This is a genomic window from Chryseobacterium sp. FG46 (assembly GCF_057809135.1).
In genome coordinates this window covers 1-57,671 of sequence record NZ_JBMDJJ010000014.1, presented here as the reverse complement: position 1 = coordinate 57,671, position 57,671 = coordinate 1, and the positions used below count along the sequence as shown (strand labels likewise).

Annotated in this window: 53 protein-coding genes; 37 read left to right on the top strand and 16 right to left on the bottom strand. The window is 36.6% G+C overall.

What is annotated here, in order from left to right; genetic code table 11:
* Window positions 1-9: 9 nt before the first annotated feature.
* From ACODR7_RS12220 to ACODR7_RS12175, 10 genes are all read left to right on the top strand, one after another.
* Window positions 10-3,543 carry a hypothetical protein gene (locus ACODR7_RS12220; protein WP_488839334.1) on the top strand — a complete coding sequence of 1,178 codons (3,534 nt, stop codon included), beginning with the start codon at window positions 10-12 and terminating at the stop codon, window positions 3,541-3,543.
* 30 nt (window positions 3,544-3,573) lie between these two features.
* Entirely contained in the window at window positions 3,574-5,136 is a 1,563-nt protein-coding gene (locus ACODR7_RS12215; protein WP_488839332.1) for a hypothetical protein, read from the top strand.
* 11 nt (window positions 5,137-5,147) lie between these two features.
* Window positions 5,148-5,627: a hypothetical protein gene (locus tag ACODR7_RS12210; RefSeq protein ID WP_488839331.1), complete on the top strand. Its 480-nt coding sequence runs from the start codon at window positions 5,148-5,150 to the stop codon at window positions 5,625-5,627.
* 57 nt (window positions 5,628-5,684) lie between these two features.
* Complete coding sequence (locus ACODR7_RS12205; RefSeq protein ID WP_488839329.1) at window positions 5,685-6,014, top strand: hypothetical protein; 330 nt, start codon at window positions 5,685-5,687, stop codon at window positions 6,012-6,014.
* Window positions 5,962-8,340 (top strand): hypothetical protein, encoded by a 2,379-nt coding sequence (locus ACODR7_RS12200; RefSeq protein WP_488839327.1) that lies wholly within the window; start codon window positions 5,962-5,964, stop codon window positions 8,338-8,340. The genes ACODR7_RS12205 and ACODR7_RS12200 overlap by 53 nt, the downstream gene beginning before the upstream one ends.
* A gap of 10 nt (window positions 8,341-8,350) precedes the next feature.
* Entirely contained in the window at window positions 8,351-8,683 is a 333-nt protein-coding gene (locus tag ACODR7_RS12195; RefSeq protein WP_488839325.1) for a hypothetical protein, read from the top strand.
* 218 nt (window positions 8,684-8,901) lie between these two features.
* On the top strand, window positions 8,902-9,585 hold the full coding sequence (locus tag ACODR7_RS12190) for a CdiA C-terminal domain-containing protein (RefSeq protein WP_488839323.1): 684 nt from the start codon (window positions 8,902-8,904) through the stop codon (window positions 9,583-9,585).
* Between the two features lies 1 nt (window position 9,586).
* Window positions 9,587-9,976: a hypothetical protein gene (locus ACODR7_RS12185; protein WP_488839321.1), complete on the top strand. Its 390-nt coding sequence runs from the start codon at window positions 9,587-9,589 to the stop codon at window positions 9,974-9,976.
* A gap of 140 nt (window positions 9,977-10,116) precedes the next feature.
* Window positions 10,117-10,683, top strand: coding sequence for a transposase (locus tag ACODR7_RS12180; RefSeq protein WP_488839319.1), 567 nt, complete (start codon window positions 10,117-10,119; stop codon window positions 10,681-10,683).
* Between the two features lie 136 nt (window positions 10,684-10,819).
* Window positions 10,820-11,350: a hypothetical protein gene (locus ACODR7_RS12175; protein WP_488839318.1), complete on the top strand. Its 531-nt coding sequence runs from the start codon at window positions 10,820-10,822 to the stop codon at window positions 11,348-11,350.
* A gap of 90 nt (window positions 11,351-11,440) precedes the next feature.
* Here ACODR7_RS12175 and ACODR7_RS12170 read toward each other — a convergent pair whose 3' ends face one another.
* The 7 genes from ACODR7_RS12170 to ACODR7_RS12140 form a co-directional block, all read right to left on the bottom strand.
* The gene (locus ACODR7_RS12170) at window positions 11,441-12,451 is read right to left on the bottom strand and encodes a trypsin-like serine peptidase (protein WP_488839316.1); all 1,011 of its coding nucleotides are present in this window, start codon (window positions 12,449-12,451) and stop codon (window positions 11,441-11,443) included.
* Window positions 12,452-12,524: 73 nt separating this feature from the next.
* Window positions 12,525-13,370 (bottom strand): caspase family protein, encoded by an 846-nt coding sequence (locus ACODR7_RS12165; RefSeq protein ID WP_488839315.1) that lies wholly within the window; start codon window positions 13,368-13,370, stop codon window positions 12,525-12,527.
* A gap of 264 nt (window positions 13,371-13,634) precedes the next feature.
* Window positions 13,635-14,279 carry a response regulator gene (locus ACODR7_RS12160; RefSeq protein ID WP_488839313.1) on the bottom strand — a complete coding sequence of 215 codons (645 nt, stop codon included), beginning with the start codon at window positions 14,277-14,279 and terminating at the stop codon, window positions 13,635-13,637.
* On the bottom strand, window positions 14,276-15,046 hold the full coding sequence (locus ACODR7_RS12155) for a sensor histidine kinase (RefSeq protein ID WP_488839311.1): 771 nt from the start codon (window positions 15,044-15,046) through the stop codon (window positions 14,276-14,278). The genes ACODR7_RS12160 and ACODR7_RS12155 overlap by 4 nt, the downstream gene beginning before the upstream one ends.
* An 11-nt stretch (window positions 15,047-15,057) precedes the next feature.
* Entirely contained in the window at window positions 15,058-15,702 is a 645-nt protein-coding gene (locus tag ACODR7_RS12150) for a hypothetical protein (RefSeq protein WP_488839309.1), read from the bottom strand.
* A 12-nt stretch (window positions 15,703-15,714) separates the two neighbouring features.
* Window positions 15,715-16,269 (bottom strand): hypothetical protein, encoded by a 555-nt coding sequence (locus tag ACODR7_RS12145; RefSeq protein WP_488839307.1) that lies wholly within the window; start codon window positions 16,267-16,269, stop codon window positions 15,715-15,717.
* A 337-nt stretch (window positions 16,270-16,606) separates the two neighbouring features.
* Complete coding sequence (locus ACODR7_RS12140) at window positions 16,607-17,431, bottom strand: universal stress protein (protein ID WP_488839305.1); 825 nt, start codon at window positions 17,429-17,431, stop codon at window positions 16,607-16,609.
* A 229-nt stretch (window positions 17,432-17,660) separates the two neighbouring features.
* Here ACODR7_RS12140 and ACODR7_RS12135 point away from each other — a divergent pair, with 229 nt between their 5' ends.
* From ACODR7_RS12135 to ACODR7_RS12090, 10 genes are all read left to right on the top strand, one after another.
* On the top strand, window positions 17,661-18,779 hold the full coding sequence (locus tag ACODR7_RS12135; protein ID WP_488839303.1) for a sensor histidine kinase: 1,119 nt from the start codon (window positions 17,661-17,663) through the stop codon (window positions 18,777-18,779).
* A complete protein-coding gene (locus tag ACODR7_RS12130) occupies window positions 18,776-19,540 on the top strand; it encodes a LytR/AlgR family response regulator transcription factor (protein WP_488839301.1) in 765 nt (254 codons plus the stop codon). The genes ACODR7_RS12135 and ACODR7_RS12130 overlap by 4 nt, the downstream gene beginning before the upstream one ends.
* Window positions 19,541-19,812: 272 nt before the next feature.
* On the top strand, window positions 19,813-20,934 hold the full coding sequence (locus ACODR7_RS12125; RefSeq protein ID WP_488839300.1) for an efflux RND transporter periplasmic adaptor subunit: 1,122 nt from the start codon (window positions 19,813-19,815) through the stop codon (window positions 20,932-20,934).
* Window positions 20,935-20,963: 29 nt separating this feature from the next.
* On the top strand, window positions 20,964-24,122 hold the full coding sequence (locus ACODR7_RS12120; RefSeq protein WP_488839298.1) for an efflux RND transporter permease subunit: 3,159 nt from the start codon (window positions 20,964-20,966) through the stop codon (window positions 24,120-24,122).
* A complete protein-coding gene (locus ACODR7_RS12115) occupies window positions 24,109-25,524 on the top strand; it encodes an efflux transporter outer membrane subunit (protein ID WP_488839296.1) in 1,416 nt (471 codons plus the stop codon). Before ACODR7_RS12120 ends, ACODR7_RS12115 begins: the two co-directional genes overlap by 14 nt.
* A gap of 253 nt (window positions 25,525-25,777) precedes the next feature.
* Window positions 25,778-26,356: a DUF4840 domain-containing protein gene (locus ACODR7_RS12110; protein ID WP_488839294.1), complete on the top strand. Its 579-nt coding sequence runs from the start codon at window positions 25,778-25,780 to the stop codon at window positions 26,354-26,356.
* A gap of 106 nt (window positions 26,357-26,462) precedes the next feature.
* The gene (locus tag ACODR7_RS12105) at window positions 26,463-27,029 is read left to right on the top strand and encodes an RNA polymerase sigma factor (protein ID WP_488839292.1); all 567 of its coding nucleotides are present in this window, start codon (window positions 26,463-26,465) and stop codon (window positions 27,027-27,029) included.
* Entirely contained in the window at window positions 27,022-28,419 is a 1,398-nt protein-coding gene (locus tag ACODR7_RS12100; protein WP_488839290.1) for a porin family protein, read from the top strand. Before ACODR7_RS12105 ends, ACODR7_RS12100 begins: the two co-directional genes overlap by 8 nt.
* Before the next feature lie 40 nt (window positions 28,420-28,459).
* Complete coding sequence (locus tag ACODR7_RS12095) at window positions 28,460-29,422, top strand: T9SS type A sorting domain-containing protein (protein ID WP_488839288.1); 963 nt, start codon at window positions 28,460-28,462, stop codon at window positions 29,420-29,422.
* A gap of 419 nt (window positions 29,423-29,841) precedes the next feature.
* Window positions 29,842-31,377, top strand: a complete 1,536-nt coding sequence (locus ACODR7_RS12090; protein WP_488839286.1) for a YifB family Mg chelatase-like AAA ATPase — start codon at window positions 29,842-29,844, stop codon at window positions 31,375-31,377.
* A 299-nt stretch (window positions 31,378-31,676) separates the two neighbouring features.
* On the opposite strand, the gene ACODR7_RS12085 is transcribed toward ACODR7_RS12090, so the two are convergent.
* Window positions 31,677-32,903, bottom strand: coding sequence for a spondin domain-containing protein (locus ACODR7_RS12085; protein WP_488839284.1), 1,227 nt, complete (start codon window positions 32,901-32,903; stop codon window positions 31,677-31,679).
* Window positions 32,904-33,361: 458 nt separating this feature from the next.
* Here ACODR7_RS12085 and ACODR7_RS12080 point away from each other — a divergent pair, with 458 nt between their 5' ends.
* Complete coding sequence (locus ACODR7_RS12080) at window positions 33,362-33,808, top strand: GNAT family N-acetyltransferase (RefSeq protein WP_488839282.1); 447 nt, start codon at window positions 33,362-33,364, stop codon at window positions 33,806-33,808.
* Window positions 33,809-33,815: 7 nt separating this feature from the next.
* On the opposite strand, the gene ACODR7_RS12075 is transcribed toward ACODR7_RS12080, so the two are convergent.
* Complete coding sequence (locus ACODR7_RS12075) at window positions 33,816-34,673, bottom strand: LysR family transcriptional regulator (RefSeq protein WP_488839280.1); 858 nt, start codon at window positions 34,671-34,673, stop codon at window positions 33,816-33,818.
* 68 nt (window positions 34,674-34,741) lie between these two features.
* Here ACODR7_RS12075 and ACODR7_RS12070 point away from each other — a divergent pair, with 68 nt between their 5' ends.
* Both ACODR7_RS12070 and ACODR7_RS12065 read left to right on the top strand, forming a co-directional pair.
* Window positions 34,742-35,623: a DMT family transporter gene (locus ACODR7_RS12070; protein WP_488839278.1), complete on the top strand. Its 882-nt coding sequence runs from the start codon at window positions 34,742-34,744 to the stop codon at window positions 35,621-35,623.
* A gap of 54 nt (window positions 35,624-35,677) precedes the next feature.
* The gene (locus ACODR7_RS12065) at window positions 35,678-36,298 is read left to right on the top strand and encodes a GNAT family N-acetyltransferase (RefSeq protein WP_488839276.1); all 621 of its coding nucleotides are present in this window, start codon (window positions 35,678-35,680) and stop codon (window positions 36,296-36,298) included.
* Between the two features lie 224 nt (window positions 36,299-36,522).
* Here ACODR7_RS12065 and ACODR7_RS12060 read toward each other — a convergent pair whose 3' ends face one another.
* Window positions 36,523-38,727: a S46 family peptidase gene (locus ACODR7_RS12060; protein ID WP_488839274.1), complete on the bottom strand. Its 2,205-nt coding sequence runs from the start codon at window positions 38,725-38,727 to the stop codon at window positions 36,523-36,525.
* An 86-nt stretch (window positions 38,728-38,813) separates the two neighbouring features.
* Between ACODR7_RS12060 and ACODR7_RS12055 the strand changes: the two genes are divergently transcribed.
* Window positions 38,814-39,248 (top strand): META domain-containing protein, encoded by a 435-nt coding sequence (locus ACODR7_RS12055; protein ID WP_488839272.1) that lies wholly within the window; start codon window positions 38,814-38,816, stop codon window positions 39,246-39,248.
* A 188-nt stretch (window positions 39,249-39,436) separates the two neighbouring features.
* On the opposite strand, the gene ACODR7_RS12050 is transcribed toward ACODR7_RS12055, so the two are convergent.
* Together ACODR7_RS12050 and ACODR7_RS12045 are read right to left on the bottom strand one after the other, a co-directional pair.
* Window positions 39,437-39,739, bottom strand: a complete 303-nt coding sequence (locus tag ACODR7_RS12050) for a hypothetical protein (protein ID WP_488839270.1) — start codon at window positions 39,737-39,739, stop codon at window positions 39,437-39,439.
* Between the two features lie 147 nt (window positions 39,740-39,886).
* Window positions 39,887-40,594: a LytR/AlgR family response regulator transcription factor gene (locus tag ACODR7_RS12045; RefSeq protein WP_488839268.1), complete on the bottom strand. Its 708-nt coding sequence runs from the start codon at window positions 40,592-40,594 to the stop codon at window positions 39,887-39,889.
* Window positions 40,595-40,790: 196 nt separating this feature from the next.
* On the opposite strand from ACODR7_RS12045, the gene hflX reads away from it, so the two are divergent.
* The 9 genes from hflX to ACODR7_RS12000 all read left to right on the top strand — a co-directional run bounded on the left by hflX (window position 40,791) and on the right by ACODR7_RS12000 (window position 50,262).
* Entirely contained in the window at window positions 40,791-42,014 is a 1,224-nt protein-coding gene (gene hflX, locus ACODR7_RS12040) for a GTPase HflX (RefSeq protein WP_110366592.1), read from the top strand.
* Window positions 42,014-42,649 carry a DUF4919 domain-containing protein gene (locus ACODR7_RS12035; protein ID WP_488839266.1) on the top strand — a complete coding sequence of 212 codons (636 nt, stop codon included), beginning with the start codon at window positions 42,014-42,016 and terminating at the stop codon, window positions 42,647-42,649. Before hflX ends, ACODR7_RS12035 begins: the two co-directional genes overlap by 1 nt.
* Before the next feature lie 20 nt (window positions 42,650-42,669).
* Window positions 42,670-43,956, top strand: a complete 1,287-nt coding sequence (locus tag ACODR7_RS12030; RefSeq protein ID WP_488839264.1) for a cation:proton antiporter — start codon at window positions 42,670-42,672, stop codon at window positions 43,954-43,956.
* 6 nt (window positions 43,957-43,962) lie between these two features.
* Window positions 43,963-44,679 carry a DNA alkylation repair protein gene (locus tag ACODR7_RS12025; protein WP_488839262.1) on the top strand — a complete coding sequence of 239 codons (717 nt, stop codon included), beginning with the start codon at window positions 43,963-43,965 and terminating at the stop codon, window positions 44,677-44,679.
* A 132-nt stretch (window positions 44,680-44,811) separates the two neighbouring features.
* Window positions 44,812-45,483 carry a hypothetical protein gene (locus ACODR7_RS12020; RefSeq protein ID WP_276967084.1) on the top strand — a complete coding sequence of 224 codons (672 nt, stop codon included), beginning with the start codon at window positions 44,812-44,814 and terminating at the stop codon, window positions 45,481-45,483.
* A 17-nt stretch (window positions 45,484-45,500) separates the two neighbouring features.
* Window positions 45,501-47,519, top strand: coding sequence for a hypothetical protein (locus ACODR7_RS12015; RefSeq protein ID WP_488839260.1), 2,019 nt, complete (start codon window positions 45,501-45,503; stop codon window positions 47,517-47,519).
* Window positions 47,520-48,758 carry a hypothetical protein gene (locus ACODR7_RS12010; protein ID WP_488839258.1) on the top strand — a complete coding sequence of 413 codons (1,239 nt, stop codon included), beginning with the start codon at window positions 47,520-47,522 and terminating at the stop codon, window positions 48,756-48,758. It begins immediately after the preceding gene.
* Window positions 48,759-48,786: 28 nt separating this feature from the next.
* Window positions 48,787-49,125 carry a DUF6122 family protein gene (locus ACODR7_RS12005; RefSeq protein ID WP_488839256.1) on the top strand — a complete coding sequence of 113 codons (339 nt, stop codon included), beginning with the start codon at window positions 48,787-48,789 and terminating at the stop codon, window positions 49,123-49,125.
* Window positions 49,126-49,191: 66 nt separating this feature from the next.
* A complete protein-coding gene (locus ACODR7_RS12000; protein WP_488839254.1) occupies window positions 49,192-50,262 on the top strand; it encodes a calcium:cation antiporter in 1,071 nt (356 codons plus the stop codon).
* A 65-nt stretch (window positions 50,263-50,327) separates the two neighbouring features.
* Here ACODR7_RS12000 and ACODR7_RS11995 read toward each other — a convergent pair whose 3' ends face one another.
* Window positions 50,328-50,708: a group III truncated hemoglobin gene (locus ACODR7_RS11995; RefSeq protein WP_488839252.1), complete on the bottom strand. Its 381-nt coding sequence runs from the start codon at window positions 50,706-50,708 to the stop codon at window positions 50,328-50,330.
* A gap of 211 nt (window positions 50,709-50,919) precedes the next feature.
* Here ACODR7_RS11995 and ACODR7_RS11990 point away from each other — a divergent pair, with 211 nt between their 5' ends.
* The 4 genes from ACODR7_RS11990 to ACODR7_RS11975 all read left to right on the top strand — a co-directional run bounded on the left by ACODR7_RS11990 (window position 50,920) and on the right by ACODR7_RS11975 (window position 54,198).
* Window positions 50,920-51,912 carry a hypothetical protein gene (locus tag ACODR7_RS11990; protein WP_488839250.1) on the top strand — a complete coding sequence of 331 codons (993 nt, stop codon included), beginning with the start codon at window positions 50,920-50,922 and terminating at the stop codon, window positions 51,910-51,912.
* A gap of 282 nt (window positions 51,913-52,194) precedes the next feature.
* Window positions 52,195-53,166 (top strand): ion channel, encoded by a 972-nt coding sequence (locus ACODR7_RS11985; protein WP_488839248.1) that lies wholly within the window; start codon window positions 52,195-52,197, stop codon window positions 53,164-53,166.
* On the top strand, window positions 53,167-53,655 hold the full coding sequence (locus ACODR7_RS11980) for a YkgJ family cysteine cluster protein (protein WP_488839246.1): 489 nt from the start codon (window positions 53,167-53,169) through the stop codon (window positions 53,653-53,655).
* A 240-nt stretch (window positions 53,656-53,895) separates the two neighbouring features.
* On the top strand, window positions 53,896-54,198 hold the full coding sequence (locus tag ACODR7_RS11975; protein ID WP_488839244.1) for a hypothetical protein: 303 nt from the start codon (window positions 53,896-53,898) through the stop codon (window positions 54,196-54,198).
* 43 nt (window positions 54,199-54,241) lie between these two features.
* Here ACODR7_RS11975 and ACODR7_RS11970 read toward each other — a convergent pair whose 3' ends face one another.
* From ACODR7_RS11970 to dprA, 3 genes are all read right to left on the bottom strand, one after another.
* Entirely contained in the window at window positions 54,242-54,610 is a 369-nt protein-coding gene (locus ACODR7_RS11970; protein ID WP_488839242.1) for an iron chaperone, read from the bottom strand.
* A gap of 130 nt (window positions 54,611-54,740) precedes the next feature.
* Window positions 54,741-56,099: an NADP-specific glutamate dehydrogenase gene (gdhA, locus tag ACODR7_RS11965; protein WP_488839240.1), complete on the bottom strand. Its 1,359-nt coding sequence runs from the start codon at window positions 56,097-56,099 to the stop codon at window positions 54,741-54,743.
* A 190-nt stretch (window positions 56,100-56,289) separates the two neighbouring features.
* A complete protein-coding gene (gene dprA / locus ACODR7_RS11960) occupies window positions 56,290-57,399 on the bottom strand; it encodes a DNA-processing protein DprA (protein ID WP_488839238.1) in 1,110 nt (369 codons plus the stop codon).
* Window positions 57,400-57,671: the final 272 nt, after the last annotated feature.

Genomic DNA, 57,671 nt, shown 5'->3' with positions numbered 1-57,671 from the left:
AATTAAAAAATGGAAGCAATTAATCAAAATAATAGCTCACAAACTTTATTCAGATTTGCGACGATGCGCAGCGCAGAATTGTCTGATCCAGAGAACAGAGAAAAAAGATTTATTTTCAGAAACTATCTAAGACAAAAGGGAGTAATTGACCCACGAGTAGAAGCTGGGGAATCTTTGAAAAACGTCTGTGAAAAGATCACAGGTTTAACTATAGAAACAGAAGCATCATTAAAAGCTAAAAGTGTACAATTTTATGAATTGTCAGTTTGGGTTGCAAAGAATAAAGCAAAAGCAACCAAAGAGGAGTTCGATGCTAAAATCAAAACTTATAAAGAGACTCCAAAACCTATCGTTGTAATAGATTCTAATATTTGGGATAATCTTATTTATCAGGTGGTCACCCAAAAAGATTTTTACGCAAAAGAAACATTAATTCAGTTTCTGCATCTTGACCATATCCTGTCAAATTATGACGGAAATACTCAGGAGCAGTATGAAGACATTATAAAAGCCAAAGTAGTTCTCCCTAAAGAACTTTTTAAAGCGAAAACAAATTCAATGTCTAATGCAGCTGTTTCAAGAGAAGAAAGCAGCCCGCAGAATATTCCTCTTAATAATAGCGCTCTTAAGTTTGCAGAAGCAACAATAAACCTTAAGGGAAATGTAGATCTTAAAAAAGCGCTAGAGAAAATTGAAAAAAATTATAGAAAAGAATATGGAATAGCCTATAATAAGGCGTATGAAGAATATAGTGAAAGTGTAAGACCTGAACAGGCGAGATATGATGCTCTTGTTAAAGAACAGGAATATCAAAAGGAAATTTTCCTCGCGGCAGAGAATCATGAAGCGTTATCAGGTCTGAAATACGTTTCGATTCCGGAAGTTCCTAATTTCAAATTTAATTTTCGTCCAGAAATTGAAACAGAAGAGTTATTAAGAAATGTAAACCAGGAAAATATTGAAGCTCTACATCGTATATTCAATACTTCTGATCTTACTAATGCCCTCAATGATATTTCTACATTTACAGAGCTTTTCCAAACCATTGAACAAAATAATCAGCTATTACAGCAAACTATTTTAAATAATGTAAACCTTAATCCGCAGATTTCCACAACAGTAGGAGGGGTTGTTGTTCCTGTAACCCAATCCTTAAATACGCAGGAAATTTCTTTTACAGCAGGGACAATACGTTGGGGTATGGGGCTTGGAAGCCATACTATGTATCTGACAACTGATATTAATGATCCGAAACATATCGTAAGTGGGATTTATAATATAAAATCATACGATCAGCAGCTTTTAGCAAATGGGACTTTAGCGTATACTTATGATGCCCCTAATGTGACTACTTTATTTAGTAACGGAGAGGATATTCCAAATAATATTGTGGAAAAACAGGAAGTTTTGTTATTAGAAGGAGAAGTTGTTCTTAATGATGGACTTACATATGTTATGAATGGGAAATTATTGTGGACAGCAGATAGAATTAATAGATTTCAAGGTACTGGAACATTTACATTAAAAGAAAAAGTAATAACAGGCGGAGAAGGAGGAGGAAACGGAACTCCCACAAATACGGATGATATTTTTATTCCTTCGGGATTTGGAATGAAAAATATAGGGATTGCAGATTACCGAAAGGTAGAACAAAGTACCTACTGTTATGTAGAAGGAGATGTTTCACACATCGAAAATATTATGGCAAGGGAGTATAGAGAAAAATCTTCACGACGATTAAAAAGAAGTGAATCCCAAACTACCAAATCTACGGAATCTGAAAAAGAGAAATTGACGGATACTACTTCTACGGAAAGAAATGAGATGCAAAGCGAAATTTCTAAAGTACTTCAGGAATCTAAGGATTTTGCAGCGCAGGCAGGATTTAATGCATCATGGGGAGCGGGAGCAAAGTATATGCTAAATACTGCTGCCAACTATGCTACTCATAGTTCCAAAGAGGAAAGTAACAGACAGGCCGTTACCGAGGCTAAAGATGTTACCGCCAGAGCCCTGGAAAGGATTGTTACCAAAGTGAAAGAAGAACGAATTGATAAAATCCTTGAGGAATATGAGGAAAACAACAAACATGGTTTTGATAACACCAAAGGCAGCAACCATGTCGTAGGGGTATATCGCTGGGTGGATAAAGTAGTCAAAAACCAGATTTTTAACTATGGAAAGAGAATGATGTTTGAGTTTATGATTCCGGAACCTGCCAAATTACATTCATTAGGAATGAAGGTAAGTAATGTTGTTGAAAATCAATTGGTAAAGCCTATTGATCCGAGAGAATCTGCCGGGATGCAGATCAAAGACTGGAGTGCTCTGGCAGATTCCACAAAACTAAAATATTGGCTGGGTTATTACAATGTTGAAGTTGATGAAAGACTGGAACCAGTTGTGTATGTAGGAAAATCCATTGATTACTCTTCCACTGAATCAAAACAAGCGTCTTCAAAATCTGACCTTATTGCGATCCCGGAACATTATATCACTGAATCTTATGTTGTTAAAAGCAGTAATTCATTCCCAGGCTACAATGGTTGGGCAAGTGGAGCAAGTTTATTGGTAGGAGGAGATGGTTCATCCAATGCATTTTTAAAATTTGTGAGGGAGGTTCCTATTACTATTGCGACAACAAATGCCCACTATTTCCATGCGACGGTTAATATCAAATGTGTATTGCAGGAAGAATATAAAAATGGCTGGCTGCAGAAGGCATTCAATAAAATTATTGAAGCCTATAAAGTGGAGTTGAGCAAGTATGAAGCTGCCTTGGCAGATGCAAAAGCTGTAGGAGCTCAGATCAAAGGATCTAATCCGGGATTCTATAGAAAAATTGAAAATACCATTTTAAGAAGAAACTGTATTTCCTATATGCTGAACCAAAGTCCTGATGCACTTCTCACTTTTGGTAAAAAAAGATATTATACCAATGATAATGCTTCTACAGAAACTTTTCAGAATACAGACATTAAGGTGGATGAAAAACTGGATCAATATGCTGCATTTATCAAATTTATGGAGCAGGCGTTTGAATGGGAAATCATGAGTTATTATTTCTACCCCTATTATTGGGGTGAAAGAAAATCATGGGCAGATTTATATCAGTTTGATGATAATGATCCTACGTTCAGAGCATTTATGCAGTCAGGTATGGCAAGAGTTATTGTTACGGTAAGACCAGGATTTGAAGAAGCAGTGAGACATTTCCTTGCTACAGGACAAATCTGGAACGGAGGTGAAGTCCCTGTTATTGATGATCCTTTATTCTTATCCATTGTGGATGAATTACGCTCACCAAAAGTGACAAAAGAAGGAGAGCCATGGAGAGAGAAAATTCCTACTTCCCTTACCATTCTTCAGGCGGGATCTATTGGGCTAATGGTTAAAAAAGCCCTGCCTTGCAACTGTGAACCAGGAGTGAAGTTTGATGATGAACTGGGAGAAATCTGCGGAACCAATTTTGAACCCAATGACAACCTTCTTGGAGTAGAATCACTGGAAGGTCAGAAAGTCATTTCAGGAGACTGGAAATAACATAATTATTAACCTTAAAAATTAAAAAAAATGCCAATTATAGGAAAAATTATACGTGTCAATGAATTGCCTCCCATTGGAGAAAGAGAAGCGAATGCTATCTATCAGGTAGCTGCATTAGGTTCTCCCACTTACACAGATTATGCTGTTGATGAAAACGGAGATTTAAAAACGCATGCCGTTGTTGATGGAACCATTCCCCTGGAATTAGCTGATAGTCATGTCAGTATTTCAAATGCGGATCTTGTAGCAGAAGGAATGGCAAGTCAGGCTCAATATAATATCAAGACACAAGAGAAATTAGCTAAAAAATTAGAAATTCCTCTGACAGATGGAAATGCGCAGGATTATCCTAAAATCATAGGAATGAGTGATAACGGAAGTGTTGCCAAACTTCCGGCAGGTGATTTGGGGAAAAATATAGCCAATTCATCACTTACATCTGTTGTGGGAGCAGGACTGAAATTAGGAGCTAACTGGACGTTAGATACTTCAGGTCTTTATTATTCGATCACAGGCTTGAATGATGTTTCCAATGATGCTACCTTTAGTACTTTCTTATCTCAGAACTCTTCAGGACGTGTAGGTAAAACAAATGGAAAGCAGCCGTTCCTAAGTTTGCCGGGCACTCTTTCCGAAGCAGAGAAAACAGCATGGAAAACAGCAATGAACGGAGGATGGACTACTAATACTATGAGTGTTGCTGTTATTACTCCTCCTGTTGTGGATAAGCAGAATAAAAACTACTGGATCAGCTTAAGAGGAGCCAACCTCAACCTCCCTCCCACATCTTTCTCCATAGATATCATGGATGAAAGCGGCTCTACGAAATTAGCGACTGTTCCTAATTCACAGGTACAATTATATACCAATGGATTAGACCTGACATTCTATTACAACTTTAAGGATTTACCCATAGGACAGTATAAAATAAGACTATGGAATGGAGTCGCTTATTATGTGACACCCCTTACAGTTTCAGTAGTGCAGAATCTACAGATTGTAGATGTATCAGCATTGACATGGACCAAAAAGATTTATAATGATGCATCCAATCCCGACACATTTGGTAGCGGAGGATCAGCTATTTATCAAAGCAACTCTGCTGTAAAAGCTTACAGTACAGATGACCCTGCTATCGTAGCCGCACTTAAATCTTCAAAGCTTAATAATGCCGGAGAAAACTTTTATCTGGAATTTTCTGTCAATTATCAGCATGCAGCTAATATGACCTCAAAAACACAATATGTGGGACTGATGAATAATGCATCGAATGTAGAATTATTGGATCAGACAATTACCCGTTTGAAAACAGTAGGAACACTGGGAAACAGTATAGGATACAGAGTTCATTACCTTAATAATGCAGTAGTGGGTGCTGTTAGTGCAGGGACTACCGGAACCAATGAAACAATCAATGTTATTATTGTTAAAAACGGAACCTCTATGACTGTTTCTATGACTGCAAGGGGAGTTACATCACTGTCCATTATTTCTGCTCCTGATATTGAATACAGCCTGAATATGGCCGTCAACAATATGGGTGGGAATGCAACAACCTCATTAAATATTATCAATTTATACAAATTTTAAAAGCAAAAATTATGAACGAACATTTAATTATACCCGAAAACATTAAGCAAGTTCTTAATACCATCGAAAATATTTCATTAAACCTGGCGGAGCTCCCGCTTCAGGAGCATCCGAAGCTTCCACAATTTCAAAGAAGTATCCGTGTATTGGATATTGACGCCAAATCTGAACAACAGTTCATCAGTTTCAGATATAAGCAGATACTGAAAGACAAGGAAACGGGAGAAGAAATTAATATTTCACTTCCTTCTCCGGAATGGGTCATCTATAAAAATACGTGGAGCTACCTTCGTGACGGAGACAATCATCTTATAGAGCTTCCTGTTGCAGAACCCGAAGGTAATATGAATACCGATCTGGTAAAAGTACCAAGCTATCAGTATATGCTTTGGCTGTTGAAAAATAATAAGACTGGCTTTACTGAGCTTTTGGCTTCTTATCTGGATGAGTTTGTGAAAAATAACAAAGATCAGCTGGATAAGCTTTCCTAAACTTTTTTAATTACTGGCAGGGTCTTAAAGCCCTGCCTTTTTCAAAAAAGAAAAATTATGGAAACACTTGAACTTAAAGAAACCACCAGTAAAGAATGGCGTAAAGAGAATATCATCCGATTAAAAACATACCTCAATAAGAATACTGAGATTGTTGATCCGGTACAGGCACAGTACAAACTTAAAAATGCAAGGCTTCTTCCAGATGAAGAATATTATTTGGAGCTTTTGTTATTGAACGAAAGCCAAACCAAAAAATTCACTGAGAATATGACCACCAAAGAACTTTTTCCTTTGAATGAATTGGAATGTTTAACAAATAAAAACAAAGAAAATGGAAAAACTAATATCTCCACAAAAGCTATTAGAAGATTGGAGAACGGATGATTTTATCAACAAACAGTTTCTGTGCTCGGAACTTCGAAGAAGAAATACTCTTTTCAATTATTATATTTTAGAATATGATGTAAATAATTATGATTGGCATGCAGAACAAACATCAATTAAAGACAATAAAGAAAACATAATAAGATTAAAAACTTATCTCAATAAAAATACAGAACTTGTAGATTTAGTCCAAAGACAAAATGAAATAGAGTTTGATATAGATTTAAATGTAAGAAAACTATATTTCCGGTTAAAATATTTTTTTCACAGAAATGCAGACACTGAAGAACTGCGTAGAAACAAAGCAATTATGCTGGAAACTTTTTCTTATGAAGAGTTTAAAAATTTAATACAATACGTTGGTTACGGTGATTTTGAAAAAGACACTTCATATAATTATCTCGGATATTTTTCTAAAATTTACGAATTCTATTTTAACCAAGCGAGTACTCCGGAACAGTTAATATTTCTTTATACCAATACTCCGGATTTTGTTTTTGAAAGAATAGCATTGGATAACGAAAAGGTGATGCAGCATCTTATCACTCTTACAGAATATGATGATACTGGATTTTTTAGTGGTTGGAAAGACGGAAGTTCTGCCTTGGTAAATATCTTCAAAACTTCTTCTCCCGGTTACATCATGAATCGGTTCAAAAAAGAACCTGAGCTTTGCAACAGGATTTATTATAACCTCGATGATATAAGTTATGTAGATGGAAAACCACAATCTAACCGAATCATTTTTGCCGGAATTATGCGGTCTTTCGCACAACATCACACGATAAAAGAAGATGCGCCAATTTTTAAAATTAAAAAAGGCTATAGAGTAAACACTAAAGTTAACGAACTTTCGGGAACTATTTTAGGATTATTTGGTCAGTCTGATGAGGAAACATTTTTTCTGCAACAACAGCAGGAACAATACATTGAAGAAGAAAATTACGTAACAGATGATCTTGGGGTAAGTACAATTGCTAAAAGCAGCACGCAAGAAACAATATACAAAGACTTGGACGAAGGAAGGCAATTTTTGCCATTAGAAATGGTGTATCTTGAAGAAGAGTTTGATGGGATTACTACGATTACGAAAGTTCCGGCAATTTATGTAAAAGCTTTAGCAGATGCAGAAAAGTGGGCAATAATAAACGATAGATTGCGTATTGCAGCAGATATTGCCGCTATTATTCTGGGAGTAGGAACTCTTGCTACTACAGGAAACCCGTACCTGTTATTAGCTGCCGCTGCAGATCTTAGTTTGGCATTACCGGATCTTACCATACAGGCATTCCGGGAAGAGATAAGAAAACTTCCCGGTGGAGAACAGTTTCTGAAAGACTGGGATCTTATCTATGGAGTTGGCGGAGCTATTGTAGCTGCACCACAGCTTATTGTTTCTGTTTACAGGGGAATTTTTGTATTGCTGCCCAAAGCTGCAAAAAATGTACAGCAGGGTTTGAAAGCTTCTGCTATTTCCTTATTTTTGGATTTAAATGCAGGGCGTTTTGAACGTAGTCAATTAAAATTTTTGCAAACGTCAGAATGGGTAACTCCAAGTGGCGGTTTTTTTGATAATATTTCTGGAATCAGACTAGAAAATGTAGGTGCAGCTTTTATAGAAATTGTTAACGAGACAGGTAAAGCGAGCAAACAGGAGTATATGCTCATATATAGAGGTTTGCCTGTGGCAAAAGGCAATAAGTATATAAAACCCTATTCCGAACTTATGCAGAAGGTAAAACAGGCTACCTATAGTGAAGAGAAGCTTGTAAATGTGCTTGAAGAAGCTCTTGATGATACATGGAAATATTTTCCTAAAGAGCAAGCTTCAGGAAATAAATATGGCACTAAAGATTTGGAAAGAATTTATACTACAGGTTCAAAAAAAGAATTTGAGAAAGGTGTATTGTATCTATCAGAAAAAGAGCGTGAAACTTATGAAATATTTGTTCAACATGATAAAATTGTAGACATTGATGGGAATTTGGTAGATACCCACGGTAGTATCTCTATTTTAGAGGATGGGTTTCCTGCGGAAACAGACTATGCTATTTTTGTTATGTCGGAAGAGGGAAAACTTTATTTATCTAAAAATTATGCTTATGGTAAATTTCACCATTCTACATTTTTGGCAGGAAAACCCGTTGCTGCTGCTGGAGAAATGGTAATAGAAAAAGGGATTGTTAAAATTGTAACCGATGGTAGTGGACATTATCAACCGCCGTTAGATATGGTAAAAAAGAATTTACTAAATGAATTATGGCAAAGAGGTTATCTAGGATATACAAACAAAGAAGAAAACATTAAGTTTAATCACGGGTTTTAAAATATATTTTATGGATCAAAAATTAATATTAGATGCGATTCATGCTGCGGTATGGAGAAAAAGAGTAAGCCAAATTTATACACATAAAGATATGTATAAGTTTGTAACTGGAGACATTGATTTAAGCAATCTAAAAATTGATATAGTTTTAAAAAATAAAGAAATTTTTGAGTGGATAATAAAGCATCCTGAATATGATTATAAAGGATTATTAGAATCTTCAAACACAAATGAGGATCTTTTTAGGTTTTTTACTATATATTATGAAGATATTCTTTTTAAATTAAATAAATATCTTAGCGGAGATTATCTAATCAAATTATCTGAAATAGAAAATATGTAAATACATGGTCGTCCGCATAAGTTGTGAGACGACCATCTTCTATTATTCTCTATCTACCTGTATAAGAATAAAGTCCTTTATTTTGAGATTTGAATAGCGCCGTGTTTCAAAGGAAAGATCTTCGTATGTTTACTCCAACAGAATGGGTAATCCCAAGCGCAGGGTTCTTTTCAAAAACATCGGAATGTGATGCATTGATACAAAACGGGGCATTCTTTATGGAGCTTGATGCCGCTGCTATTATGGAGAGTATCGGAAAAAAAGGAGGTGTTAATCCTGATGTCATAGGCTCAATAAGCAGTAATAGAAGAATTGCTTTGGTGTATAAAGGTGAGATCATCGCTCAGGGAAGCCGTTACGATAAAGCGTATCAGAAAGTTTTGCAGGATATAAGAAAAGTAAGCTATAGCTCAGAGAAAGTTGGAGAAATTTTGGAGGAATTAGTTATTTTGAAAAATCGTACAAAACCAAGTAAACCTAAAAATACTTTTGCAAAACCTACAGGAATAATTACCAGAATGCCTAAAATATCAGATGATGCAACTAGAATATCATTGGAGCTAGAAAACGAAGCAGCAGAAATTTTAGCAAAAAATGGATTTGATGTAGAGCAGAATCCTAAAGTATCTGAAACATTGAAAAATCCTGATTATAAAATTGAAGGTAAAATTTTTGATTGTTATTCTCCTTATAAAAATACAAATGTGAGGAATATTTGGTCTTCCATAGAGAAAAAAATTAAAGAAGAGCAAACCAAAAGAATTATATTAAATCTTAAAATTTGGGAAGGAGATATAAATAAACTTCAAAATCAGTTTTCAAATTGGACTATTGAAGGTTTGGAAGAGATAATCTATATAACAAAAGACGGTAAAATTAATCATTTAAAAATAACAAAATAAAATGGGACTAACATATAATATACAATTTAAAAGAAAATTAGAACAAAAGCAGGAATTAACAGACCTTATTAAAGTACAAGATAATTCACTTTTCTTAATATCTAAACTCTATGATTCTACTTTCGGGAGTGTGAACGGAGATTTTGATGGTGAGGTGATTGATTTGGAATTTGCAGGGGCTTCTTATGTTTCATTTGATGTTATAAAAAAACATGCAGGTTCAATATTATTAAGAAAATCTGTATTACAAATGGTTCATAAAATCACTAATGAAATTTATCCTAACGAAGACTATTATTTAATTTTTAATGGTGATTATATCTTTGAAAAAAGAGAAAATGGTATTGTAAAAAGGAATAGCAACAGTGATTTTTATGAAGGACTAGATTAAATTGAAAAAATAATTATAACGGCAGCCATGAGTTGCCGTATTTTGTTTAAATACTATACTCCCCGCTGCCGCACGATTGTATCGTGTGGCTTTTGTTACCAACTTTCTCAAAAGTTTTTATCTTTATAAAAACATAAAAGATGAGCAGAAACTACAAATTTCATAACCCTGAAGGACTATACTTTATAAGCTTCGCTGTAGTAGGCTGGTTAGATGTTTTTATTAGAAATGAATATAAAGAAATTCTTTTAGAAAGTTTAATGTTTTGCCAAAAGAATAAAGGATTAGAAATACACGCATGGTGTATTATGTCAAGCCATGTACATTTAGTTTTTCGAAGCACACAAGGGCAAAAACCAGAACTTCTTATTGGTGATTTAAAAAGATTTACAAGCAAGGCGGTTATAAAAGCTATCAAAGAAAATCCTCAGGAAAGCAGAAAAGAATTTCTGCTGAATTTTTTTCTTCAGGAAGGTGCAAAAGCATCCAATGTAAACCAATATCAGTTTTGGAGACATGACAATAAACCAATTGAACTTTGGAGCAATCATATAATCATGCAAAAAATAAATGATGTACATCAAAACCCTGTTGAAGCAGGGTTGGTTTTCCGTGCAGAAGATTACAGATATAGTAGTGCTGTAGATTATTCTGATGAAAAAGGACTTTTGGATAATATTGTTGTTTTTAGAATGTTTGGCTTGTGAGAAGACCACACGAAAGGATTCGTGCGGCAGCGAGGGATTTTTATGAAGGACTAGATTAAATTTAAAAATAATTATATAACGGCAGCCATGAGTTGCCGTATTTTGTATAAATACTATACATACAAAATATAAGATAATGGAACAGATTATACAGAAATTACATCATGGAATAAAACAAAGTGGCTGGGATTCTTATAAGCCTTTAAAAAATGAATTATTAACTTATAATTCAAAAGAATTAATTGTTAAACTGCTTGATACAAAAGATTTTAGATATACAGATATAAGAAGTCTTTTTACGATTATTCCCGAATTATGGAAAGATTTTAATCTGGATGATTGGATGTATATTATTCGAAAAGTTGACCGTCCTACAAACTACCGATTATATATTGATGACGGACCCTATTTTGAAGACATTCGTTTTTTATATAACTGGATAGGTATAGATAGTATTAGTTTGTATAAAAATGATCTGGGAGTTTCTTCTAAAAATAAACAAAACTTGGATAAAGTATTTCCAATGTTTCTACATGATACATTAAGAAATGGATATTATAAGGAAGAATTTTCAGATGGAACATTTGGAGACATAAAGTATTTCCGAGATATGAAAACACGATTATTAAGTCAAGGAGCAAAGTCAAGTCCAATGCCAAATTTATAATGACTTTGAATAGTTTTAGAAACATTTTAAACTGAAATAAACCCCGGCCGCCTTCAAAGGCGGCCGGGGTTATTAAACTAAAAAAATAAATTAAGGATGCTCATTTCTCGCTCTGATGACCAGATTGACTAAATCCGAGCCGCCACTTGCAAAATTATCACTTGGATTATGCGCGCTTTGCGTGGCCACAGCATACGGAGAGCCATCCCAATATCCCCAGAAAGGGCCTCCGCTTTGTCCGGGCCATATATCTGCTTTATGGCTCATGCTTTCGTTGTCATCAGCACTCCAGAAATCTCCATCCAGTGCGATACCTGTCTGGTAGGTAGGTCTTTGCGTTCCCGTAAGGTCTCCAGGATATCCTGCGTGAGTCCAGTAAGCTCCTCCATCCCATGAATCGGAATAGGATTTTGAACCTAACCAGCCTGTGCTGTTTCCGATAGGCCGGTCTAATACAATCACTACATAATCGTATTGTATCTCTGTAGAATCAATAGAAGGTCCTGCAACTTTATATTTGTAGTACGTTAAGGTACCCCAGGCAGTTCCGTAAGGAGCGCTTCCGTTGTAATACATCGGAGTGAATTTTAGCCATCCTGTGGTATTATTAGGCTGCCAGTCTACAATATGAGAGCAGGTAAGAAGGTGTCTTGGGCCAATCATTACTCCGCTCCCTGAACCCAGAGAACTTTCTACTCTGCCGACACATCTCCATGGATAGGCTGTAGAATTGTATACTTTTCTCTGATCGACTCCAAAAATGGTTCTTGCGTTCTCCGGAGTCAGGAAAGAATCCCTTTCAATGAATTTGGGTTTACGGTCTTTTTTAGGTTCCAGTTTCGGATTGTACTCAAAATCAGCATGGGTAGGGTAAAAATGATCAGTTTCCAGTGCGCGGTTTTCTGCTGTTTTTTCGTCCATAGGCATTCCTATTGTTTTCATTCCTTTAGGAAAAGATCTTCCGTTAATGGTTTCCATAGCGGGAGCTAGCTTAAATAGTTTTTCAACTGCTTCTGGTTTTTCAGTTGATTTTGCTTTAACCGTTCTGAGTCTTGACACTTCTTCAGCGGTCATTGGGTTGTTGTTTTCAATTTTTGACATGATTATTATTTTTAATCTGGTATATTCCTACTCTTTTGATGGCTTTTCGGATTCCGCCGGTAATGGTTATTGGTTAAGTGAATATTTTTTGTGAAAATTCTGCAGTCATGCTTTCTGTCTGGTTGATCTGAGCAGCTCCCATGGCGGCTAAGGCAATAGCGACCTGTTTGTCAAGTGTTTTTCTGACGATATTCCCATTGGTAGCACGCAATATTTTACAGAAGTGATACGTGAAATAACCTCGTATTTGTCCGCTGATATTACCCTCCATAGATACCTGATTGTCTTTCGCTGCAGCCCATAAGGTATGATTCATTCCGGCAACAGGAACGAGAGCCTTAGAAAGAACAGTTGATTTTTTTGAACTTTTAGAAACTTCCATTTCACTGGCGTAAGTCATATAAAATTCATCCTCAAGCATAGGAGGAATGTAACGGGCGGTTTCGTTCAGAAAATCTGCTTCCAGCCCCAGATCCATTTTTCGGGTTCCTGTTCCGGAGTAACAGCAATCAAAGATAACCTCCATATTCACTCCTGCTTTTAGCTTACTGAGAACGGTTTTAAAATCATCATCACGAATAACTCCGTTATTGGCATAATCGTGTGGACAAATAGCTTCATCCAGACCATCCAGCTCCAGATCGGCTCCGATATTGGCCACTCTGGTTCCGTGTCCTGAATAATAAAAAACCAGAGAATCACCTTTTACACTGGTGCTGATCATGGATTTCAGATAGTTTAATATATTCGCTCTTGTTGCATTTTGATTGGTCAGGATTTTAATCTTCGCGGGACTAAAACCACAGATCACCAACGTATTTGCCATATCTCGCGCATCATTTACACAGCCATTAAGGTCCGGACCTCCGTATCCTATGGGTGCATAATCATTAATTCCTACAATAAGTGCTTTTTTCATTGTATTAGTTTTAAAAATATTCCCTACTCTGTTCCGGCTTTTCGGGTGCTGCCTTTCTGTGTTTTTTTCTATGACAAAATTCTGTTATTATGAAGAGCAAAAACAGAGGAGAAAACCGTATTTTGGAAAAGGAAAAACACTTTTTTTATTTGTGTATGAGTGAGTTATGAAATAAAAAATCCGGCAGCTTGAAAAGCTGCCGGATAGGTAAATAGAATGTAAAGATGTTTATTTTTCTGGTAATAAATAAGATTAAAAATTAAGTTAGCACAGATCATGTTTCAAAGCAAAAAGGACCAGACCCGCTCTGTTTTTTATATCCAGTTTTACAAAAACCGAATCTCTGTAGCCATCAATAGTTTTGGGGCTGAGACACATTTTGTCGGCAATTTCCTTATAGGTAAGTTCACTGCAGGCCCATTTGATAAATTCTTTCTCCCGGTCTTTGAGTTCCGAAAGCAGGGATGCATTTTTAGCCTCTTCTGTTTTTACTTTCAATAACTTTTGGGCTACAAAATCAGTATAAAAGCTGCCTTTTTCGAATACAGTTTCAATAGCCTGGAAAAGGATAGAAGGCTGCATGTCTTTCAGCAGATAGCCTTTAGCGCCTGCCTTTAACATTTTAATCAGTATTCTTTCATCATCATCCATGGTGAGGGCAATGACTTTAATATCGGGATAATGCTCTGTAAGCCATTCTGTAGTTTCTATACCATTTTTATAAGGCATATTAACATCCATCAGCACTACAGCGGGCAATTCAGAAGCCTTTTCCACATCTGCAATAAATTCTTCTCCGTTGGGATGATTCATAATGACCCGATATTGAGTATTTTCTGTGATCATATTCTCCAGTGCTTTGGAGATTAGAGTATGATCATCAACGATCGCTATGGGAATTGTTTTCATAATAAATTTTTATGATAGGTTATCAAGGTTTGTGTTCCTTTATTCAGTTCTGATTGTATAGACAGTTCAGCATGAATCAGCTTGGCTCTCAGTTCCATATTTTTCAATCCTGAGCCATCCTGAATGCTGTTGGTATCAAAGCCTCTTCCGTTGTCCGAGATACTGATATGTAATTTTTCACAGTCATCCTCCATGTGTATGGAAACATTTTTGGCTTTGGAATGTTTCAGAATATTATTAATGCTTTCCTGGACAATTCTGAAAAGGATCAGGCCGTGTTTAGATGAAATATCAATATCTTGCTTTTGTGTGATGAATTCTATTTTTAATAATTTCAGTTTTTTGATTCTGTTTACTTCTCTTTCAATGGATTCTGCCAGTCCGAAATGAATGATCTGTTCAGTGATTAATGTTTTAGACAGGTTTCTTATGTCCTGTATACATTCTCCCAATAATTCATTCAGCTCGATGAGGTCTTCTTTTTCTGAATTCCGGAGCTTGGTAATCAGCTGGTTTTGGCGCAAACGAACTACGGAAAGCTTCTGACCCAGATCATCATGTAATTCCTGGCCGATATAATTAAGAGTCTGTTCTTTCATTTCTACCTGTGAAGTGGCCAGCTCCTTTTCAAACCGTAGGTCTTTTTCTTTTTGTTCAATCAGCAGCGTTGTTTTTTTCTTGATAAAGACCGCATAAATGAAGATCATTGTTAAAACGATGATGAATAAAGTAACCGTAAAGATGATGACCAGATTATTCTCTTCCATTTGAAAAGGATTTATCTTATTCTTTCCTGTTTGTTCCAGATTAAACCTAATATGAGTATGCCATTACTGATCAGATTCAGCATAAATAAAATAAAGAAATAAATAGTCTCTGATACAGTAGTTCTGAAAAAAAATATCGGAATACTTCCAATAAAAAATAGTAGTAAAGCTACTGATATCCAGAATGGTAAATAGTTTTTGATTTCCAATACTTTATCAGAATTAAAGGTTTGGTACAGGAACAAAATAATTGAAAACAGCAACAGGAGAATATCTACATACAGCATAGTAAAAGAAAAATGATGAAGCAGATCATCTTCTGTATAAAACATCACAACAATATTGAGGACAAAAAGAACCAGGATGATGGTCTGTATCTTTTTGAGCATCGGAACATACAGTAATTGGTAATAATAAAATAAGTATAGAAAGAATACGATCATTAAAAAGCCAATTACATAAAATATATCCGTAGGCAGATTGGTCAGCCTGAAATAGAAATAACAGGAAATATCAATCAGGGAAAACAACATATATCCTATGATAAAAAATAAATTCTCCTTTCCGGTTTTTCTATATTTTATAATCATTAGAATCATCACGACAATGGATATGACCATCGATATCTGTTTCCCTGTTTCAATATTCCAGTTCATAATTTTGTATTTTTATGGCATTGTTCCTGACAACGTTTTTGGCGGTGGGGCCAGATTGGTCATGTTCATAGATTCTATAGAAGGTACATCTGTATTTTCTTCAGTTGTCGCCGATCTGGACATTGCCTTGTCTTTTTCTCTCTTTTGAGCGGTAGGCACTAAAAATATGGTCTGATAGCCTGCATATTCGGGTTTTGCCATTCTGTTTTTAGGATGATTCATCGGGTATTTCCCCATATAAATTCTGATTCCCGGATTTTTTAATTTTTGTTTTTTGGCATTTTCTTTTACGTATTTAATATATCCTTCCATATCTTCCAGCGAGAACCAGTACCATCGTGAATCGGGTTCACCGTTTCTGTACTTCATGAGAATTTCATGATTGGTTCTGGTATATTCATCAAAAAGAACCCGGCCTTCACGGTAGCTGATCAGTTTCTTTTTATAACTGTTGCTAACGGGTTCTTTAGGTGGTTCGGAGCAACCGGTACAGCTTAGCAGACAAAAAGCCAGAATAAGCGCTGCACACAAGGGGGGTAAAATCTTAGTAAAAAAGTAAGTTTTCATTTTTATGGTGTTTAATTTTATTTAACAAAATTAGCTAACGGCACAACTATAAAAAAGAGGGAAAACACTGTTTTTATCCTTTACTAAATTTACGGCTTTTTGATATTCAGTTGAATAAGATGTGCTGATTTGTTTTTGTTTTCAGAAAAACATTCCAATTGTGCTTCTTAAAATAAGAATATCAGTCTCTCAGTTTATTTGTAAATCTTTTGGAATTGGATATGAAAAAACAGGATCGGAAATCATTTTTCCGATCCTGTTAAACAAGATTAAGTGTAAAATTTAGCCTTTAAAGGCAAAAAGGATAATTCAAATGTGAACAGATTTTTATTGATTCTTAATCTATGTTTAAGGGAATTGATAGTAATGGTATTTTATTCTTATAGGCCATGATGGCTGTTTTGCTTCTATGGAAAAGAGATTCTACAAAATTGTATTGATAAGGAACCATGGTTAAAAGGTCTGGGCTGCTCAGTCTTATTTCCTCTTCAATCGCCTTAATCACTTCGATAGATTGAATCATTTTAAAGCTGTACTTAATATCATCCAGATCATACCCGGAATTCAGGTCGATATCATGAATAACTTCCGTAAAATCTTCTAAACTTTCACTTACATTGAAAACCTCAACCTCAGCATTAAAATCATTAATGAAATAATAAATGTCATTCATAGAAGACCAGGTCATACTTTTGTGCGTATCATATGCAAAAAGAATTTTTCTGATTCCTGTATATTCTATATGAGAGGGAACAATGAGTATCGGTTTTTTAATTCTGTGGATGGCTCTTGTTACACTGTTTCCTAAAAGCTTTTGTTCCAGCGTTTTTTCAGCCATTCCCATCACAATAAAATCACAATCGTGAATCTGCATACATTTTTCAAGCTCTTCAATAAAATTACCGGAAGCCAGATGATATTGGGTTTCAACGGCATATAATCTTTTAAGCTCTGCGGCCTTATCCTCTATTTTTTTCTGATTTTTAAGCGTTTGAGCGTAGAAAAAATCAGCTGAAACCTGTGCGTTCAGAGCATGGATGGAAACAGTTTGAAGATTGAAAAGCACAATCCTGTATGTATTTTCTTTAGCCATAGAAGAAGCATAATGAGTGGCGTTTTCAGCTTCCTGGGAAAAATCTGTGCAGACAATTATTGTTTTCATTGTACCGGATTTAATACCACAAAACTATAATAGATCGTTATTACCTTACTATAAAAATAGGGTGATGTTGCATAAAATGATGATGAAATGTCTTTTTCAGGTGATGAACCGTCACATTCATTTTAACGCTGCTATTTTACGTTTCAGGTATCGTTTTGGCGGTCTCGTCTAAAATAGAAGGTACTCATAGAAAATCTATTTCTATATTTACATTCATAAAGTCCCGGATATGAACAGGATTTCTGCCATCAGGAAAAATATAGTACGGAATAAGAAGATTCTTTCCACCATGAAAAGAAGGCTGGTGATCTGGGCGGTTGCAGTGGTTACCTTCTGTGTTTTCTCCTACCTTATCGATCCCTTTGATCCCGTTTGGAAAGGCTATCTGGATGCTCCGCTAAAAATGATTCTGGAAGATGCTACATGGATTATCTTTTTTTCAATCATTATTTCGGAGGTAAGTATATTTATAGACAGAACACTCAATAAGTGGCTTCCCTGGAGAAACAGGACCATAAAGCGATTGTTCATCCAATGTTTGCTTCAGATCGTGGGAAGTGTTTTGATTGTGATTATTATTAATGCAATCGTAGACGGTACTTCAGTCACGTTACCTGAGATGGATACCCGCAAAGAATATACACTTTTGGGGCAATGGATTGCAACTAATATTGTTATATCATTGATTATCAGCGCGTTTAATACCGTGGATTATTTATTGGAAAACTGGAAAAAAACAGCAGTAGAAGCTGCCCAGCACAAACTGAGAGCTTCCAAACATAAACAGGCAGCCATGGCAGCAGAGCTTCAGGCTCTTAAGCTTCAGATAGATCCCCATTTTATTTTCAATAACTTAAGTGTTCTGTCTGAGCTTATTCTGGAAGATCAACAGTTAGGTTACGATTATTCCGAGAAATTTGCGAGAGTATACCGGTACCTGCTGGTTAATTCCAAAAAAGACATAATCGCAGTAGAAGAAGAATTGAAGTTTTTAGAATCCTACATCTTTCTGATTGAAAAAAGAATAGGGGAAGGCGTTATATTCAAAATAGATATTCAGGAAGAATACAGGTCCAGATTTACCCTTCCGCTGTCTTTACAATTGTTGGTTGAAAATGCCATTAAGCATAACCAGACTTCAAAGGTAAATCCTTTGGAAATTCACGTTTATACAAATCAGGAAGGAGAACTGGTAGTTTCTAATACATTTCTGCCTTTGATCAATAAGCCGGATTCCTCAGGAGTAGGGCTTACCAATATCATTGCACGGTACGAAATCTTAGGATATCCTAAACCTGTGATAGAAAAAACTGAAGATAAATTTATTGTAAAACTCCCATTGATATGAAGATTAATAAAGTTTTAATCGTTGAAGACGAAAGACCCAATGCAGACAGATTAAAAAGACTGTTGTTAAAGTTAAGACCCCATATTGAAATCCTGTCCGTGGAAGATTCAATAACCTCAACAGTCCACTGGCTGGAAAATAATGTGGTTCCGGATGTTATCATGATGGATGTACGCCTTGCCGATGGCCTCAGCTTTGAAATATTTAATAAGCATGAAGTTAAAAGTGCAGTCATATTCACCACAGCCTATGATGAATATGCTGTACAGGCATTCAAATACAATAGTGTAGATTACCTTTTGAAACCCATTGAAGAAGAAGAGTTGGACGCTGCTTTAAAACGCTACGAGACCTTTATGGAAGCCGTTCCGGTAGTAGGAACAGCTATTGAGGGACTTCTTAATTATATCCAGCCAAAAGACTACAGAAAACGTTTTCTCATTGCCCATAGAGATGGATATAAAACCGTGCTGGCAGAAGATATCCTCTATTTTTATACCGAATTGGGAATCAGCAAAGCCATGCTGAATAGCGGAATCGTTGAGAATGTTCCACAAACCCTGGAAGAACTTGAAAAACAGTTGGATCCTAAATTCTTTTTCCGCGCCAACAGACAATTTATCATCCATATCAATTCCGTAAAGCAGATTTTTAATCATTTTAATGGAAAATTAAAGCTTGAACTGAGGAAACACCCTGAGATGGAAGTCATTGTAAGCAGGGAAAAAGCTTCCATTTTCAAATCCTGGATGGATTATTAATTCTAAAAAAATATAGAGGAGATTGCTTTTAGAAGAGCAATCTCTTTTTCTTTTTTACTTGTGAAATTCATTAGTTTATCCTTAATGATTTCACTCTTATTTCCACATGAAAATCTCTTTTTTACCATAATTATAAAGGAAAATAGCTGCTTTCCCTTCATTTTTCCTATCATACGTTTCACCTGCGATTAATGACACTTCACCCAACTTCTGAATGAATATCACTGTAAGATGAAGTTATTTTGCTCCTGTAAAATTTAAAAACCAATGTTATGAATTACAGAAAAGGATATCTGGTACTTTCACTTACAGCTGCAGCGATATTGTACTCGTGTGGTTCCGGGAACGGCCAGGAAAATACTCAGCAGATGCACCAGGCATTGCCTACAGATTTTATAGAGGTGAAGTCCGGAGATGCAGATGTGTCTACAGGATATCCGGGAAGTATAGAAGGACAGGACAATGTGGATATCAAAGCACAGGTAACAGGATATCTGGAAGCAGTATATATCAAAGAAGGACAGTATGTAAGCAAAGGACAGACCCTTTTCAGAATAAATCCATCCGTATACAATGAGCAGGTAAATACCAACGAAGCAGCCTTGAAATCAGCGTTGGCAGCAAAGGAAACAGCAAGACTTGAAGTAGAAAAACTGAAACCTCTGGTAGAAGGAAAAGTAGTTTCCGATATGCAGCTGAAAACCGCACAGGCAAATTATAAAGCAGCATCAGCGCAGGTAGCACAGGCACAGTCATCATTGGGGTCATCAAAAATCAATGCCAGTTTTACCTACATCAAAGCACCGGTTAGTGGGTACATAGGAAGGATTCCAAACAGAGTAGGAAACCTCATCAGTCCGTCTGATGCTTCTCCTTTGACAACACTTTCAAGCATAAACAGCGTGAATGTGTATTTCTCAATGAATGAAGCTGATTTTATTGCACACAGCAGAGCCGCAGGATCAGGAAATACCGCAGAAAATATAGAGCTTATTCTGGCAGACGGTTCCACCTATTCTCTTAAAGGAAAACTTGAAAATGCCAGCGGAAACTTCGACAGAAATACCGGAAGTATTCAGATGAAAGCAGTTTTTCAAAATCCTGATAAATTATTAAGAGCCGGAGGAACAGCCAGGGTGGTAATTCATAATGCTTTAACTGGCGTTATTAGACTTCCGAAAACATCGGTAAAAGATATTCAGGACAGATTCTTTGTCTATAAACTGAATGGTAAGGATAAAGTGAAAATGACCCAGATTACCGTTTCAGGAAGTACATCCCAGGATTACTTCATCAAAGAAGGAGTGAATGCAGGAGATAAGATTGCCATCAACAGAATTGATGCCCTTACAGACGGAGCACAGGTAGTAGCACACACCGTTCCTTTGAAATAGTTGTATAACCTTTCTTAGAAAATTCAAAAATGTTAAAAAAGATCATAGACCGTCCGGTATTGGCGACGGTAATATCCCTTATCATCGTCATTTTAGGGATTATAGGATTAAACCAGCTGGCGGTGACCAGATTTCCGGACATTTCTCCGCCTACCATCACCGTTTCAGGATCGTATCCCGGAGGAAACAGTGAAACCGTGATCCGTTCCGTGGTAACTCCGCTGGAAGAGCAGATCAATGGGGTAGAGGACATGGAATACATGAAATCCACAGCGAGTAATGATGGTACATTTTCCATCTCCATTATATTCAAGCAGGGAGTGAATGCCGATCAGGCTGCTGTGAATGTACAAAACAGAGTACAGCAGGCCACTCCGATACTTCCACAAGAAGTAGTGAGAATGGGATTGACTACATCCAAACAGCAGAACAGTATGGTACTGATTTTCAATATTTATACTGAAGATAATAAGCAATACGATGAAACCTTCCTTCAGAACTACGCGAATATCAATCTTATTCCACAGGTCAAAAGGGTAAAAGGAGTAGGACAGGCCATGGTATTCGGGATTAAAGATTATTCCATGAGAATATGGCTTAACCCTCAGAAAATGTCATCCTACGGACTAGAACCGGCAGACGTTTCCAGAGCCATTGCAGATCACAGTTTAGAATCTGCTCCAGGTAAACTTGGAGAAGAGTCAGATGCTGCCTTGGAATATGTAATCCGATATAAAGGAAAAAAGAATAAGCCGGAACAATATGAAAATATTATTGTTAAAAATACCGGAAGCCAGGTCATCAGACTAAAAGATATTGCCCGAGTAGAATTCGGAGCGATTTCAAATACGGGAGATAACCTTTCCAACGGGAAAAATGCCGTTACGGTAGCGATCATGCAGACTACAGGATCTAATGCCAATCAGATTGAAATAGGAGTGAATAAAGCCCTTGACCAGTTGTCAAAGTCATTTCCTCCAGGTATCAAATACACAAAGGTTATGAGTACCAAAGAAAGATTGGATGAGGCTACAGGACAGGTTAAATCTACTTTAATAGAAGCATTTATTCTTGTATTTATTGTCGTATTTATCTTCTTACAGGATTTCAGATCTACCATTATTCCGGCAGTGGCAGTTCCGGTGGCGATTATCGGTACTTTTTTCTTTCTTCTGGTCTTAGGATTCACCATTAATGTCTTGACGCTTTTTGCCCTTGTGCTGGCCATCGGTATTGTGGTGGATGATGCTATCGTAGTGGTAGAAGCGGTTCACAGTAATATGGAAGGGACAGACCTTTCAGGAAGAGAAGCAACTCACAAGGCGATGAGTGAGATTACAGGAGCGGTGATTTCAATCACATTGGTGATGTCGGCGGTATTTATTCCAATCGGATTTATGTCCGGTTCAGCAGGATTATTCTATAAGCAGTTTGCCTACACATTAGCCATAGCGATCATCATTTCAGCGGTGAATGCACTGACTTTAACGCCTGCTTTATGTGCTGTGTTTTTGAAAAACAATCACTCAGGAGAAGGTAAAAAACCAAAAGGATTCGGGCAAAGATTTGCGGTAGCATTCAACGCAGGGTTTAATAATATGACTAACCGTTATGCAAAAGGAGTCCGTTTCTTAATAGGAAGAAAATGGATTGCAGGAGGATTAATCGTAGCTGTTGTCGGTGTTGCTGGCTGGCTGATGTCAAGCACCCCTAAAAGTTTTGTACCAATGGAAGATGACGGATTCTTCATGTACACCTTAAGCATGCCTCCCGGGACAGCATTGACCAAAACGACAGAAGTTTCCAACAAGATCAATGATATTTTAAAAGGTGTAGACGCAGTGCAGGAAAATACTTCCATCACAGGATATAACCTTCTTAGCAACAGTGCTGGACCCGCGTATGCGATGGGATTTGTTAAGCTGAAACCTAAAAAAGAAAGAGGCGAAGTTCAGGATATTCAGGAAGTGGTAGATATGGCAACTGCAAAATTGGGCGTGATTAAAGAAGGAAGTGTAATGACTTTCAGAATGCCTCCGGTAGAAGGATACGGAATGACAAATGACGCAGAAATTGTACTTCAGGACCGTATGGGAAGAGATCCTCAGGTTCTTAAAGCTAAAGCAGATGAACTGATTGGCCAGCTGATGCAGGTTCCGGAAGTAGCATTTGCCTACACCATGTTCAGGGCAGATTATCCTCAGATGGAACTGGAAGTGAATGAAGATAAAGCAAAACAGCTGGGAGTAAGTATTTCAAACCTGTTGGGAACCGTTCAGACCTATTTCTCAGGAGACCAGTCTCAGAATTTCTCAAGATTCGGGAAGTTTTACAGAGTGAATATTAAAGCGGACGGTGTTTTCAGAATGGATGAGCAGGCGTTCAACGATATTTTCGTAAAGAATGAAAAAGGAGATATGGTGCCGGTGAATACATTGATTACTTTGAAAAAAGTCTACGGTCCGGAATCTGTTCAGCGTTATAACCTTTACAACTCATTAAATATCAACGTATCACCAAAACCTGGAGTAAGTAACGGAGAATTGATGGGTAAACTGGAACAGACCTTAAGCAAACTACCATCTGACTACAGTTACGAATGGACAGGCTTGAGTCTGGAAGAAAAATCAGCAGGAAATCAGACGATTGCCATCTTTGGACTGTGTTTGCTTTTTGTATATCTGTTGCTGGCAGCTCAATATGAAAGTTATATTCTTCCTCTGGCCGTAATGCTTTCCATCCCAACAGGAATTGTAGGTGCATTCTTAGGAATAAAAGCCATCAGATTGGATAACAACATCTATGTACAGGTAGGATTGATCATGCTTATCGGGCTTCTCGCCAAAAATGCGATCCTTATTGTAGAATTTGCCATACAAAGGCGAAAAGCAGGTCTTTCCATTCTGGATTCTGCATTGGAAGGAGCAAAGGCGAGATTACGTCCCATTATCATGACTTCACTAGCTTTTATTGCCGGAATGATTCCGCTGATGATTTCTACAGGAGGAATGGCTTCAGGAAATAAATCCATCAGTACAAGTGCTGCCATGGGAATGTTGAGCGGAGTGGTTTTAGGCGTTTTTGTAATTCCCGTACTCTACATGTTCTTTCAGTATCTGGATGAGAAGTTCTCTGCCAAAAAGAAGTACAATACGATAGAAAATCAATTGACAAATGAGACAATTTAATATAAAGAATTTCCTTATTTCAGGCGCAATGGCATCATTGCTGATGTCTTGTGCCGTAGGGAAGAAATATACAAGAACAGATCTCCAGATTCCTGAAACCTACAAAGAATCTGTACAGGTAACAGGAGATACGGTAGTGCTTCCGTGGAAAACGTTCTTCAAAGATCCCAAATTGATTGGCTTAATAGATAAAGCCCTTTCAAGAAACAACGAAGTAAATGTAGCTTTGAAAAACATAGAACAGCTTGATTTGATCTATAAACAGGCTAAGCTGGGTCTGATGCCAACACTGGACTTCACTGCAGGTGCCAACAGAAGCTGGGCATCTACCAATACGCTTAACGGATCTCTGAACGAACAGTTTGTGGGAACAAAGTATATAGATGATTTCAGTGCTGCATTGAGGCTTTCCTGGGAAGTAGACATTTGGGGAAAAGCTAAAATGCAGAAAGAATCCGCAGCAGCAGAATATTTTGGGCAGAAAGAAAACTTAAATGCCATCAAAAGCAGAATCGTTGTTCAGGTAGCTCAGGCTTATTATAATCTGATCAGTCTTGATGAACAGCTGAAAATTGCTGAACAGAATATTGAACTGAGCGACAACACGCTCAAGATGATGAATCTTCAGTTTAAAGCAGGGCAGATTAATTCATTGGCGGTTCAGCAATCGGAAGCTCAGAAGAAAACAGCCGAGCTGCTTATTCCTTTGGCAAAACAGAATATTTCTATACAGGAAAATGCTTTGAGTATTCTTTGTGGAGAATATCCGGCAAAAGTAGAAAGAGAAGGAACTCTTAAAACAATGATTCCTGAAAACAGATTGTCTGAAGGATTACCGGCACAGCTGCTGAGCCGAAGACCAGATCTGAAAATGGCAGAGTTCAACGTGATCAGCTTAAACTCCAAAACCGGGCTGGCAAAAGCAGCCATGTATCCAAGTATCAGTCTTAGCCCGCAAATAGGAGTCAATTCCAATAAGTTCAGCTCTTGGTTTGATATTCCCGGATCTATTACCAAAGCAATCGCAGCCAATCTGGCCGCACCGATTTTTCAGAAAAAAGAACTGAAAACAGCTTACGAAACAGCTTTGATTGAACAGGAAAAAGCAGCCATCAGTTTTAAGCAATCTGTAATGACTGCCGTGGGAGAGGTTTCCGATGCTATGGCCAAGTCTGAAGGTTCTTCAGAAAGACTGCAGCTTTTAGAACAGAGAACAGCCATTCTGGACAAAGGAATCAATGACGCACTGAAGCTGTATAAAAGTGGTATGGCAACCTATCTGGAAGTTATTACCGCCCAGAACAACAAACTTCAGAATGATCTGGAAACCATCAACGTTACCCTTGAAAAATTAAATGCAGAGGTAGATCTTTACAGAGCACTTGGCGGCGGAGTACAGTAAAATATATCTTAAAAATAATAAAGGAAACTATGTTATGTAGTTTCCTTTTTGCTGTTTTTGGCGTATCAATACAACTCAATTTTTACAACAGGTACAGAATTTGCAATGAAGTGATGAAATTTTACATTCACAAAATCAATCGGTTATGAAATTTTTATTCTTTTTTATAAAAAAGTATGCAAGATTTTCAAAAAACAGGATTTATATAGATGAGTACTCGAAAATAATTAATGTTTAACGAAAATGTAATGCAATGAAAAAATTGACAGTACCCCGATTTTTTATGACAGTTTTAATGGTTTTGGCAGGATTGACCCTATTCTCATGTAATGATAACGATGGACCGGACATTCCGCCTGTAAAAATGGAAGAATTGCCAGGTAACTATAAAGGAAAACTGATTATTGTACAGGGAAATACCAAAAGAGAAGGAATAAAAGAATTCAAAGTAAAGAAAGATACGATCTCTTTTGCAGAATTTCCAATAGGTGAAATTGTAAAAACAGTCGTAAAGGATCCTGCAAAAGCAGAAAATGCCATGAAATCCATGGGAAAGGTGAACTATGATATTAAATATGCAGCAGTGATCAATACCGCAAATAATGTGATAGAGCTTACTCTTACCCCAAAAACAATGGAGCTTCAGATTCCGGTAGACGGAGTGAATAAAAAGACAGTTGTGGAATTCGTTTCTAAGCAAAAAGGATATTATGTAGGGATGGATAGAACGCTTAGATATGCGCTCACAGCAGACAAAATTACAGTAGACGGAACAGTGGTTACTCCTTATGAAGTGATCGATTATAATTTTCCGTTCTGTATAAAAAATTAATGAATATATAATATCATCAATGGATTGCGCTTTATTAAAAAGATGCAATCTGTTTTTGCTTGACGGTTTTATAACATCCCGGTGGATACGGAGGCAGTTGCATCATATGGAAGAAAGTAAAGAACAGATTTTGGTAAAGCACCTTCTGAAAAAGGAAGAGGCTGCCTGGAAAGAGCTTTTTGGGGCTTATTCCGGAAATCTGTCTTATGTGTGTTCCCGTTATCTGGCAGAAAAAGAAGATGTTCATGATGTGCTTCAAAACAGTTTTATCAAAATGTTCCGTTCGATAGAATCTTTTGAGTACAGAGGTAATGGTTCCTTAAAAGCCTGGATGACCCGTATCACAGTCAATGAATCCCTGAAGCATATTAAACAGAAAGGAGACTTTAAATCTGCTGTAGAAGTAGATGACCTTCCGGATATTCCTAATGAAGAAGAACCGGATTTTGAAGAAATCCCCCGTGATGATATTATGATGATGATCAGAGCTCTTCCTGATGGCTACAGAACTGTTTTTAACCTGTTCGTATTTGAGAAAAAAAGCCATAAAGAAATTGCCGGGCTGCTCGGAATTGCAGAAAATTCTTCTGCATCACAGTTTCACAGAGCGAAAGGGCTGCTTGCCCAGAAAATAAAAGAATTTAAAATGTCAAAAAAAGCACAATATGAATAACGAATGGCTAAATAATCTGCGATGCAGAATGGATGACCATGAAGAGGACGTTCCGGAAGGATTGTGGGATGACATTAAAGATGAATTATTTTCCGGAGAAGAAAATAACAGCATTCCCGGATTTATTCCTGAAGTTCCCGAAGGTGGAACAAAGAAAGAAAAGGGAACAAATGTGGGAAACAGATCCATATTTTATCGCGTTGGAGGGATTGCAGCAGCCATTGCATTATTGTTTTTGCTGATTAAAATACTGCCCCGGAATGATACTGGAAAAACTCTGTCTCAGAAACCGGCAGATGTGAAAGGAGAAAAGGAAAAAAAATATTTAAAAACTACAGAAACTGAGAATATTTCAGGTAGTGAAGTCAAATCAAAAATAGATGCTTTTTTGGCTGAAAATAGATTGAACACCACTGATCCGGAGAAAATGTTGACACAAAGATATGCTGGTAATAGAGCAGAAAATCATGCTGGAAGCAATCAGAAAACCCAGGATGTCTTCAAGTTTCCGACAGTAACGGAGTCTTTTCAGCAGGAAAGTAAGATCGCTCAGAAAACATCTCCTGTTGATGATACAGTGAAAGAACCGGTTGTAGAAAACAAAAATGATGAGGTGCTTTTTAAGCAGGAGAAAATAAAAGAAGTATACGCCGAACATACAGCGCATCATACCCAAAAATCCAGAGACAAAAAATCATGGATGCTGGGTATGCTTACAGGAAATATGGCTTCCAATTCTGCAGAACAGCAGTTTCCGGGATATGCTTCAATTACTGGAAAAGCAATGAATGTTGAACAGGTATGGACTACTTCCGAATATCATGATGATCCTCTGACAGCCATATTACTGGCCAATCAAAGTCAGCAGGTAGAAGCGAGAATCAGGCATAAAGTACCGGTAACGTTCGGGCTTTCCGTTTACTATAATTTGGGGAAAAGATGGGGAATAGGAACAGGACTGAATTATACCAAGCTTTCTTCTGAACTGCATTCCGGAAGTGATAATAATTATATAAAAGGAGATCAGACAGTTCATTATATAGGAATTCCTGTTCAGGTTAATTATAACGTCATTCAAAAAGGTAAATTTACAGGATATATTACAGCTGGAGCGCTGGTAGAAAAACCAATAGCAGGTAATATTACAACAACGTATGTTGTGAATGATGAGATAAAAGAATCCTCAAAGGAACGTCTGGATCCTAAACCTCTGCAGTTTTCTGTTAATACGGCGGTAGGCCTTCAGCTGAAACTTATTGATAAGGTTGGAATTTATGCAGAACCTGGAATAGGATATCACTTTAAAGAAGAAAATGCTCCTAATACCATTTACAAAGAAAAACCTCTTCAATTTAATATGAAATTCGGAATACGAGTACTGCTGGATTAGGGCAGACTATTTTTATAACACCAAACTTAATAATCTATATATGAAAACAAAACTAATTTTTTTAGTGGTTTTACTATTCGGTATTTTGAATGTAAAAGCACAATGTACTCCTACAATTACCAGTGCGAGACTTGGGCAAAAATATCCGGGTACGATTTTATTCTGTAATACGGAAGATGAAATTCTTTCCACTACACAGACTTATGCAACTTATCAGTGGTACAAACAGGAATGGACCTGGCAGACACCCAATAACAACCCATGGGTCGCCATTCCGGGAGCTACTTCACAACAATTAACCATTAGTGGTAATGACCAGTTGAATTATTTTAAAGTAGTCGTTTCTGAAGGTGACTGTACAGCAGAAAGTCCTACAGCGTTTGCAGATGGCTTTGTATATGGCCTGCCGGCGATGATGAGCACTTATACACCGGGTACGTATCAGGAAAATGGAGGAACAGTGAATGTCTGCAACGGAGCTTCTGTACAGTTTGATAATATTTTTCCTGTTGTATATGGTAAACATACCTGGTTCAGATGTGTGCCAGGCAGTAATCCGCCGACTATGGGAGATCCTTGTATTATCCCGGGAGTAGTAGGAGATACCTATGTTGCAACAAGCTCAGGGAAATACGGATTTTATGCCTGTACGGAGTATTGTCCGGATCAGTGTGAGATGTTAGATCCGTTTGCATTTGTAGAACTGAATTTCGGGGATTGGGAATTCTGCAGCAATCTGGGAACAGGAGAGACAAAATTGAAAGATAATAATCTGAAAATCTATCCTAATCCTACGGCGCAGCATCTTTATATTGGGAAAGAATCCGATAAAATCTATAAGGAAGTTATCATCATCGATATGTCCGGAAAACTTGTTCTGAAGAAAAATGATCACAGATATAATCAGCCAATTGATGTAAGCAATCTGGTACCGGGGAATTATATCATTGTTTCTAAGAGCACAGATGGAACAGAATATAAAAACAGATTCATAAAAAAATAAGAGGATTATAAAATCTGAAGAGGTTAAAAATTGATTGTGGGAAGGAAGTATGGATGTCTTAGGAGGGATGTTCCTTGTATTGAAGAAGAACTGAAGTGATTTATTTTAATACTTTACGCTCATAGATAATTTCTCCTTGTTAATCTAATGACGGTCATAATTACCCCCAAAAAGGAATTTCCTCTTTCCGGCATCCGGCTTCCTGACTTACACTTGGTTTTTCAGTAATTCAGATGGCATAATCTTTTTCGTTAGTTTTTAATAATGGTTGAGTCGGTACAAAGTAATTTGTACCGGTTTTTTTATTCTGAAAATTTTTGAAATTCTTTTTTAATATTTCTGTCTGGCTAGAATTTCATTAACATAAACATCAGAATTTCAAAATAGTATATTCATTACTTTTGCTCCAAAAACACACCATGCTGATCAAAATTTATGGAAGTGCCATTCATGGAGTGGCTGCACAGACCATTACTATTGAAGTGAATGTAGATACCGGAGGAGTAGGATATCACCTCGTAGGTCTTCCTGATAATGCTATTAAAGAAAGCAGCTACAGAATTTCTGCAGCCCTGAAGAATGTAGGATTTAAAATTCCCGGAAAGAAAATTACTATTAATATGGCTCCCGCAGATCTTAGAAAAGAAGGTTCTGCCTATGACCTTAGTATTGCAATCGGGATCTTGGCTGCTTCAGATCAGATTCTGGCAGAAGAAATTGAGAGCTATATTATTATGGGAGAACTTTCTCTGGATGGAAGCCTACAGCCGATTAAAGGTGTTTTGCCCATCGCAATTCAGGCAAGAGAAGAAGGCTTTAAAGGAATTATTCTTCCAAAACAAAATGCCAGAGAAGCAGCTATTGTAAACGATCTTGGAGTATATGGAATAGAAAATATCAGAGAAGTTATTGATTTTTTTAACGAGGGAAAAACGCTTGAAAAAATGACGCTGGATACCAGAAAAGAATTTCATGAAAAGATCAACGATTTTCCTTTTGATTTCTCCGAAGTTAAAGGTCAGGAAACAGCCAAAAGAGCGATGGAAGTGGCAGCAGCAGGCGGACATAATATTATTTTGATCGGGCCGCCCGGAAGCGGAAAAACAATGCTGGCCAAAAGAGTTCCCAGTATTTTACCTCCTTTGACATTGAAAGAAGCTTTGGAAACAACCAAAATTCATTCCGTAGCCGGGAAAATAGGAACTGAAACATCATTAATGACGGTTCGTCCCTTCAGGTCTCCACATCATACTATTTCCGATGTTGCTCTCGTAGGAGGAGGAAGTTACCCGCAACCTGGAGAAATCTCTCTTGCTCATAACGGAGTTTTGTTTCTGGACGAAATGCCGGAATTTAAAAGAACAGTACTCGAAGTAATGAGACAGCCTTTGGAAGATCGTGAAGTAACGATTTCAAGAGCCCGGTTTACGGTCAACTATCCGGCAAGTTTTATGTTGGTTGCTTCTATGAACCCAAGCCCAAGCGGTTTTTTCCCCGATGATCCTAATAATACATCATCTGTTTACGAAATGCAACGGTACATGAATAAACTTTCAGGGCCGCTTTTAGATAGAATAGACATCCATATCGAAGTTCAGAAAGTAGAATTTGAACAGCTTTCCGAAAAAAGAAAAGGAGAAAAAAGTAAAGAAATCAGAGACCGCGTTCTCAAAGCAAGAGATATTCAGAATAAAAGATATGAGAATCTCAATATCAGCAGTAATGCCCAAATAGGGCCTAAAGAAATTGAGGCATATTGTGAACTGGATGAAACTTCTTTCAGTCTCATCAAATTAGCTATGGAGAAACTTAATCTTTCGGCAAGAGCTTATGACAGAATCCTTAAAGTTGCCAGAACAATAGCAGATCTTGAAGGATCTGAGAATATCCTGTCTCATCATATTTCCGAAGCCATACAGTACAGAAGTTTAGACCGTGAGTTTTGGAATGGCTGATTTTGTTGTTATTTAGTTGATTTTAAAATAAATATAACGCTGTCTTTCATAAGTTTAACTAGGATAAACGGAGCAACCATGTAACGTGTAATTTAAATTATTATGTTAAGCTTGATTGCCGGATTACTTAAAATATTAAATTATAAAAATCAAATTTTTAAAAACAGAATAAAAATATATCCAAGTGCCGAAAAGTATATTTTATGGTTCTTCCTTCCTTTCGAATGTCATGAATAGAATAGTATTGAATAATTGAAAAAGGTCAAACACTATTGTCTGACCTTTTCTTTATCTGAAGATTAATTAACAGTTACTTTAATCACATTCTGTACAGCAGGAACAGGATATTGGGTTCCCACTTTTGAAATAATCATATTTTCACTTTGTGGAGTTCCCCCAAACAAAGCCTGATGATTTCCAGCGCCCGGATATTGATCAATACCCGTTCCGGAATCAAATAATGAAGTTTTCAAACTAAGATCTCCCTTGGTATTGGCATCAATATTTTGTTCATTGGCATAGAACCAGTCATTGGAAAAACCAAACATTGTTGCGTAGGCAATTTTATCGCCTGGCTCAGCATTAAAATTTGTTGTAACCTTACTTCCCGGAGCTACAGGAGCATTTCCGGCAATATATACCCCTTTTACATTAGGTAAAGATTTTAAACTGTTTTGAAGCTTGGCTGCATTTCCAAACTGTGCAATATCTTTCAGACCCATACCATTGTCTAATTTACCCAATTCATAAATTGGATTTTTATCACCATGGTAAACAACTACCATGGCAGGAGAAAGACCCGTCATAATTCCTGTATTGGCATTTAGTTTTGTCATCATTTTACTGATATTTCCCATTTGAGCAATATCTGTGATTTCTGGATTTGATAAAGCATTCGGAGTAAAGAACGGAGCATTGTTTAGGAGCTGAGATCCATTATAATTGGAAACTGCCCATACACCGGGAGAAAAAGGAGTTTCATTGGCAGTTCCACCAGAGGTATTGGTAATAGTGAGGGTAAACTCTGATTTTACATCATTGTAAGCGAGGTTGAGTTTCATAAGCTGAGATGCATTGACACCAGGAACCTGCATGATTGGTTTGCTTTCTACCTGTCCTGTTGTATCATCTTTTGTACCGTTATCCCATAATCGGACACTTGAAGAAACATCACCGGTAATAGCATTTCCATTGTTGTCAAACAATTTGATGCCTGGCTGCTGGGAGGCAAAAAACCAATCTTTTGAAGCTCCGTACATCGTTGCGAACATTAAAGCCTGTGCTTTTCCCGCACTGAATTTTACAGAAACAGATTGTCCGGGTAAAATAATTGGAGGAGTTCCCGTTCCCTGAAAACTTCCGCTTTGCACGAAATCTTTGGGAGTCACCACATTTTCAAATGTGATGCTTTTTTGAAAAGAGTTATTCATCATCATGTCGTCATTCGAATCACGGCATGAAGAAAGAGTAAATGCGGCTACAGTTGCTGCTGCTAAAAATGATGTTCTGAAAATAAACTTGTTCATAAAAGTAAATTTTTTATAGTTATAAATTGATATCTGTAACTATAGTCGGCTACTTTTTGAGATCCTGACAAAAAATATTTTCTTAATTCAATTTTTTTTGTTGTACAGCTTTTAAGAGTGAAGAATAAGGGTGATTTATTTCCTCTTTTTCCCATCCAGAACCATCTGGATCATTTTTATTTTTTCTGTTTTCCATAGTTTCAGTTTCTTAGTTACTTCTATCCAACGGATGTACTCCTTTCTGCGGGTGTAGCTCATTGCATCAAATAAAGGTTTTTACATATTAAAAATAAAAAAACTGCGAAAGCAAATTTCATGGTTTCAAAACAGATCAGATTTTTTCAGAGGTATTTCCACTTCATTTAATGCTAAAATCGAATTAGTTTATCAAAAAATAGCATTTTTCGGTATTACAAGTTGGATTAATTTTGCCTCTATAATTTTTACCAGTCAGTAATATGGAAGTAAAGTATGTAATTAAATCTTTTCAAGAATTGAATTCTATGGAGCTATATCAAATATTGAAACTTAGAAATCAGGTCTTCATCGTTGAACAGAATTGTGTATATCAGGATATTGATAATAAAGATTTGGAGAGTTATCATCTCATGTGCATAGTTAATGGTGATATTGCGGGGTATACCAGACTTATTCCTCCGGGAGTCTCTTATGATGATGCTTCCATTGGGAGAGTTGTTATTGGGTTGTCATACAGGAGTTTAGGGCTGGGGAGAGCGTTGGTGGAAGAATCAATTGATGGCTGCGGAAAGTTTTTTACTAAATCCCCAATTCGTATCAGTGCACAAAGTTATCTGTGTGAATTTTATACATCATTAGGTTTTAAAAAAGAAGGAGATCTATATGAAGAAGATGGAATACTTCATATTGAGATGGTACATCCTTAATTAAGGATTAGATCAGATGGAGTATATTTTTGAGAATCGGATTAGGATCATCGTTTCGCCAGTTGATATAAAGTGCGGTGACAAAAGGGAGTGGAATAAATCGTATTCCCACATATTGATGTAAGCTGTAGGAGTAGGGTAAAATCGAAATGCCCAAACCATTTTTTATAAGAGAAATCACTGTTGAGCCAAACTCGCATTGTATGGAAGAGTCAGGTTGCATATTATAAGACGTAATAATTTCTTTAACAATGTCATTATAACTGCTATTATGATCTTGTGTTGTAAGAATCAATTTTTCTTTTTTCAGAGATTGTTCTGTTATATCCTCTAAAGATTTGAAAACATGATGTTCAGGAACTACAAATGAAAGGTTTTCATGATTAAGTTTCTTGTGGTTAATAGTAGGAGATGAGGTTAAATCCCGTGTAAACACAATATCAACCTTATAGTTTTTAAGGTATTCCTCTTCATTCTCTGTGGTCAACTGAAGTAATTCAACTTTAAGTTTAGGATAAAGATGAACTATTTTTTTGATGAATTCAGGAAGTACAGAAGAGGAGATGGAATCAGGGTAAGCTAATCTTATGGCACCACTTTCACCCAGATGAATCTGCTTAGCAAGCTGGTGTAAAGAATTTAAATGATTTAATTCTATTTCCCATTTTTCCTGTAAAAATTTTCCTGCAGGTGTTAATTTGACATTCCGCTTATCCCTGTAGAAAAGTTGTAATCCGAGCTCATTTTCCAAAGACTGGATTTGACGGCTCAGTGCAGACTGCGTGATGTGCATTTTTGAAGCTGTATTCCAAAAATGCAATTCTTTTGATAAGGCTAAGAAATATTTAAACTGATGTAAATCCATAAATCAAACAAATTTAGTGATTTAAATGAATGAATCAACTAATTACATTTTATTAAAATTCTAATGTTATGAGCAAAAAAAATACTTTTATACTTCTGCTGATTCTGGGCGTTGCGTTCTGGGGAATCTCATTTCCGGTTACTAAATTGTCAATTGGTAGTTTTTCCCAATCAACGTTTCTGTTTTATCGTTTTGCTGTAGCCGCTCTTGCTATAACATTAATATTCTTTAAAAACTTAAGAAGTATAAGTCTTTCATCTGTTAAAGCTGGGGTTACCTTAGCTCTTCCTCTGGCATTTGGTATTCATTTTCAAACATTGGGGCTGGTAAAACATACCTCTGCCTCAGAGTGTTCATTTATAGCGGGAATGAGCGTTGTCCTTGTTCCACTCTTGAAACTTGTATTGTACAAAACAAAAATAGATTTAAAAACTTGGCTGGCTGGGTTTGTAGCATTATCAGGACTGTTTGTAATTTCAATAACAAAAGAAATTACATTTAGTACAGCTAACATCTATGTTTTAACCGGTACGCTGGGATTTGCTTTTTATTTAATTAAAGTGGAATATTTGGCCAGGGAAAGAAATATTGTTTCTTCACTTATTCCTATGTTTTGGACGGTTGCCTTTATAATGCTTGTCATTTCACTATTTGATAGTACAGCAAACTGGTTTCCTGTAAAAAATGAATTTTGGCTGGGTATCATTTATTGTGGTCTTTTTTCCACTGCCTACGTGTATTCTGTTTCCAATATCTCACAAAAATATATCAGTGCAGAGAAGGTAGCTTTAATCTATTTATTTGAACCCGTTTTTGCAGCCATAGCATCATTTTTTATTATGAATGAAAGCTTTTCCTTGCGATTGGTTGTAGGCGGCAGTCTTATTTTAGCAGCTACTGTACTATCGGAAATAAAATTCAAAAAAATCGATTTAGAATATCCTGAATAATTCTTTTAATCCGCTTTCTCACATTAATATATCAATCATATAAAAAATTTTAAAATGAATTCAAAATCATACACCCTTCCACCTGGTCTTTCAAATGTTGAACCAGGCCATATAGCAAGCATTGTGACTTGTCTGGAAATGACAAAAAGGCCAGTCCTTTCCGATCTTTTAATGCCGGAAGGTATCTCTCTTGACTTATTAAAGGATCCTGATCTCAGAGCATACAGGGAGTTATTCCGTAAAATAGGCGCTGATTGGCTGTGGTTTTCCCGCCTTATTATATCTGATGAAGAGTTATATGATATTCTTACAAGGGAGAGCACAAAAATTTTTGTAGTAAAGCAAAACGGAGTTGAAATAGGATTGCTTGAACTTGATTTTAGTGAGAAGCATACCTGTGAGCTTGTATTCCTGGGTCTTGATTCAAGTGTAACGGGTAACGGGTTGGGGCGTATTTTGATGAATAAGGCCCTTCAAATTGCATGGTCTTCCGGAATTGAACGGATGTGGCTGCATACCTGCAGTTTTGATCATCCTGATGCACTGAAATTCTATTTAAGGAATGGATTTAAACCCTATGCTGTAAAAGTTGAAGTCCATCCTGACCCACGCTTATCAGGGCATTTGTCAGCCGATTCTGCAGCTCATGTTCCAATTGTCAGGAACTATTTATAGGTATGACCTGATAACTTTTTGTTCTTGGAAAGTGAAAGAAAGTAAAATTTTGCTTGAAAAATATAATTTGGCAGATCATGTAAATGATGACATTGCTATATTTCTTCGTTTTGCCGTAATGGCTGTAAGCTGAATAGCTTCAGGAATCATGAAATATTTTTAAGTGTCAAAAATAAAAAAACCGTGAAATTTACTTTCACGGTTTCAAAATATATCAGTTAAGGTTATTTTTTAACTTTCTTAGGTGTTGTTGTAGTACCTGAGTTTTTAGTTTTTGTGTCAGCCGGAGTGTTTTCACCTCTTACAAGCTTCAATTCATCCACTAATCTTCTGGCACCAGCAAACTTATCGATTGTCCAAAGAACGAAACGAACGTCTACGTTGATCGTTTTCTGCCATTCAGGCTCGAATACGATATCACCGCTTAATGCTTCGCTGTTTCCGTCGAAAGCGATACCAATAAGGTTTCCGTCTCCATCAATTACCGGAGAACCAGAGTTACCACCTGTAATATCGTTGTTAGAAAGGAAATTTACAGGCATATAACCTGCAGCATCAGCATACTGACCGAAATCTTTAAGGTTGTAAAGATCAATCACTCTTTGAGGAAGATCAAATTCTTCATCCCCTTTCTTGTATTTTCCAACAAGACCAGTCATATCTGTATAATAATTATCAGTAATTCCGAAATAGTTTCTGTCATTTCTGATAGGTAATTTATCTACAGTACCGTAAGTTAATCTCATTGTAGAGTTAGCATCCGGGTAGAATTTCTTCTCAGGCATTGCCTTCATTAAACCAGCTAAGAACAGACGGTTGTTTTTGGCGAAATTGTCATCTATTTTTACAAATCTGTCTGTGCTTATCTTTTGATCAGCAACAATTCCGTTAGCTGCTTTCCAAAGTGGGTCAGCATCAAGTTTCAATGCATCAGGGTTTAATAAGAAGTTCGTTGCGGAAGTTTTATTAGCGAAGATTGAAGAATACGCCAAATTAGAAACCGTTTTAGCATCCAATCCTAAAATAGTAGCAGAAGCAACGTCCGGGTTTTTAACTCTTGCCTGATAAAGGCTGGTCATAGCGGCAAGCATTTCTCCTTCCAAAGCTGGATTGAAGTTTTCATAAGCAGCTTTAATGGCAGCTTCTGTTTTAGCTTTCATCGCTAATCTTCCCTGCATATCCTGAGCAGCATATGCTTTAAGAGCAGATCCTACCTGAGCAGCAAGGGTAATATATTTTGCATTTCTTGTAAATTGAGTAGCATAGTTTCTTTCAACATTTCTATCAGAAACCTGTTTATAGTATATACCAATATCTTCTAAAACGCCATTGTATTGATCGTTTCCTGGCATTGCAGCCCATTTATTGTAAGTTTCCTCAATCTTCTGTTTGTCAGAAATAGTTCCGTTTTTCTCTACCGCATCGATAGTTCCTTGTCTGTTTTTCCAGTAGTTAGCTACAGAAGCATATTGAGAAGCATAGTTAAGCTGAGTTGCCTTATCCTTGTCCATGTACTTTTTCATAACATCCATAGCCAGCTTAGAAGCTTCCACCCATGCCGGGTAATCTTTAGTTACCATCTGCTGAATTCCGTAAGAAGTCAGATAACGGTTTGTTCTTCCAGGATAACCTAAGATCATTGAGAAGTCACCAGGTTTAATTCCTTTAAGAGAAACCGGAAGGAAATGCTTAGGCTTCAAAGGAGTATTGCTTGGAGAATATTCAGCAGGGTTTCCTGCAGCATCAGCATATACTCTGAAAACGGTGAAGTCTGCAGTGTGTCTTGGCCATTCCCAGTTGTCTGTATCTCCTCCGAATTTTCCTAATGATGAAGGCGGAGCACCTACCAATCTGATATCTTTATAATCCTGGTATACAAAATAGTAGAATTCATTTCCGTTGAAGAAATCTTTTACGACTACCGTATATTTCCCGTTTTCAGAGTTTTCTGTCTGGATAGCCTTAGTTTCAGCATCGATAACAGCTTTTCTCTCTGCTCCGGTCATATTGTTGTTTAGTTTAGAATTGATTCTTTGCGTAGCATCATCCATTCTCACTAAAAATCTTACATAAAGATCCTTTGCATTGAATTCGTCTTTCTGTTTCATTGCCCAGAAACCGTTCTTCAAATAATCTTTTTCCGGTGTAGAAGCCGCAGCAACAGCACCGTAACCACAGTGGTGGTTGGTAAATATAAGTCCTTTATCCGAAACAATTTCACCTGTACAGAAACCACCGAAACTTACGATAGCATCTTTTAAGCTTGAATTGTTTACTGAATAAATTTCTTCAGGCGTAAGATGTAGACCCTCTTTTTGCATATCAACACCGTTAAGTCTTTTGATGAGCATTAGCAGCCACATCCCCTCATCCGCCCTCATCTGAGCAAAGCCCAGCAAGAAAGTGAATAGTAGAAATAGTCTTTTCATTTTATAAAATAATTTTTGTGTCGCTAATTTACTAATTTTTACGAGATTCTGTCCCGGATTGGTATGAAAATGGGATGATAATCCGCATGAAAAAGATACTATTACCACTTTTTGCCGTTTTACTTTTAGGACTCGTTTTAAATTGTTCCTCAGTGCCCACCAGGGATCCCTTTCTTCAAAGGCAATGGATGCTCATTTCTTTTGATGGCTTTTCAAAAGATCAATTAACAGCCAATAATGCTGAAATGAATCTGACTGCCAATAGGGTAAGGGGTAAAATTCAGGCACGTGTTTATATGGGATGTAACAGGATGTCTTTTGTTTCGGAATTTAAAAAAGGTGGAAAAGTTAGCATTTCAAAAGGAGTAAGCACAATGAAAGCCTGTCAGGATATGAATCTTGAAACTTCTTTTAAGAAAAAAGTAGAGACCATGACTAATTATTCTATTGAGGGACATTTTCTTACCTTATCAGACGATCAAGGAAATTCAATGAAATTTGTAGCCGCTGATTGGGATTAAAAATTTTCTCTTATCATACAAAAGTCCGCCTTATAGCGGACTTCTTTGTTTGAAAAATCTAGTTTGGTTATCAGCTTTTTAAGGTTACCAGTTTTTGAGAGTCATTAGTTTTTGGGAATGGTTTTTTTATTTCTTCCAGGGTTGCTGTGTTGGGCAGCCTGGTAACATTCATTTTGTGTTCCTAGAATTTATAGTATTATGATATGCCTGTCTGTTGGGAATTGTTTTTTTATGTCTGCTGTATTAGTGAGATGTTTTTCTGAATTGTCTGCCGCTGCTTTTGCTTTCTCTCTGTATCCGCTTCCTTCTGCATTGGCAGTAACGACATTTCCTGTTCCTTTTTCCTGATAGGTTGTCTGACCTGCACTGTACGAAACAAAACCATTCGCTCCTGATGCATCCGGTCCGGCTTCCAAAATTGCAGATTGTGCGTGCAGTATGGGGATGAAAAAGACAGACAGAATGATACAATAAATAGATGTTCTTTCCATGGATAACAGTTTTGGGGATTAATAGATGTGTTTTCCTTGGGAATCTGGGAAGACTAAGTTACCAACTATCTTGATTGAATGACAGGATTATAGACCAACGGCAGAAATAATCGACCAATGGCATCTTATAAATTGCGAATATATTTTTTAAGGATTGAAAAAAGAAAGATTATCCTTATAGGTTCGGCCAATAGGAAGCTTGATGCGATGTGCCAGCTCTATTTCGTGACAGCTTTTTCCGCGGATAAGATGGCGTGGAACAGCATAGCTTCTGTGTATTCTGACAAAAGAATCAAAAAAATTTTTTTGCAGAAGATTTCCCAGGGAATTTAAAATACAGTAATTTTTTTCAAGAGTGATAATCCTGGTGTAATCTTTCAGAGCTTCCAGGTAAAGAATATCTTTCATTTTAATCTGAAAAACATGACCTCCTTCTTTTATTTTGATGCAGTTTTCCCCCAGAATAGCGTCATAGCATTCACATTTTTCTTTTACTTCAAGAAAAGCAAAAAGCTTTTCCATAGAATAATGAAAGCGTTCTGCAGTAAGAGGTTTGGTAATAAAATCTAAAGTATTAGTCTCAAAGGCTTCGGCCGCCAGCTCCGGATGTGAGCTTACGAAAATGCAGGCAGGTATTTTATGAGCCAGTTTACGGAATTCAAGGCCGCTCATACCTCTTAAATTGGTTTCAGTAATGAGGAGATCAATAGGAATATCAAGATAGGGAACTGCCTTTTCTACAGCATCGAAAGTAGCGACAATTTCAATGTTTTGATATTGCCTGATATAATGCTGAAGAACCAGCCTGTCCAGTTCATCATCATCAATAATCATACATCTGATAGGGATAATCATGATATTCCGGAAATTAGTTTTTGATTTAAATAATTAAAAATCAGAAATTTATTATATAAAGTTATTGATTTTTTTTTGAATATAATTCACTGGCAAACTTAAATTTATATTAAAATATATTATTAAATAAAAATTGATTTTGTTTTTTTTCCGAAAAATATTAACTTGTAAAAATCATAAACATAGACAGAACTTAATGTTAGAAAAGAAAGAACATAACTATGAGAAAGCGGTCCTGGTGGGTGTTATCACGCAGAATCAGGATGAAGAAAAGCTGACGGAGTATTTAGATGAACTGGAGTTTTTAGCTTTCACAGCAGGAGCAACCGTACAAAAGCGTTTTACCCAAAAACTAACTCAGCCTGATTCCAAAACCTTTATCGGTAGCGGGAAAGCTATTGAGATAAAAGAATATGTAAAAGAAAACGAGATCGGAACCGTAATTTTCGATGATGAACTCTCTCCTTCGCAGCTTAAAAACCTGGAAAGAGATATGGAAGTGAAAATCCTGGACCGTACCAACCTTATTCTTGATATTTTTGCCCAAAGAGCACAAACTTCATATGCAAGAACCCAGGTGGAACTGGCACAATATCAATATCTTTTGCCACGTCTGACAAGAATGTGGACCCACCTTGAACGTCAGAAAGGGGGAATTGGAATGAGAGGTCCGGGAGAAACGGAGATTGAAACTGACCGTCGTATTATCCGTGACAGAATTACATTGCTGAAAGAGAAACTGAAGACCATTGACAAGCAAATGGCTACCCAGCGTAATAACCGAGGGAAAGTTGTTCGTGCAGCTTTGGTAGGATATACCAACGTAGGGAAATCTACCCTGATGAATTCCATTTCAAAATCTGAAGTTTTTGCTGAAAATAAATTATTCGCTACACTGGATACCACAGTAAGAAAAGTGGTAATTGGAAATCTACCTTTTCTGTTGACAGACACCGTAGGATTTATCAGAAAATTACCCACTCAGCTTGTAGAATCATTCAAATCTACATTGGATGAGGTTCGCGAAGCTGATCTTTTGATCCATGTGGTGGATATTTCTCATGAAAGTTTTGAAGACCATATAGAATCTGTTAATCATATCCTGATGGAAATTAACGCTCATCAGAAGCCGATGATTATGGTTTTTAATAAAATTGATGATTTCAGCTATGAGAAAAAGGATGAAGATGATCTTACGCCTTCAACCCGTAAAAATATTTCTCTTGAGGAATGGAAAAAGACGTGGATGGCAAAATCAAAATATCCAACTGTATTCATCTCTGCCTTAACGAAAGAAAACTTCCCGGAAATGAAGAAAATGATCTATGATGAGGTTATGAAGATTCATATTTCCAGATTCCCATACAACGATTTCCTTTTCGAATATTTCGACAACGACGAGGAAGAAAGCAACAATTAATGAAGTATCACTTTTTCCTTTTATTCATCATATTTTCGGTTTTTGGGTTCAGCCAGAAATCAAAAATTGATTTAAAAGCTATTGAGAAAAGTCTCAGGACTTCCGACTCTCCGTACAATTACGAGAAACTTATTTTCAAATTTAAAGGATACCCAAAGTCTCTGGACAGTATAGAAGCTCAATATCTGTATTACGGAAGAAATTTTAGGAACGATAAAATAAGTACATCAGATGACAGCTTTAAAAGTCTTGTAGAAGCTTTTAAGCAAAATAATTTTGCAGACTGTATCAAACAGGGAAAAGCTTTGTATGGTAAAGATCCTACCAATCTGGATATTCTGTTAATTCTTCTTAGGGCTTATGATTCTGTAAAAGATGGAAATAACTTTATCCATCATCTGAACCAGTTCCGTACCCTTACTGAAGGAATAAGAAGTTCAGGAGACGGAAAATCCGAGAAAACTGCTTATGTCGTTAATTCCGTGGGAGATGAGTATATTCTTCTCAATATTCTGAATATAGGACAGGATTATACCAGGAGTTCAAAAGCTTCTAAAGATGCGATGTTTGATATATGGGAAAAGGATAGGAAGCAGATTTATATCAAAATACTGTATTTGGAACTCACCAATTAATCTTAAAATAAAAACACTTAGTGGAATTATATTATTCATTTTCAGCATTAATCGTATTAGCATCAATATTTGCCTATCTTAACTATAGATTTTTAAAACTTCCGAGTACCATCGGAATTATGGTCATTGCCATTGTGGTTTCTATTTTTCTGGTCCTGTTCGGAGAAACGGTTCTTCCCAGAACTTTCGGACATCTTCATAAACTCATGAACGGCATAGATTTTACAGAAGTTCTGATGGGAGCCATGCTTAATTTTCTGCTCTTTGCAGGAGGAATTCATATTAATATTAATGATCTGAAAGAACAGTTCAGACCTGTAGTGATATTTTCCACGGTAGGTGTTGTGATTTCTACCTTTGTTGTAGGATTCGGAATGTTTTATCTGCTTCCTTATGTGGGAATAAAGCTTCCTTTTATCTACTGTCTTGTTTTTGGTGCTTTGATTTCTCCTACCGATCCGGTAGCGGTTCTGAGTGTACTGAAACAAGCCAATGTATCCAAATCACTGGAAACAAAAGTAGCCGGAGAGTCTCTTTTTAATGACGGTATGGCGGTTGTAGTATTTACGGTGATCTTACAGCTGGCGGTGGGAAAAGAAGTTGATCTGAGTGTTGAAACCATCGGATTGCTTCTGCTTAAAGAAGCCGGAGGAGGTCTTTTACTCGGGGTTCTGTTAGGATGGGTTACTTCAAGATTGATGCGTGAAGTGGATGATTATATTATCTCTGTGTTGGTGACACTTTCTGTTGTAATGGGAGGATATCTTATTGCCCGTCAAATGCATATTTCAGGACCATTGACAATGGTGGCCGCAGGATTGTTTATGGGGAACTTCAACAGAAGTTTCAAAATGAAATCAGTGACGCAGGACTATCTGATTAAATTCTGGGAGCTGATTGATGAAATTCTGAATGCTGTACTATTTCTGTTCATCGGATTTGAACTTTTGATGATTAAAGATCTCAGACATTTCATGATTCCGGGTTTACTTGCCATTGTGGTAGTTCTGTTTGCAAGATTTATTTCTATTTGGGGACCTACAAAATTTACTTCCCTGAGAAGAAGTTTCAGTCCACAGACGGTAAAAGTTCTCGTTTGGGGCGGAATCCGCGGAGGAGTTTCCATCGCATTGGCGATGTCTGTTCCTAAAAGTGAATACAGTGAGATTATTTTAAGTATAACTTATTGTGTAGTAGTATTTTCTATCATTGTTCAAGGGCTTACTATTGCAAAAGTGGCGAACCCTAAACAGATTGCAGAAGAGGAGGGCGAGCAGGAAAATATTGCTTTAGAAGAGAAAGCTTAATTTATTATGAGTATTGTTAAAGAAATACAGGAAGCACTTGCTGTTTTATCCATTCCTGAAAAGGCAGAATTTTTTCCAAGATTTTTCAAAACGGGAAAAGGAGAATATGGTGAGGGTGATTTTTTTCTGGGGGTAAAAGTTCCGGATCAACGCTCTGTAGCCAAAGAATATTACTCGAAAATAAATTTAAAAGAACTCAGCACCTTACTTTCTTCAAAATATCATGAGCACAGACTGACGGCTCTTTTTATGCTGATTTCAAAGTTCGAAAAAACAAAAGATAAAGCAGTAAAAGAAGAAATGGTCGCTTTTTATCTGGATCATCTTCCTTATGTTAATAACTGGGATCTGGTAGATTCAACCTGTTATAAAATTTTAGGCAGATATGCTTTTGAAAATCAGAAAGAAAACCTTCTTAGAGAACTTTCGGAATCTGATGAGATGTGGCATAAAAGGATTGCTGTTGTCGGAACAATGCATTATATAAAAAAAGGGGCATTTGATCTGACAAAAGAATTCGTCACCAGAAATCTGAAACATCCACATGATCTGATGCACAAAGCAAATGGATGGCTGCTAAGGGAAATGGGAAATAAAAATGAAGGAGAGCTGATCCTCTATCTGAATCAGTATTATAAAGAAATGCCCAGAACCTGCCTTCGGTATGCTATTGAAAAACTGGATGAAGATCTTCGCCAGGACTATCTTAAAGGACGTATTTAAAAAATAATATACGGGAAAGTACCGTATTTTCCCCTGAAAAAGTACCGGGAAACAGCTATTTATGGCCAAAAAATCAAAGATAATAAGGATTTAAGGTCAGAATTAAGTAATTTTGTGGTTTTAAACCTAATCATGAAAAAAATATTAAAACTATTTCTTCTTCTTCTGCTTCCCCTGTTATTTTTAACAAGTTGTTTCGATATTCTGGATAAGGTGAACGTAAAAGCAGATGGTACAGGAGAATATACTATTATTCTTAATGCCAGTAAAAGCAAAACACGGCTGGCTTCAATTTCCAAGATGGAAACCATCAACGGAAAAAAAGTTCCTAAAAAGTCAGAAATTGAAAATAAAATCAATGAAGCTGCCAGAATTTTTAAAGCAACTCCGGGAATCAGTAATGTGAAAACTTCCATGGATTTTGATAATTACATCATCAAACTGAGCTGCAATTTCAAGAAAATAGAAAATATCAATGCCGGTCTGGAAAAACTAAAGGCTCAGAAAATATTGGGCAAAGTGGTTCCAACACAAGTATACAGCCAAAATCTTGAAAAAAAGATATTAACAAGGAATAAAGTAAATACCTTCAAAACAGATTATGACAAGATGAGTAAGGCTGATAAGGAGGTTTTTAACGATGCAAAATATACTTCCATTATGCAGTTTGAAAGCACGGTGAAATCACAAACGAATAATACGTATGTGCTTTCTCCCAATAAAAAAGCACTCAAGCTGGAGGCTGATATTCTGGATCTGATCCTTCAAAAAAAACAAATTCAAAACACTATTCTTTTTCAATAAATTTCTAAACTATAGTCATGAAATCTATCTTATTAAAAACGCAAACCATTATTTTTGTTCTCTTTGGCTTTACATGGGGTTTAGCTCAAAACAGCATGAAAATTCCTTCCGATGCCGTATTTTATATGGAAGTTAACGGAAAACAGCTTAATAATAAAATCAACTGGAATAAACTGAACCCTTTGCTGCATGAGCTCAGCAAAAAGAGCAAAGAAAACCTTTCATGGACAGATTATTCCAAAACAGGAATCAAATATGATGCTGTTCAATATCACTATGCAAGTTTTAATGACTCGATTAAAGCTTATAATACCCATTTTATCATTGATAATAGAGAAAAGTTCCAGGAGTTTATTAATTCTGTAAAGAAAAAAGGACAGGAAGTTTCCAGCAGAAAGAACTATTCTTATGTAGATATCAATGATGATATTTTTGTAGCGTGGAACGGAAGACGTGCTGTTCTCAGCATGATCAGCTATACAAAACCGTATAAGAATCTTTGGGCAGAGGAAGCAGTTGCAGACAGTACAGCAGTTGCAGTGGTGGACTCCGCTTACGCAGAGCCGGGAGATACAGTGTATACCGAAGAGCCGGAAAAGCCGTTTGATTACAAAGAAGAAATCAAAAGCCTGAAGGAAGATATCAAGTATCTGAAAGAAAGTATTAAAGATAATAATAACGAGATCGCAAGAATCCAGAAAGATATCAAATACCTGGAGAAACACCATAAATATCCTGCAGAGAAAGAAAGTGCTGAGAATTCTGAAAATGGAGAGGAAATGCCTGATGCAGAATATGATGAGGAAGAAGATAAAGCCTATCAGAAAGAACAGGACTCTATCCGAAGAGAAAACTTTAAGGTTGTTAAAAAGAACGCTGAAGATCGTTTTGACCGATATTTCAGTTCAAATTTAGAAATTGAAGTTCCAAAAGAGATGCTTACATTCAGAGATGCCAATTCCGATGTTTTTGTGTACACAGATTATGGAAGAATTGTAAATGAAGGTATCTACGGAAAAATGACGAAGTATTACGGCTACGGACAGTTTTTCAAAAACATGTACAACTCCAACTATACATACAATCTGTATTTTGATAAAGACAAAGTAAGACTGGTGAATAATTATCAGCACAGAAATAATGACATTCAAAAGAATATCTCTGCCATTTATAAAGGAAAGAAAAACAAAAAGCTGCTGCAACTGATCAATGAAAAAAGTGTCGGTTACTATGCCATGAATGTTAACGGGGCAAAATGTTTTGACATGATGTACAGCCTTCTTCAGAATTCCGGAGAAAATGAGTACAAAAAAGAAATGGAGCTGATCATGGAAACCATGAAAATTGTACTGGATGAAGAAGCAATTACCAAAATTGCACCCGGAAACGGAATCTTTGTTTTAAACGAATTGAAATCTAAAACAGTAGAATACACCGATTATGAATACGATGCAGATTTCAATGAAAAAGAAGTAAAGAAAACCAAAGAGATTGCTGTTCCCAACTTCACTTTCGCTTTTGCAACAGAGAACGAAGGCTACTGGAACCGTATTTTTGATATGCTGACGACTAATAAAAAGCTTTCTAAAAGATTCTCTAAAAAAGGAGATTTGTACACATTTAAGGAAGAAAAAAACGGAGGCTATGTGGATCAGCTATTCTTTAGCGTGAAAGATGGAGTAGTGTATCTTATGAGTTCAGCAGATAATATTCTGCCGGTAGACCAATCTGATATTTCCAGAAAATGGGCAAAAGATTCAGCGAAATATCCTTTGTCGGGAAGACTGGATATCCGGAAACTTTTAACAGGATTAGATAAAGAATTCAAAAGTCCGAAAGAGAGAAAAACATTGGAGGCGATCAAAAAAAATGTTGGAGAATTGTATTATAAAACAGAAGTAAAAGGAGAAAGTATCCAGACTGAGATGAATTATAACATCAAAGATTCTTCGGAAAACAGCTTAATGTATTTCTTTGATATATTCGATCAGGTTTTTAAAACAAAGGAAACAGACAAGAATCCTCAAATTTTATAGATGAAAAAAAAGAAGATTATTGTCCCGTTATTTTTATTGCTGGCTGTTGCAGTATATTTTTTAGTCTTTCATAAAAATAAAAGCCTCCAATATATTCCTGATAATGCAGATGCAGTGGTCTTAATTGACACGAAGAAATTAACGGGACAGTACCTCTTCAGCTTAGTAACTCATCCTTCAAAATGGTCCGGAAGTAAAAGAAAGAGTAAAAGCTCAGGATCAATAAAATATTCAGGGATCAGAATACCGGATTTCCTGCAGGTCTTCCATATTAAAAACACCAGGCTGTCCGAATGGTACACAGTTTTGGAACTTAAAGATCAACAGAAGTTCATTGATTTTTTAAAGGATCAAAAGGCTGCGGATAAGGGAAATAACCGCTTTCAGAAGGATCAGTTTTTCTTTATGATAGACGGAAATTATTGCATTGCGGGAACTTCAGATCATGCTTTTGAAACTATTCAGAAAAAACTTCTACAGAGTTCTGTACATCATGTTTGGGATGCAGATGAATTTATTCAAAATACACTGGGAAGCATTTCATTCATTTCAGGACAGAAGATCCGGAACTTTTCCATCGAGTTAAATGAGGATGAAATTGAAATCAAAAATCACTCAAACCCGGAAATTTTTAATGGCATTACTTCAAAACTTCAGAAAGGAAACCAATTTCTGGAACTGGAATTAGACAAAGAAAACATCAGAAATTTTTCTCATTTTTTCAATAAACGGATAGCAGATTCTTCGCAGATAAATTCTTTAAAAGCTGTGGCAGATCTCGAACAGATCAATGATACCATTGTCACTTATGAATATGATGATAATTTTAATGAAGTTGAAAAAAAGGCGGTTCAAAAGATTATCCAGCCCAGCTATATGATCGATATTCAGAGTCGTAATCCTGAAAAAACCTGGCAGTATTTTCAGTCTGAGAAGTGGATCAATAACGAAAATCAATTCACGGCAATTCCTTTTCAACCTAATAAAATCATTCAGCATAATAACGGTATTACGATAAAATCAACCCGAAATCCGATAGCAATGCCGCCCCGATTAAATGAAAACTATATTGTAATCAGAAATAATGTGTTGTTGTATTCTTCTTTGAAAACACTGAGTAATACTGAGAAAAGGATCATTTCTGACATCGATTACGTGTTCTATGGGAACAAGGCTCAGAATTATTGGATAAAAATAAAAGCGAAAAAAGGAGAATTACCCTTAATTTTACGGTGGTAAACAAAGTCCCCGAATAAAATTTTCATGAATGGCTCCATCAGACATCGCATTGCTCAAAACCTTTACACATTATTTTTTACATCTCGTTTTTCCGGTTTTTATTGCATTGATTTTTTATCGTAAAAATTGGAAAAACGCATATTTCATTCTTCTCGCTACCATGATGGTAGATCTGGATCATCTTTTTGCCAATCCTGTTTTTGATCCGTCAAGAGGAAGCATAGGCTTTCATTTTTTACATTCCTATTATGCCATTGCGGTGTATTTTTTGCTGTTGTTCTTTAAAGGAAATATCAGGATTATAGGAATCGGGCTTCTGTTCCATATGTTCACAGATTATCAGGATTTTAACTTCTGGCCTCATTAAAATATTATTAATATTTTCTTTTAATATTGAAATTATTATAGATTTTTTGTATTTTGTAGTCACGATATGAGACTAAGAGAACTTTTACATTATACCTATATTTTTCCTATTCTGGCAGTAGGGTACTATTTTTCCGGTTTTATGGGAAGTGGTGTCTTTAATGATATTCTTGCCGGTATTTTATTGATCGGAAGTGTTTTATCAGCAGTACATCATGCTGAAGTTGTAGCTCATAAAGTAGGAGAGCCTTTTGGGACCATCATTCTGGCTCTTTGCATTACCATTATTGAAGTGGCACTTATCATCTCGCTGATGGTTGCCGGCGGAGATCAGGCGATCACGCTGGCCAGAGATACGGTTTTTGCTGCTGTAATGCTTATTCTTAATGGAATTCTCGGAATATGTATTTTGGCAGGCGGCGTTAAATATCATGAGCAGTTCTTCGCAAGAACCTCAGCAACTACTTATCTGGTGAGTATTGTTTCCATTCTGATACTTACCCTTGTTCTTCCCAATTTTACATCAAGTGTCAACGGACCATTCTATAACGAGGCACAGCTTATTTTTATATCCATAGCATGTCTTGTCATCTACGGGGTTTTCCTGATGGTACAGACGGTTCGTCACAGAAGCTACTTTATTGTTCCTGATGAGCATCCTGAAGAACATTATATACCTTCTTTACCAAAAACGCTTATCAGCTTTATTTTTCTGGTGATTTGTCTTGTTATTGTCGTACTGATGGCGAAAGGATTATCAGATACAATAGAAGGTATGGTGCAGAGTCTTGGAGCTCCAAAATCCCTGGTTGGGGTAATTATTGCTGCCGTAGTTCTTCTTCCTGAAGGGGTTGCTGCGATCCGTGCAGCAAGAGCCAATCAAATCCAGTCCAGCTTAAATCTGGCATTAGGCTCTGCATTGGCAAGTATTGGTCTTACTATTCCTGCAGTTTCAGCGGTATGCATTATGTATGATATTCCACTTGTATTAGGTTTGGACAAAAAAGACATTATTCTGCTTTCTTTATCCGTATTTATTGTAATGTTATCTTTAAGTCGCGGTAAGACAAATGTTCTTTATGGCACTGTTCTGTTGGTAAATCTGGCAGCTTATATCTTTACAGTAATAGTTCCTTAAAAAAGCAAAAAAGAATTCCATCTAAAATCAATTCCCGAAAACCTCAAAACGGGAACTCAAAGCCCTTACAGCCTTCTGGCCATTTCCATTTTGAAAGCCATAAGTTTGGCTATATTTTCGGATTTGTAGATTGCCATGTCTGCATTTTCTCCTACAAAGTTTTCCTCAATAGTAGTGCGCCAAAGCAGCAGCCATCTGTCAAAATGCTTTTGTTCCATCGCCTGTATCTCGTTAATCGGGAAGTGTACACCCATTGGATTTCCTTTATAGGTCATCTGCCCGAAAAGAATAGACTCCCAGAAAGAATACATTTTAGGAAGATGCTGATCCCAGTCTACCTTAGCAATATCATTAAAAAAGAATCCAATGGTTTCATCTTTAACAACTTTGTTGTAAAATGAATTGACAAGGTATTCAATATCTTCTCTTGATTCAAGCTTTTTCATAGTTCAAATTTAATATAATTCACATTAAAAATTCCAGTCCCGAAATTGATAAATTTCATATAGACAGTATTTTACAACCCGTGCTGTAAAAATATAGAAGTATAAAATGAAAAAATTGGGAAAGATTAAAATTTGATTAATTCGCAAAAAAACACCTTAAAAGAATCCATTTTTTGTAAATTTAATTATTAAACACTAAAAAATTATTAAAATGACTAAAAAAATCAATTCTATTTGTATTCTCTTACTGATGTTTTCGGTGTCATGTTCAAGGGATGAAGTGAGTACTATTAATGATGATTCAGAAAAAGTGAATTATTCTGAAGTAAAGAATTCGCAGCTTACAGAGGCGAAAATGCTTCAGCAAGGCTGGAAAATTGTAGATGAGTTTAAATTGGCAGGTAATAATGGACTGAGTGCCCGCTATCGTTCATCTAATGAAGAGCGTGAAATCCCATTCAAGCCCAATCATCTGAAAGATATGGGATATGATATTAGTTATTCCGGAGAAAGAACGAGGTTGAAAAATGTTTTTGCTTACTCTGGTCAGGTTCCGGATGGAATTATTTTTAATCCTGACTTTTCTGTAGATGGAGATACACGGAATACAGCTCCTAATCCTAATGTTTCCATTGTTCTGGGAACTCCTGAGGTATCCATAAAAACAGATGGGGTGGATTTACCGGATAATGCCTATACCACGGAGGCGATTAATAATGGCGACAGAGAAAGTGAAATTACGGTAACCTATTCTTATAAAAAAGGATACTCTACCTCCTGGAAACGTACTGTCTCAGGCTCATTTGAGGTGGCAGCATCAGTATCCGTAGATATTCCGTTAGTGGCAAAAGCTTCGGCAAGCACAAAAGTTGTGGTGGGAGGAGATACAACGGAAGGAACAGAAAATTCTGAAGAAATTACGGAGACCAGCAGCTACAAGACCATCGTACCGGCTCACTCTAAAAAATCAATTTCTATCCTTACGAAACTGAAAGGATCATCTGTTGAATACTTTGTACCTATGAAATTAACCGGAAGATTGCAAGCCAACTTTCCTTCTCCTGTAAATGGACATTATTATTGGGCTTTTCCTATCGAAAGCTTCCCTTATTTTCTTGCCAATATACATGGAGAATCAGGGATTGTAAAATCTGTCAGCAATGTAAGTGTTACTGTAATGGAATCACCAGCACAACCTATATAAAACTATTTTAATAAAGATTGTATAAACAGCAGATATTCAAAATTTCTGCTGTTTTTTTGTTTTAGTTCTTTTGAATGAAAGTTCAATAAAGCCCTTTGATAAAGCAATCTGTCATCTGAATGATGAATGTTAAAAGATGATTCCTAAAAAGCATTGACATCTTAATGGATTCTATTCTTAACTTTGCTTTTTAAATATCTGTAAGTTGAAAAAAGAGCTGATCATCAGATGGCTTACTGGTAGAGGAAAATCATAATATAATAAAGTCAAAATGATTAAAAAATGACAGGAGGACTCAGAAAAAAGATCCGTCAGAAAAATGCGGAGAACAGTGGTTTCGGAACCAATGCCTCAGGAAGGTTTATCAATAAAGATGGTCTCCCGAATGTTCAGAGAAGAGGAGTGAACGTTTTTAACAGGCTAAGCTGGTATCACACCATGCTGAATCTCTCTTCATTCCGTTTTATTTCTTATCTGGTTATTGCTTATATCATCATTAATCTTTTGTTTGCTATGATCTATTATCTTATTGGTGTAGAGCATCTTACCGGGATTGATAAGAGTGATCCGCTTAATGAATTTATTGATGTTTTTTTCTTCAGCTCTCAGACATTTACTACAGTTGGATATGGGAGAATCGCTCCTGTAGGTTTTCTGGCAAGTCTTGTGGCTACTTTTGAAGCTTTTCTGGGATTGCTTACCTTTGCCATTGCAACAGGGCTTTTTTACGGAAGATTTTCAAGACCCCGGGCATATCTTAGGTTTTCTGATATAGCCGTTATTGCTCCTTTTCAGGAATCTTCAGCATTAATGTTCAGGCTTGCTCCCTATAAGAATAATGCGTTGACGGATGCAGACGTTATTGTATCTGTAGCCATTGAGGTGATGGAAAACGGAGTGGCCAAAAGTAATTTTTACAGGCTTACGACCCAGATGAGCAAAATCAATACACTGGCTCTCAACTGGACTGTAGTGCATAAAATTGATGAAAACTCTCCGTTTTACGGGTTTTCTGAAGAAGATTTTAAAAATACGGATATGGAACTTATTGTGCAGGTACGCGCTTTTGACGAAGTGTTTTCAAATACGGTGGTTCAAAGGTCTTCGTATACTACAGGAGAAATTGTATATGGAGCTAAATTTGTTCCCATGTATTATCCAAACAAAGAAAATCTTTCAACGGTACTGGATCTGGATAAAATCAATGAATATAAGAAAGAAGAACTCCCGGATTCAGTGATAAACAAAGAATAAATGGATTTAGATTTTTATAAAAAACAAGCGATACAAAAGCAGAAAGAGCATAAGAAATTTCTGGACGGATTAAAAAAGAAACCACCCAAAAACCTTGACTATGCAGTACAGGAAACCCACGACGAAGTTTTTGAAGAAATAGACTGTCTGCAATGTGCTAATTGCTGCAAAACAACCGGTCCTCTCTATACTGAAAAAGATATTGAGCGGATTTCCAAGCATCTGCGAATGAAATCTGCAGACTTTGAAGCAAAGTTTTTAAGAGTGGATGAAGATAATGACAAGGTATTACAGAATCTTCCCTGTTTTTTTCTGAATAGTGATAATACATGCTCTATCTATGATGTAAGGCCAAAAGCTTGTCGTGAATATCCCCATACAGACCGTAAGAAGATTTACCAGATCAATAATTTGATGCTGAAAAATACTGTTATCTGCCCTGCAGCATTTGAATTCGTAGAAAAAATGATGAAGAATATAGGGAAGTAGATTTCAAGGATGGAAGCAGGAAGAGGGGAGAAGGAAGTTTTGATAGTAAAACGGTTTAATTAAAGTCTTTCAACCGGAATAAACTTCCAGCTTCCAGCATCGATCTTCCAACCAAATCAATCCGAACTCATTTTTGCAAATTCCTCTTAAATAATTATAAAGTACGTTAAATAAGCTTTTTACATATAATTTTACAAATGAAGCTTCGTTTTAGTTAAACAATCATTTAAATATTATATTATGAAAAAGTTATTTTTAACGGCAGCGTTTACATTAGTCGGAGTAATCGCAGTATCAGCACAATCAACACCACAAAAGCCGGCCGATACTTCTACTAATAACCCTGCGACAACTCAAACTCAACAACCGAATACACAGACTACAAGTCCTTCGGATCCGAAGAATCAACAGGAAAAATCACCTGCCACTACAATGGAAACTGCACCGGCAACCGATCCATCAGTAAGTACAACGCCTACTGATGCCACTAAACCTGCAGATGCTCCTAAAGAAGAGAAGAAAGGCAAAAAGAAGAAAAAGTAAAAGCACTAAGCAAACACCAGCCGGAATCCTGAAATCTTGTATTTCAGGATTTTTTTTGTTCAATTTCTTCCACTTTGAACAGGAGGATCTTAGTAATCAGATCCAGTGGAAGATCTTCATGAATTGGAAATTGGACAGCGCCTTTAGAAAACTTATATTTTCTTTCCTTAAAATCTGTCTCAAAATTCCGGATACCTTCAGCTCCGGGATAGAATCCGATATGCTTTTTGTAACCCGCAAAATAAACCAATGGTTTTCCTTTGTACCGGAAGGCAGGCATCTGATATCCAATATATTCTTCAAGATCCGGAACCTGTAAATGAATTACTTTCCTAAGTTCTTGAAGCTTTTCCTGTATTTCTACCGAAAATAGGAAAATGTATTCATCAATATTTGTAAAGGTGCTTTGCATGATATAAAAATAAAAAAAGCGCTGCATATAGCAGCGCTTTCTCCTTTCACTTTTTACTTTTTTCCCATTATCCCGGGAACAGGCTATATCAAAAAAGGTCGGGAGTTTTTCCCAACCTTTGTTTTTTTCGTTACACAACTCCTTGAGCCAACATTGCTTCTGCTACTTTTACGAAGCCGGCAATATTTGCACCTTTTACGTAGTTTACATAACCGTCTTCGTCTTTTCCGTAGTCTCTACAAGCTTTGTGGATACCGATCATGATTTCCTTTAATCTTGCATCAACTTCTTCAGAAGTCCAGTTAAGACGGATAGAGTTCTGAGTCATTTCTAATCCTGATGTTGCAACACCTCCAGCGTTGGAAGCTTTACCAGGAGAGAATAATACTTTATTATCTAAGAAATAGTTGATCGCGTCTAGTGTAGAAGGCATGTTCGCAGCTTCAGTCACACAAACACATCCGTTTTCAACTAATTTTCTTGCATCATCTAAATCTAATTCGTTTTGAGTTGCAGAAGGGAAGGCAACATCACACTTCACATCCCAAGGACGTTTTCCAGCATGGAATTCAGCAGAAGGATATTTTTTAGCATAGTCTTCAGCTCTGTTGTTTCCTGAAGCTCTAAGCTCTAATAAATAATCGATCTTTTCTCCGCTGATACCATCTTTGTCATAGATATATCCATCTGGTCCAGAGATTGTTACTACTTTAGCGCCAAGTTCAGTTGCTTTTTTGATAACTCCCCAAGCTACGTTTCCGAAACCTGATACTGTTACGATTTTATCCTGGAAATTCTGTCCGATTGTTTTAAGCATCTGCTCAGCGAAGTATACTACACCGTATCCTGTAGCTTCAGGACGGATTAATGAACCCCCGTAAGCAAGACCCTTTCCTGTAAGAACTCCGGTAAACTCGTTTCTGATTTTTTTATACTGTCCGAATAAATATCCGATTTCTCTTGCTCCAACACCAATGTCACCTGCAGGTACATCTGTTTCAGGACCGATGTGCTTGCACAATTCCGTCATGAAAGCCTGGCAGAAACGCATTACTTCCATATCAGATTTTCCTTGTGGATCAAAATCTGAACCTCCTTTACCTCCTCCCATTGGAAGAGTTGTCAAAGAGTTTTTGAATACTTGTTCAAAAGCTAAGAATTTAAGAACGGATAAGTTTACAGTAGGGTGGAAACGGATTCCTCCTTTGTATGGTCCAATAGCAGAGTTCATTTGAATTCTGAAACCTCTGTTAACCTGAATTTCTCCTTTGTCATCAACCCATGGAACTCTGAAAATAATAATTCTTTCAGCTTCAGCCATTCTTTCAAGCAGCTTCATTCCGGTATATTCTTTTTTAGTAGCAATGAATGGAATTACGGTTACGGCAACTTCTTTTACAGCCTGTAAAAATTCCGGTTCGTTAGGATTTTTTGCTTCAATTTTTGCAATAAACTCTTGGATTTTCTGGTCAATATTATATTGTTCCATATATTAAGGTTGAATATTATTGTCAACAAATTTAATTTTTTTTTCAAGATTCACAACACTATATTTTAACATTGTTAAAAATTAAATAATAATGTTTCGTAATATTATTAAATTAATAATTTACGTTCAAATTTTGCTAAAAATGAAATGTTATGTGTGAAATAATGCAGTATTAAGAAATCGTTAAATCTTAAATGGCGATGAATTGCCTCCCGGAAAATGATTTTACTTTCCCTAAAAGTTCCAATTCCAAAATTATTGGTAAAATTTTGTGAGTGGGAAGATCAATTCTCTGGGCCAGATCATCTAATGAAATCTGAGGCTGGTCTTTAATAGATTGATGTATTAATAATTGATTGCCAGACAATTGTAAGGTAGTCTCGCAATAAGGAAATAACTCTTCCATTTTTTCTTTGGGATCATTTAATCCGAGAAGTCCGATAAGATCTTTTAAGGTAGAAATGGCTGTTGCTTTATTATGGAAAATCAACTGATTACATCCCTGGCTGCAGCTGTCCGTAATTTTTCCAGGCAGCGCAAAAACATCACGGTTATAATCATTAGCGAAGGCAGCTGTGCTTACAGAGCCTCCTCCAAAACCGGTTTCCACTACAATAGTTGCCGGAGATATCCCTGCCACAATTCTGTTTCTTTGGATGAAGTTTTCCCGGTCTGGTTTTCTTGCAGAGCTGAACTCTGTTATTAATGCGCCTCCTTCCTGTAAAATTTTTTCAGAAAGTTTTCTGTTTTTTGCCGGATATAAATACTTGAAACCATGGGCAAGAACCGCTACGGTAGGTTTCCGGTGGCGAATAGACTGTTCGTGAACTTCTTTGTCGATGCCTAAGGCGAGACCACTTACAGATATATATTCTGAAGATTGTGTTGCTTCAAAAAAGTCTTCAATGAACTGCTTCCCATAAGTTGTCATATTCCGGGTTCCTACAATACTTACTTTTGGTTGTGCCTCCTCCATATTTCCTTTTTGATAAAGAATAGCCGGTGCATCATTACATTCATTAAGCAGGGGTGGGGTTTCTTTAAGATGTTTTAGCCTGATCTGGATATTATTTTTTTCGCAAAAATTTAATTCTTCTTCTGCGAATTCCAAATGAGCCTTATTTCCAATGTCTGAAACCGTTCTTTGTCCTATCCCTTCCAGCTTTTTATACTCATTTCTGGCTCTTTTCCAGGCTTCCTGAGCGCTTCCGAAAGTACGGATAAGTTTATGAAAATGGATATCGCCAATCTGGCTGCACTCGCGGAGGGCGATGGCATAGAAGTATTCTTCGGAATTCATGTGTGTTTTTTTTCAAATGTAATAAAATAAGTTTATTTAAACGATTGATATATACTTATATCAAGATTTCCGTTCTATAATCATACATTCTAAATCCGTGTACTTTTTTCTCATGAAAACTAATTCTCTACAATGGACTATTGTAGAGAATTAATTTTTTTATTTATGGTGTTCATATGACTTTATCCTGATTTTCGTTGAGAACCGAAGCGCTCTCCTTTAACGTCGATGTCTGGAGGAGCCTTGTAAAGAGCGGGATTCTTCTCTTTGTG

What these genes read in the sequence shown, in the direction of transcription:
- ACODR7_RS12220 (WP_488839334.1), top strand. Translation starts at nt 10, where the DNA reads ATGGAAGCAATTAATCAAAATAATAGCTCACAAACTTTATTCAGATTT.
- ACODR7_RS12215 (WP_488839332.1), top strand. Translation starts at nt 3,574, where the DNA reads ATGCCAATTATAGGAAAAATTATACGTGTCAATGAATTGCCTCCCATT.
- ACODR7_RS12210 (WP_488839331.1), top strand. Translation starts at nt 5,148, where the DNA reads ATGAACGAACATTTAATTATACCCGAAAACATTAAGCAAGTTCTTAAT.
- ACODR7_RS12205 (WP_488839329.1), top strand. Translation starts at nt 5,685, where the DNA reads ATGGAAACACTTGAACTTAAAGAAACCACCAGTAAAGAATGGCGTAAA.
- ACODR7_RS12200 (WP_488839327.1), top strand. Translation starts at nt 5,962, where the DNA reads ATGGAAAAACTAATATCTCCACAAAAGCTATTAGAAGATTGGAGAACG.
- ACODR7_RS12195 (WP_488839325.1), top strand. Translation starts at nt 8,351, where the DNA reads ATGGATCAAAAATTAATATTAGATGCGATTCATGCTGCGGTATGGAGA.
- ACODR7_RS12190 (WP_488839323.1), top strand. Translation starts at nt 8,902, where the DNA reads ATGGAGCTTGATGCCGCTGCTATTATGGAGAGTATCGGAAAAAAAGGA.
- ACODR7_RS12185 (WP_488839321.1), top strand. Translation starts at nt 9,587, where the DNA reads ATGGGACTAACATATAATATACAATTTAAAAGAAAATTAGAACAAAAG.
- ACODR7_RS12180 (WP_488839319.1), top strand. Translation starts at nt 10,117, where the DNA reads ATGAGCAGAAACTACAAATTTCATAACCCTGAAGGACTATACTTTATA.
- ACODR7_RS12175 (WP_488839318.1), top strand. Translation starts at nt 10,820, where the DNA reads ATGGAACAGATTATACAGAAATTACATCATGGAATAAAACAAAGTGGC.
- ACODR7_RS12170 (WP_488839316.1), bottom strand. Translation starts at nt 12,451, where the DNA reads ATGTCAAAAATTGAAAACAACAACCCAATGACCGCTGAAGAAGTGTCA.
- ACODR7_RS12165 (WP_488839315.1), bottom strand. Translation starts at nt 13,370, where the DNA reads ATGAAAAAAGCACTTATTGTAGGAATTAATGATTATGCACCCATAGGA.
- ACODR7_RS12160 (WP_488839313.1), bottom strand. Translation starts at nt 14,279, where the DNA reads ATGAAAACAATTCCCATAGCGATCGTTGATGATCATACTCTAATCTCC.
- ACODR7_RS12155 (WP_488839311.1), bottom strand. Translation starts at nt 15,046, where the DNA reads ATGGAAGAGAATAATCTGGTCATCATCTTTACGGTTACTTTATTCATC.
- ACODR7_RS12150 (WP_488839309.1), bottom strand. Translation starts at nt 15,702, where the DNA reads ATGAACTGGAATATTGAAACAGGGAAACAGATATCGATGGTCATATCC.
- ACODR7_RS12145 (WP_488839307.1), bottom strand. Translation starts at nt 16,269, where the DNA reads ATGAAAACTTACTTTTTTACTAAGATTTTACCCCCCTTGTGTGCAGCG.
- ACODR7_RS12140 (WP_488839305.1), bottom strand. Translation starts at nt 17,431, where the DNA reads ATGAAAACAATAATTGTCTGCACAGATTTTTCCCAGGAAGCTGAAAAC.
- ACODR7_RS12135 (WP_488839303.1), top strand. Translation starts at nt 17,661, where the DNA reads ATGAACAGGATTTCTGCCATCAGGAAAAATATAGTACGGAATAAGAAG.
- ACODR7_RS12130 (WP_488839301.1), top strand. Translation starts at nt 18,776, where the DNA reads ATGAAGATTAATAAAGTTTTAATCGTTGAAGACGAAAGACCCAATGCA.
- ACODR7_RS12125 (WP_488839300.1), top strand. Translation starts at nt 19,813, where the DNA reads ATGAATTACAGAAAAGGATATCTGGTACTTTCACTTACAGCTGCAGCG.
- ACODR7_RS12120 (WP_488839298.1), top strand. Translation starts at nt 20,964, where the DNA reads ATGTTAAAAAAGATCATAGACCGTCCGGTATTGGCGACGGTAATATCC.
- ACODR7_RS12115 (WP_488839296.1), top strand. Translation starts at nt 24,109, where the DNA reads ATGAGACAATTTAATATAAAGAATTTCCTTATTTCAGGCGCAATGGCA.
- ACODR7_RS12110 (WP_488839294.1), top strand. Translation starts at nt 25,778, where the DNA reads ATGAAAAAATTGACAGTACCCCGATTTTTTATGACAGTTTTAATGGTT.
- ACODR7_RS12105 (WP_488839292.1), top strand. Translation starts at nt 26,463, where the DNA reads ATGGAAGAAAGTAAAGAACAGATTTTGGTAAAGCACCTTCTGAAAAAG.
- ACODR7_RS12100 (WP_488839290.1), top strand. Translation starts at nt 27,022, where the DNA reads ATGAATAACGAATGGCTAAATAATCTGCGATGCAGAATGGATGACCAT.
- ACODR7_RS12095 (WP_488839288.1), top strand. Translation starts at nt 28,460, where the DNA reads ATGAAAACAAAACTAATTTTTTTAGTGGTTTTACTATTCGGTATTTTG.
- ACODR7_RS12090 (WP_488839286.1), top strand. Translation starts at nt 29,842, where the DNA reads ATGCTGATCAAAATTTATGGAAGTGCCATTCATGGAGTGGCTGCACAG.
- ACODR7_RS12085 (WP_488839284.1), bottom strand. Translation starts at nt 32,903, where the DNA reads ATGAACAAGTTTATTTTCAGAACATCATTTTTAGCAGCAGCAACTGTA.
- ACODR7_RS12080 (WP_488839282.1), top strand. Translation starts at nt 33,362, where the DNA reads ATGGAAGTAAAGTATGTAATTAAATCTTTTCAAGAATTGAATTCTATG.
- ACODR7_RS12075 (WP_488839280.1), bottom strand. Translation starts at nt 34,673, where the DNA reads ATGGATTTACATCAGTTTAAATATTTCTTAGCCTTATCAAAAGAATTG.
- ACODR7_RS12070 (WP_488839278.1), top strand. Translation starts at nt 34,742, where the DNA reads ATGAGCAAAAAAAATACTTTTATACTTCTGCTGATTCTGGGCGTTGCG.
- ACODR7_RS12065 (WP_488839276.1), top strand. Translation starts at nt 35,678, where the DNA reads ATGAATTCAAAATCATACACCCTTCCACCTGGTCTTTCAAATGTTGAA.
- ACODR7_RS12060 (WP_488839274.1), bottom strand. Translation starts at nt 38,727, where the DNA reads ATGAAAAGACTATTTCTACTATTCACTTTCTTGCTGGGCTTTGCTCAG.
- ACODR7_RS12055 (WP_488839272.1), top strand. Translation starts at nt 38,814, where the DNA reads ATGAAAAAGATACTATTACCACTTTTTGCCGTTTTACTTTTAGGACTC.
- ACODR7_RS12050 (WP_488839270.1), bottom strand. Translation starts at nt 39,739, where the DNA reads ATGGAAAGAACATCTATTTATTGTATCATTCTGTCTGTCTTTTTCATC.
- ACODR7_RS12045 (WP_488839268.1), bottom strand. Translation starts at nt 40,594, where the DNA reads ATGATTATCCCTATCAGATGTATGATTATTGATGATGATGAACTGGAC.
- hflX (WP_110366592.1), top strand. Translation starts at nt 40,791, where the DNA reads ATGTTAGAAAAGAAAGAACATAACTATGAGAAAGCGGTCCTGGTGGGT.
- ACODR7_RS12035 (WP_488839266.1), top strand. Translation starts at nt 42,014, where the DNA reads ATGAAGTATCACTTTTTCCTTTTATTCATCATATTTTCGGTTTTTGGG.
- ACODR7_RS12025 (WP_488839262.1), top strand. Translation starts at nt 43,963, where the DNA reads ATGAGTATTGTTAAAGAAATACAGGAAGCACTTGCTGTTTTATCCATT.
- ACODR7_RS12020 (WP_276967084.1), top strand. Translation starts at nt 44,812, where the DNA reads ATGAAAAAAATATTAAAACTATTTCTTCTTCTTCTGCTTCCCCTGTTA.
- ACODR7_RS12015 (WP_488839260.1), top strand. Translation starts at nt 45,501, where the DNA reads ATGAAATCTATCTTATTAAAAACGCAAACCATTATTTTTGTTCTCTTT.
- ACODR7_RS12010 (WP_488839258.1), top strand. Translation starts at nt 47,520, where the DNA reads ATGAAAAAAAAGAAGATTATTGTCCCGTTATTTTTATTGCTGGCTGTT.
- ACODR7_RS12005 (WP_488839256.1), top strand. Translation starts at nt 48,787, where the DNA reads ATGGCTCCATCAGACATCGCATTGCTCAAAACCTTTACACATTATTTT.
- ACODR7_RS12000 (WP_488839254.1), top strand. Translation starts at nt 49,192, where the DNA reads ATGAGACTAAGAGAACTTTTACATTATACCTATATTTTTCCTATTCTG.
- ACODR7_RS11995 (WP_488839252.1), bottom strand. Translation starts at nt 50,708, where the DNA reads ATGAAAAAGCTTGAATCAAGAGAAGATATTGAATACCTTGTCAATTCA.
- ACODR7_RS11990 (WP_488839250.1), top strand. Translation starts at nt 50,920, where the DNA reads ATGACTAAAAAAATCAATTCTATTTGTATTCTCTTACTGATGTTTTCG.
- ACODR7_RS11985 (WP_488839248.1), top strand. Translation starts at nt 52,195, where the DNA reads ATGACAGGAGGACTCAGAAAAAAGATCCGTCAGAAAAATGCGGAGAAC.
- ACODR7_RS11980 (WP_488839246.1), top strand. Translation starts at nt 53,167, where the DNA reads ATGGATTTAGATTTTTATAAAAAACAAGCGATACAAAAGCAGAAAGAG.
- ACODR7_RS11975 (WP_488839244.1), top strand. Translation starts at nt 53,896, where the DNA reads ATGAAAAAGTTATTTTTAACGGCAGCGTTTACATTAGTCGGAGTAATC.
- ACODR7_RS11970 (WP_488839242.1), bottom strand. Translation starts at nt 54,610, where the DNA reads ATGCAAAGCACCTTTACAAATATTGATGAATACATTTTCCTATTTTCG.
- gdhA (WP_488839240.1), bottom strand. Translation starts at nt 56,099, where the DNA reads ATGGAACAATATAATATTGACCAGAAAATCCAAGAGTTTATTGCAAAA.
- dprA (WP_488839238.1), bottom strand. Translation starts at nt 57,399, where the DNA reads ATGAATTCCGAAGAATACTTCTATGCCATCGCCCTCCGCGAGTGCAGC.